Annotated in this window: 62 protein-coding genes and 2 pseudogenes (1 of these 64 running past the window's edge); 25 read left to right on the forward strand and 39 right to left on the reverse strand. The window is 70.0% G+C overall.

From position 1 onward, the window contains the following. The 5 genes and pseudogenes from BLQ73_RS18770 to BLQ73_RS18790 form a co-directional block, all read right to left on the reverse strand. Positions 1–211 (reverse strand): transposase (locus BLQ73_RS18770; protein ID WP_218125922.1); only part of this gene is annotated, 211 nt, incomplete at its 3' end. Positions 212–346: 135 nt separating this feature from the next. Beyond that, positions 347–1192 (reverse strand): DMT family transporter, encoded by an 846-nt coding sequence (locus BLQ73_RS18775; RefSeq protein ID WP_143020326.1) that lies wholly within the window; start codon positions 1190–1192, stop codon positions 347–349. Positions 1193–1533: 341 nt separating this feature from the next. Beyond that, complete coding sequence (locus BLQ73_RS18780) at positions 1534–2379, reverse strand: TetR/AcrR family transcriptional regulator (RefSeq protein ID WP_338056634.1); 846 nt, start codon at positions 2377–2379, stop codon at positions 1534–1536. Positions 2380–2501: 122 nt separating this feature from the next. After that, positions 2502–2825, reverse strand: a pseudogene (locus BLQ73_RS35035) (FAD-dependent oxidoreductase); the annotation flags it as partial. Between the two features lie 221 nt (positions 2826–3046). Then, a complete protein-coding gene (locus tag BLQ73_RS18790) occupies positions 3047–3382 on the reverse strand; it encodes a hypothetical protein (protein WP_093171787.1) in 336 nt (111 codons plus the stop codon). Positions 3383–3746: 364 nt separating this feature from the next. On the opposite strand from BLQ73_RS18790, the gene BLQ73_RS33475 reads away from it, so the two are divergent. From BLQ73_RS33475 to BLQ73_RS18810, 4 genes are all read left to right on the forward strand, one after another. After that, positions 3747–4178: a hypothetical protein gene (locus tag BLQ73_RS33475; RefSeq protein ID WP_218125923.1), complete on the forward strand. Its 432-nt coding sequence runs from the start codon at positions 3747–3749 to the stop codon at positions 4176–4178. Positions 4179–4313: 135 nt separating this feature from the next. Next, a complete protein-coding gene (locus BLQ73_RS18800; protein WP_093171788.1) occupies positions 4314–5048 on the forward strand; it encodes a hypothetical protein in 735 nt (244 codons plus the stop codon). A 23-nt stretch (positions 5049–5071) separates the two neighbouring features. Continuing rightward, on the forward strand, positions 5072–6310 hold the full coding sequence (locus BLQ73_RS18805; protein ID WP_093171789.1) for a sensor histidine kinase: 1239 nt from the start codon (positions 5072–5074) through the stop codon (positions 6308–6310). After that, positions 6307–6990: a response regulator gene (locus tag BLQ73_RS18810; protein ID WP_093171790.1), complete on the forward strand. Its 684-nt coding sequence runs from the start codon at positions 6307–6309 to the stop codon at positions 6988–6990. The genes BLQ73_RS18805 and BLQ73_RS18810 overlap by 4 nt, the downstream gene beginning before the upstream one ends. Positions 6991–7103: 113 nt before the next feature. On the opposite strand, the gene BLQ73_RS18815 is transcribed toward BLQ73_RS18810, so the two are convergent. From BLQ73_RS18815 to BLQ73_RS18825, 3 genes are read right to left on the reverse strand one after another with little or no spacing between them, the layout of a single operon-like run. After that, complete coding sequence (locus BLQ73_RS18815; protein ID WP_093171791.1) at positions 7104–8816, reverse strand: CotH kinase family protein; 1713 nt, start codon at positions 8814–8816, stop codon at positions 7104–7106. Between the two features lie 6 nt (positions 8817–8822). Then, a complete protein-coding gene (locus BLQ73_RS18820; RefSeq protein WP_093171792.1) occupies positions 8823–9500 on the reverse strand; it encodes a DUF4956 domain-containing protein in 678 nt (225 codons plus the stop codon). Positions 9501–9505: 5 nt separating this feature from the next. Beyond that, on the reverse strand, positions 9506–10417 hold the full coding sequence (locus tag BLQ73_RS18825) for a polyphosphate polymerase domain-containing protein (protein ID WP_093171793.1): 912 nt from the start codon (positions 10415–10417) through the stop codon (positions 9506–9508). A 529-nt stretch (positions 10418–10946) separates the two neighbouring features. On the opposite strand from BLQ73_RS18825, the gene fxlM reads away from it, so the two are divergent. Then, positions 10947–12185: a methyltransferase, FxLD system gene (fxlM, locus tag BLQ73_RS18830; RefSeq protein WP_093171794.1), complete on the forward strand. Its 1239-nt coding sequence runs from the start codon at positions 10947–10949 to the stop codon at positions 12183–12185. Between the two features lie 108 nt (positions 12186–12293). Here fxlM and BLQ73_RS18835 read toward each other — a convergent pair whose 3' ends face one another. From BLQ73_RS18835 to BLQ73_RS18860, 6 genes are all read right to left on the reverse strand, one after another. After that, on the reverse strand, positions 12294–13754 hold the full coding sequence (locus BLQ73_RS18835) for a sensor histidine kinase (RefSeq protein WP_093171795.1): 1461 nt from the start codon (positions 13752–13754) through the stop codon (positions 12294–12296). Then, complete coding sequence (locus BLQ73_RS18840; protein ID WP_093171796.1) at positions 13754–14458, reverse strand: response regulator transcription factor; 705 nt, start codon at positions 14456–14458, stop codon at positions 13754–13756. Before BLQ73_RS18840 ends, BLQ73_RS18835 begins: the two co-directional genes overlap by 1 nt. A 103-nt stretch (positions 14459–14561) precedes the next feature. After that, positions 14562–14969 (reverse strand): response regulator transcription factor, encoded by a 408-nt coding sequence (locus tag BLQ73_RS35040; protein WP_420820022.1) that lies wholly within the window; start codon positions 14967–14969, stop codon positions 14562–14564. After that, a complete protein-coding gene (locus tag BLQ73_RS18850; protein ID WP_176955539.1) occupies positions 14852–16075 on the reverse strand; it encodes an outer membrane protein assembly factor BamB family protein in 1224 nt (407 codons plus the stop codon). The genes BLQ73_RS35040 and BLQ73_RS18850 overlap by 118 nt, the downstream gene beginning before the upstream one ends. A 256-nt stretch (positions 16076–16331) precedes the next feature. Then, complete coding sequence (locus BLQ73_RS18855) at positions 16332–16988, reverse strand: response regulator (protein WP_093171798.1); 657 nt, start codon at positions 16986–16988, stop codon at positions 16332–16334. After that, complete coding sequence (locus tag BLQ73_RS18860) at positions 16975–18006, reverse strand: sensor histidine kinase (protein WP_176955540.1); 1032 nt, start codon at positions 18004–18006, stop codon at positions 16975–16977. The genes BLQ73_RS18855 and BLQ73_RS18860 overlap by 14 nt, the downstream gene beginning before the upstream one ends. Before the next feature lie 343 nt (positions 18007–18349). On the opposite strand from BLQ73_RS18860, the gene BLQ73_RS18865 reads away from it, so the two are divergent. Next, entirely contained in the window at positions 18350–18808 is a 459-nt protein-coding gene (locus BLQ73_RS18865; protein ID WP_093171800.1) for a CBS domain-containing protein, read from the forward strand. Between the two features lie 177 nt (positions 18809–18985). Beyond that, positions 18986–20272, forward strand: coding sequence for an ArsB/NhaD family transporter (locus tag BLQ73_RS18870; protein ID WP_093171801.1), 1287 nt, complete (start codon positions 18986–18988; stop codon positions 20270–20272). 59 nt (positions 20273–20331) lie between these two features. On the opposite strand, the gene BLQ73_RS18875 is transcribed toward BLQ73_RS18870, so the two are convergent. Then, positions 20332–20541, reverse strand: a complete 210-nt coding sequence (locus BLQ73_RS18875; protein WP_093171802.1) for a hypothetical protein — start codon at positions 20539–20541, stop codon at positions 20332–20334. A gap of 357 nt (positions 20542–20898) precedes the next feature. Here BLQ73_RS18875 and BLQ73_RS18880 point away from each other — a divergent pair, with 357 nt between their 5' ends. Beyond that, positions 20899–22035, forward strand: coding sequence for a methyltransferase (locus BLQ73_RS18880; protein WP_245691185.1), 1137 nt, complete (start codon positions 20899–20901; stop codon positions 22033–22035). Here the strand turns inward: BLQ73_RS18880 and BLQ73_RS18885 are convergent. The 3 genes and pseudogenes from BLQ73_RS18885 to BLQ73_RS32535 all read right to left on the reverse strand — a co-directional run. Then, a pseudogene (locus BLQ73_RS18885) lies at positions 22019–22546 on the reverse strand (helix-turn-helix transcriptional regulator); the annotation flags it as partial. The gene BLQ73_RS18880 and the pseudogene BLQ73_RS18885 sit on opposite strands and share 17 nt — an antisense overlap. Positions 22547–22643: 97 nt before the next feature. Beyond that, positions 22644–23066 (reverse strand): hypothetical protein, encoded by a 423-nt coding sequence (locus BLQ73_RS18890; protein WP_093171804.1) that lies wholly within the window; start codon positions 23064–23066, stop codon positions 22644–22646. Then, positions 23063–23335 (reverse strand): hypothetical protein, encoded by a 273-nt coding sequence (locus BLQ73_RS32535; RefSeq protein WP_093171805.1) that lies wholly within the window; start codon positions 23333–23335, stop codon positions 23063–23065. Before BLQ73_RS32535 ends, BLQ73_RS18890 begins: the two co-directional genes overlap by 4 nt. 84 nt (positions 23336–23419) lie before the next feature. On the opposite strand from BLQ73_RS32535, the gene BLQ73_RS18900 reads away from it, so the two are divergent. Then, complete coding sequence (locus tag BLQ73_RS18900; protein ID WP_176955541.1) at positions 23420–23740, forward strand: BBE domain-containing protein; 321 nt, start codon at positions 23420–23422, stop codon at positions 23738–23740. Between the two features lie 142 nt (positions 23741–23882). Here BLQ73_RS18900 and BLQ73_RS18905 read toward each other — a convergent pair whose 3' ends face one another. Further along, entirely contained in the window at positions 23883–24605 is a 723-nt protein-coding gene (locus BLQ73_RS18905; RefSeq protein WP_093171891.1) for a sulfotransferase family protein, read from the reverse strand. A 1132-nt stretch (positions 24606–25737) separates the two neighbouring features. Here BLQ73_RS18905 and BLQ73_RS18910 point away from each other — a divergent pair. After that, positions 25738–26076 (forward strand): hypothetical protein, encoded by a 339-nt coding sequence (locus tag BLQ73_RS18910; RefSeq protein WP_093171807.1) that lies wholly within the window; start codon positions 25738–25740, stop codon positions 26074–26076. A 27-nt stretch (positions 26077–26103) separates the two neighbouring features. On the opposite strand, the gene BLQ73_RS18915 is transcribed toward BLQ73_RS18910, so the two are convergent. The 12 genes from BLQ73_RS18915 to BLQ73_RS18970 all read right to left on the reverse strand — a co-directional run bounded on the left by BLQ73_RS18915 (position 26104) and on the right by BLQ73_RS18970 (position 35372). Then, complete coding sequence (locus BLQ73_RS18915; protein ID WP_093171808.1) at positions 26104–27456, reverse strand: serine hydrolase domain-containing protein; 1353 nt, start codon at positions 27454–27456, stop codon at positions 26104–26106. Positions 27457–27737: 281 nt separating this feature from the next. Beyond that, a complete protein-coding gene (locus BLQ73_RS18920; protein ID WP_143020327.1) occupies positions 27738–28229 on the reverse strand; it encodes a hypothetical protein in 492 nt (163 codons plus the stop codon). A gap of 438 nt (positions 28230–28667) precedes the next feature. Beyond that, positions 28668–28979: a hypothetical protein gene (locus BLQ73_RS18925; RefSeq protein ID WP_093171810.1), complete on the reverse strand. Its 312-nt coding sequence runs from the start codon at positions 28977–28979 to the stop codon at positions 28668–28670. A 54-nt stretch (positions 28980–29033) separates the two neighbouring features. Continuing rightward, complete coding sequence (locus tag BLQ73_RS18930) at positions 29034–29261, reverse strand: hypothetical protein (RefSeq protein ID WP_143020329.1); 228 nt, start codon at positions 29259–29261, stop codon at positions 29034–29036. Positions 29262–29500: 239 nt separating this feature from the next. Beyond that, positions 29501–29728 carry a hypothetical protein gene (locus tag BLQ73_RS18935; RefSeq protein WP_093171812.1) on the reverse strand — a complete coding sequence of 76 codons (228 nt, stop codon included), beginning with the start codon at positions 29726–29728 and terminating at the stop codon, positions 29501–29503. Positions 29729–30411: 683 nt separating this feature from the next. Then, entirely contained in the window at positions 30412–30954 is a 543-nt protein-coding gene (locus BLQ73_RS18940; RefSeq protein WP_093171813.1) for a DDE-type integrase/transposase/recombinase, read from the reverse strand. A 46-nt stretch (positions 30955–31000) separates the two neighbouring features. After that, positions 31001–31357, reverse strand: a complete 357-nt coding sequence (locus BLQ73_RS18945; protein WP_093171814.1) for a hypothetical protein — start codon at positions 31355–31357, stop codon at positions 31001–31003. Positions 31358–31712: 355 nt separating this feature from the next. After that, on the reverse strand, positions 31713–32177 hold the full coding sequence (locus BLQ73_RS18950) for a hypothetical protein (protein WP_176955542.1): 465 nt from the start codon (positions 32175–32177) through the stop codon (positions 31713–31715). 123 nt (positions 32178–32300) lie between these two features. Beyond that, positions 32301–32510, reverse strand: coding sequence for a hypothetical protein (locus BLQ73_RS18955; protein WP_218125924.1), 210 nt, complete (start codon positions 32508–32510; stop codon positions 32301–32303). 133 nt (positions 32511–32643) lie between these two features. After that, positions 32644–33762 (reverse strand): methyltransferase domain-containing protein, encoded by a 1119-nt coding sequence (locus tag BLQ73_RS18960; RefSeq protein ID WP_245691186.1) that lies wholly within the window; start codon positions 33760–33762, stop codon positions 32644–32646. A gap of 279 nt (positions 33763–34041) precedes the next feature. Then, positions 34042–35007, reverse strand: coding sequence for a transcriptional regulator (locus BLQ73_RS18965; RefSeq protein ID WP_143020330.1), 966 nt, complete (start codon positions 35005–35007; stop codon positions 34042–34044). 35 nt (positions 35008–35042) lie between these two features. After that, entirely contained in the window at positions 35043–35372 is a 330-nt protein-coding gene (locus BLQ73_RS18970) for a hypothetical protein (RefSeq protein ID WP_093171816.1), read from the reverse strand. Between the two features lie 71 nt (positions 35373–35443). Here BLQ73_RS18970 and recD2 point away from each other — a divergent pair, with 71 nt between their 5' ends. Together recD2 and BLQ73_RS18980 are read left to right on the forward strand one after the other, a co-directional pair. Beyond that, positions 35444–37657: an SF1B family DNA helicase RecD2 gene (gene recD2, locus BLQ73_RS18975; RefSeq protein WP_093171817.1), complete on the forward strand. Its 2214-nt coding sequence runs from the start codon at positions 35444–35446 to the stop codon at positions 37655–37657. A gap of 209 nt (positions 37658–37866) precedes the next feature. After that, positions 37867–39057: a L,D-transpeptidase gene (locus BLQ73_RS18980; RefSeq protein ID WP_093171818.1), complete on the forward strand. Its 1191-nt coding sequence runs from the start codon at positions 37867–37869 to the stop codon at positions 39055–39057. A gap of 188 nt (positions 39058–39245) precedes the next feature. On the opposite strand, the gene BLQ73_RS18985 is transcribed toward BLQ73_RS18980, so the two are convergent. Together BLQ73_RS18985 and BLQ73_RS18990 are read right to left on the reverse strand one after the other, a co-directional pair. Next, positions 39246–39740 (reverse strand): hypothetical protein, encoded by a 495-nt coding sequence (locus BLQ73_RS18985; RefSeq protein ID WP_093171819.1) that lies wholly within the window; start codon positions 39738–39740, stop codon positions 39246–39248. Positions 39741–39776: 36 nt separating this feature from the next. After that, positions 39777–40802 carry a GlxA family transcriptional regulator gene (locus BLQ73_RS18990; protein ID WP_245691187.1) on the reverse strand — a complete coding sequence of 342 codons (1026 nt, stop codon included), beginning with the start codon at positions 40800–40802 and terminating at the stop codon, positions 39777–39779. Between the two features lie 131 nt (positions 40803–40933). Between BLQ73_RS18990 and BLQ73_RS34140 the strand changes: the two genes are divergently transcribed. After that, positions 40934–41479: an ATP-binding cassette domain-containing protein gene (locus BLQ73_RS34140; RefSeq protein WP_245691188.1), complete on the forward strand. Its 546-nt coding sequence runs from the start codon at positions 40934–40936 to the stop codon at positions 41477–41479. Positions 41480–41593: 114 nt separating this feature from the next. Continuing rightward, positions 41594–41977: an FtsX-like permease family protein gene (locus BLQ73_RS19000; RefSeq protein ID WP_245691189.1), complete on the forward strand. Its 384-nt coding sequence runs from the start codon at positions 41594–41596 to the stop codon at positions 41975–41977. A gap of 64 nt (positions 41978–42041) precedes the next feature. On the opposite strand, the gene BLQ73_RS19005 is transcribed toward BLQ73_RS19000, so the two are convergent. Further along, complete coding sequence (locus BLQ73_RS19005) at positions 42042–42326, reverse strand: ArsR/SmtB family transcription factor (RefSeq protein ID WP_093171820.1); 285 nt, start codon at positions 42324–42326, stop codon at positions 42042–42044. Between the two features lie 100 nt (positions 42327–42426). Here BLQ73_RS19005 and BLQ73_RS19010 point away from each other — a divergent pair, with 100 nt between their 5' ends. Beyond that, entirely contained in the window at positions 42427–43440 is a 1014-nt protein-coding gene (locus BLQ73_RS19010; RefSeq protein ID WP_176955543.1) for a questin oxidase family protein, read from the forward strand. Between the two features lie 154 nt (positions 43441–43594). On the opposite strand, the gene BLQ73_RS19015 is transcribed toward BLQ73_RS19010, so the two are convergent. After that, positions 43595–44080 (reverse strand): GbsR/MarR family transcriptional regulator, encoded by a 486-nt coding sequence (locus BLQ73_RS19015; RefSeq protein WP_093171822.1) that lies wholly within the window; start codon positions 44078–44080, stop codon positions 43595–43597. Between the two features lie 109 nt (positions 44081–44189). Between BLQ73_RS19015 and BLQ73_RS19020 the strand changes: the two genes are divergently transcribed. From BLQ73_RS19020 to BLQ73_RS19030, 3 genes are read left to right on the forward strand one after another with little or no spacing between them, the layout of a single operon-like run. Next, entirely contained in the window at positions 44190–44945 is a 756-nt protein-coding gene (locus BLQ73_RS19020; protein WP_093171823.1) for an ABC transporter ATP-binding protein, read from the forward strand. Further along, positions 44942–45706, forward strand: coding sequence for an ABC transporter permease (locus tag BLQ73_RS19025; RefSeq protein WP_093171824.1), 765 nt, complete (start codon positions 44942–44944; stop codon positions 45704–45706). The genes BLQ73_RS19020 and BLQ73_RS19025 overlap by 4 nt, the downstream gene beginning before the upstream one ends. Beyond that, positions 45703–46488, forward strand: coding sequence for a hypothetical protein (locus BLQ73_RS19030; protein ID WP_093171825.1), 786 nt, complete (start codon positions 45703–45705; stop codon positions 46486–46488). Before BLQ73_RS19025 ends, BLQ73_RS19030 begins: the two co-directional genes overlap by 4 nt. Positions 46489–46571: 83 nt before the next feature. Here BLQ73_RS19030 and BLQ73_RS19035 read toward each other — a convergent pair whose 3' ends face one another. After that, positions 46572–46808, reverse strand: a complete 237-nt coding sequence (locus BLQ73_RS19035) for a hypothetical protein (protein WP_245691190.1) — start codon at positions 46806–46808, stop codon at positions 46572–46574. 295 nt (positions 46809–47103) lie between these two features. On the opposite strand from BLQ73_RS19035, the gene BLQ73_RS19040 reads away from it, so the two are divergent. The 3 genes from BLQ73_RS19040 to BLQ73_RS19050 all read left to right on the forward strand — a co-directional run bounded on the left by BLQ73_RS19040 (position 47104) and on the right by BLQ73_RS19050 (position 49126). Continuing rightward, complete coding sequence (locus BLQ73_RS19040) at positions 47104–47259, forward strand: GNAT family protein (protein WP_218125925.1); 156 nt, start codon at positions 47104–47106, stop codon at positions 47257–47259. Continuing rightward, complete coding sequence (locus BLQ73_RS19045; RefSeq protein WP_093171895.1) at positions 47256–47609, forward strand: DUF952 domain-containing protein; 354 nt, start codon at positions 47256–47258, stop codon at positions 47607–47609. The genes BLQ73_RS19040 and BLQ73_RS19045 overlap by 4 nt, the downstream gene beginning before the upstream one ends. A 284-nt stretch (positions 47610–47893) precedes the next feature. Beyond that, entirely contained in the window at positions 47894–49126 is a 1233-nt protein-coding gene (locus BLQ73_RS19050; protein ID WP_093171826.1) for a cytochrome P450 family protein, read from the forward strand. Here BLQ73_RS19050 and BLQ73_RS19055 read toward each other — a convergent pair. Both BLQ73_RS19055 and BLQ73_RS19060 read right to left on the reverse strand, forming a co-directional pair. Further along, complete coding sequence (locus BLQ73_RS19055) at positions 49110–49655, reverse strand: AAA family ATPase (protein ID WP_093171827.1); 546 nt, start codon at positions 49653–49655, stop codon at positions 49110–49112. The genes BLQ73_RS19050 and BLQ73_RS19055 overlap by 17 nt on opposite strands. 269 nt (positions 49656–49924) lie before the next feature. Next, positions 49925–50332 (reverse strand): RidA family protein, encoded by a 408-nt coding sequence (locus BLQ73_RS19060; RefSeq protein WP_093171828.1) that lies wholly within the window; start codon positions 50330–50332, stop codon positions 49925–49927. A 79-nt stretch (positions 50333–50411) separates the two neighbouring features. On the opposite strand from BLQ73_RS19060, the gene BLQ73_RS19065 reads away from it, so the two are divergent. The 4 genes from BLQ73_RS19065 to BLQ73_RS19080 all read left to right on the forward strand — a co-directional run bounded on the left by BLQ73_RS19065 (position 50412) and on the right by BLQ73_RS19080 (position 52710). Beyond that, positions 50412–51041 carry a TetR/AcrR family transcriptional regulator gene (locus BLQ73_RS19065; protein ID WP_176955544.1) on the forward strand — a complete coding sequence of 210 codons (630 nt, stop codon included), beginning with the start codon at positions 50412–50414 and terminating at the stop codon, positions 51039–51041. 118 nt (positions 51042–51159) lie between these two features. Beyond that, positions 51160–51480 carry a sulfurtransferase TusA family protein gene (locus BLQ73_RS19070; RefSeq protein WP_093171830.1) on the forward strand — a complete coding sequence of 107 codons (321 nt, stop codon included), beginning with the start codon at positions 51160–51162 and terminating at the stop codon, positions 51478–51480. A gap of 205 nt (positions 51481–51685) precedes the next feature. Then, positions 51686–52354 carry a nucleotidyltransferase domain-containing protein gene (locus BLQ73_RS19075; protein ID WP_093171831.1) on the forward strand — a complete coding sequence of 223 codons (669 nt, stop codon included), beginning with the start codon at positions 51686–51688 and terminating at the stop codon, positions 52352–52354. Next, positions 52351–52710, forward strand: a complete 360-nt coding sequence (locus BLQ73_RS19080) for a hypothetical protein (protein WP_093171832.1) — start codon at positions 52351–52353, stop codon at positions 52708–52710. The genes BLQ73_RS19075 and BLQ73_RS19080 overlap by 4 nt, the downstream gene beginning before the upstream one ends. Before the next feature lie 138 nt (positions 52711–52848). On the opposite strand, the gene BLQ73_RS19085 is transcribed toward BLQ73_RS19080, so the two are convergent. Beyond that, positions 52849–55601, reverse strand: the 3' portion of a protein-coding gene (locus tag BLQ73_RS19085; protein WP_093171833.1) for an ATP-binding protein. 2746 nt of this gene lie beyond the right edge of the window; the window shows 2753 of its 5499 coding nt (coding positions 2747–5499); its start codon lies beyond the right edge, outside the window; its stop codon occupies positions 52849–52851.

Here is a 55601-nt window from a genome sequence, read left to right on the forward strand (position 1 = left end):
TGGTGTCCCATTCACGTGGCCGGTAGCCGTTGCGGTGGTTGACGCGGTCGTCGCTGCGCTCGCCGTAGCCGGCGCCGCACAGGGTGTCGGCCTCGGCCGACATCAACGCGTCGGCCATGGTCTTCACCATGGATCGCAACATGTCGGGGTCGCCGGTCTCGATCTGCTTCGCCAGCCAGGCGGCAGGGTTCACACTGTTGTTCGCGGCCATCGCCTGTTCTCCTTCGATCATGGTTTCAGCAACCTGAAGGATCACGCGATGGCCGTGTTCATTTCACGGTCGCCACGCTTGTGGCCAGGTCAAACTCGTACACCACTTCCGTGGACGCAACCGCAAGGCCTCTTATCAGTGGTTGCAGGTCGCGGGCTCGGCCGCCGGCGTGGCGTCGGCGGCGCGGGACTGCGAGGCCAGGCCGATGACCCCGCCGGCGGTGATGAGCGCCGCCGCGATCGTGAGGACGGCTCCGGCCGCGCCGAAGCGGATGCCGTCACCGAGCAGCGTCAGTCCGATGGCCCCGGCGATGACGGGGTTGATGACACTGATCATGGCCAACGGGGCGGCCAGGCCGGTGCCGCGGTAGGAGAGCTGGCCGAGGACCTGGCCGAGCGCGGACAACCCCACGATGACGCCGCCGGCCAGCAGCCACATGCCCTCGAACGCGCGCTCGGCGGCATCGGCCATGAAGTCCTTGGTCAGGATGGACGCCACGCCGAACGCGCTTCCCGCGGCCGCCGCGAGCAGAAGGCCGCGGGAGATCGGCGCGGTGGCGTGCCGCGCGGTGAGCACCAGCGTGGCGACCACGGCGATCACGCCCGCGGCCAGCCACAGCGCCGACGAGTCGGACAGGGCCGTCGTGCCGCCGGTGCTGAGCACGAGCAAGCCGGTCAGGCCAATGACGGTGAGCCATGCCTGGCCCCACGCCGCGCGCGTGATGCGGCCCCGGCCCCGCACCGCGGCGATCGGCAGGGCGAAGACGAGCGTGAGCGTGCCCAGCGCCTGCACCAGGCCGATGGGCCCGAACGGCAGCGCCGCCACGTGCAGCCCGGCCCCGGCGCCGGAGAACAGCAATGGAACGATCCAACCACGCGCCCCACGCCCCGCCCCGGCGTAGTGCTCCTGGGCCACCGCGCCCCCGGCGTACCCGGTCGCGGACAGTACGGACAGCACGACCAGCCACGTCAAGTCAGTCACCGCAGGCCTCGCCTCGCCGCGGCCCCGCGGACCCGGGCTTCCGCCCGTGGGCCGTCCAAGGACAGAGGGAAGGCCCGGAGCGGCCCGACGGGGACGAACGCCGAGGTGAAGGCCGCCGGGTTCGCTGAGTGGTGTGCAGGGTACGCACCGCGTCGGCGGCGGGCCGATCGGCGGCGGTGCGGGCCTTGTGTGGTGGGGGCATCCGAGGGATTCCTCTGTATCGGCTGGTGGGAGAAAGCATGGCCAGGGGGGTGGCTTTCACGGGTGCGGCCGGACAGCCGGGCCGGCGCGGCCCCGGTAATGCGGCTGGGTCGGGAGATGGGCGGTCGGCGGGCGAACGGTCAGTCGCGGTCCGGTCGCGGTTCGGCGACCGCGCGCAGGAACGCCTCGGCGAACACCGCGCACGTCTCCTCCACACCGGGCAGCTCCATGCCGGGGGCGCACGTGGCGGCCGGGCGGAGCAGGAAGTGCACCAGGACCGGGGTGACCATCTGCTGCATCAGCAGCGGCAGCGGCACGTCGCGGAGGCGGCCTGCGGCCACCTCGGAGGCCAGCCACCGTCCCAACCCGGTCAGCATGCGCGGGCAGAAGTGTTGCAGCAGGGCCCGCAGGACCGGGTCGGTGGGGCGGGCCAGCGCCTCGGCGAACATCGCCGGCGCCACCCTCGGCTCGCGGCTGAGCGCCTCGGCCATCAGGCAGTAGATCCTGGTGACCGTCTCACCCATGTCGGGGGGCGAAGCGGCGACCACCGCCTCAACGTCCAGAATCGGGAAGTAGCGCTCGAAGATCGCGCGCAGCAGCGCGTCCCGGCAGCCGAAGGCCGCGTACAGGCTGTGCACCGAGCACTGCGCGGCGGTGGCGACCGCCTCCAGGGTGGCCGCGGCCAGCCCGTGCTCGCTGATCAGCCGGGCTCCGGCCGCGACCGCCCGGTCGTGTACCGGCCGCTGCCCCCCGGGGTCCACCCCGGCCGCGCGCACCGCCTCGTCCAGAGCGCGGCGGGAGCCCCCCAGGCGGCGCACCAGCGTGCTGCGCGAGATCCCGGCCTCGTGCGCGATCGCCAGCATCGGCACGTCGGCCACGTCCTTGCCCAGCCGGTCGGCGACCCGCAGCGCCGCCTCCACCAGTTCGGCGGCGCGTTCCGGTCCGGGGCCGCCAAGCACACCACAGAATTCATCAACCTCTGACACACCAATAAATGTAGTTCGTAATCGTGAATCAGAGCAATCGACCCCCACCACTCCCACCACCCACGCCGCTTGCAGCGCTCACACCCGTCACCGAAATGCGGACGCGGTCGCCGCCCCCGCCATCCGGTACGGCGCCACGCCTCCTCGGGGATCGGCTCGGTCGCGACCACGCGCGACCACAGCGGCAGCAGGCGCCGGCGCTGCCCGGCCAGCAGCCCGGCCAGCAGCCCGGTGTAGGCCTCGGCGGCCCGCACGACCGTGTGCGCCCGTACCCGGCCGCGGTCGGTGAGCACCTCGCCGGGCCGCAGCTCGCTCGCCCGGGTGCCCGCCGCGATGCGTGCACCGTGCCGTTCGGCCGCCGCCGCGAGACCGGCGGCCAGCTTCGCGGGGTGGAGCGCGGCGCAGTGTGCGGCGGCGAGCAGGCCGGGGACGGAGAGGCGGGGGATCGGATCGGGCTCTTCGCCGCCGAGCTGCTTTGCCGTACCCGCGTATCACGGAGGCGATGCCGGAGGGGAGTTCGGCCGAGCACCAGCTTGAGCTGCTCCAGCCGGCCGACCCCGTCCGGCGTCCGCCGAACCGGCTCTCGCCGCCCTCGTCGACCTGCTCCCAGAAGGCCCCTGACGCGTTCCGGTCGCGGGGTCGTTCCCCGCGACCGGAACGGTATCGATCAGGCGGAGTAGGTGCAGATCAGAGCGCCGCTGACCCCCTGGCCGACGCTAACGACGGGGTGGGGGCGGAAGTAGGCGCACACGCTGTGCGGGGATGCCGATCCCGCGTAGGTGAGGCCGTTTTGCGTCCTGTAGCACCGCACGCTGCCGTATTCGTAGAAGCCGATGGTGGCCTGCGGGCTGAGGTGTGCCATGCAGTACTCGCCGAGGGACAGCGGACTGTAGACGATGTCGACATTGGCGGCGGCGTGGGCGGCGGCGTGGGCGGGGGAGGTGGCGGCGAGCGCGCCGGCGCAGGCGAGGGCTGCGGCGGCGGTGAGGACGCGGCGAAGCATGGGAGCCTCCGGAGGCAGCGAAGGGGATGTCGGCGGGATGCACCGAGGTGGACGGTTCCGGCGGCTCAGCGGTGCGCCGCCGGCGATCGCTGGTGCTCCTCGCAGTATTAAATAGGAAACCTTCCTATGCAATGCCGTTCCGAGGCTTTTCCCGGACCGCCACTCCCCAGGCGAAACCCCTAGTCAATACGTCGAAGCCCGAACGGACGACGAAGGGGCACGTGGGGCGATTACGTATGGACCGAGAGCTTCACCAGGATGATCCCGGGATCAATAGGACTTCGCCGAGCGCCGCGAGGAGAACTACCGCGAGCTGCGCAAGCCACTGGACCCGCAGGTCTTCGTCGAGGAGCTGCGCGAGCAGATGACCACCGAACTGGGCCTGCTGAACGACAGGATGCCGAAGATGGGCTGGCTGGACATCGCCGAGCGGAAGTCCGGGGCGATCCGGCTGACCCCGGCCGAGGCTCAGCCCGAGCCGCAGAACCTGCGCAGGATCAAGGGTGAGGTACAGCGCCGGTGGGGCGTCGTGCCGCTCATCGACATGCTCAAAGAGGCCGTTCTGCGCACGGGCTGCCTGGATGCGCTTCAGGACATCCTCGGCGAACCGGAGTGGGCCCGGCTTCTCACGTCCGCCGACCGGCGCGGCCTGACCCCGCTGTTCTGGTCGCATGTGCGTCCGTACGGGGAGGTGAACCTCGATATGGGCGCCCGCCTGGACCTTGCCGCGGTTGCCGCGCCAGGCCCTCGGGCACCGGCGGACGTCGACGAGCACCGGTCGGCCGAGCGCACGTGAGCCGAGCAGCATGGTGTCTGGTCCGAGAATCGGACCGGAAGCGAACAACAGGCAAGCGGTACGACCACGGTCCGATCCGAAAGTGTGGTCCATGCTCCGACGACGCGGTACGTGCGGCGGCAGCATCGTTGCCCCATGACCGTCACGACTGCGTCAATCGTTGCTCCTCCCCCTGTCTTTCCGGGACGCTGGGTGGGCGGCGCCTCCCTCGTCCTCGGCCCCTTGCTGCTGCTCACCGGCATGCTGCTGCGCCTGCGCTTCGACTTCTTCTTCCCTGCGCAGCTGAGCGCGTACGGGCACCATCCGGACCTCATGACGGCCGCATACAGCTTTGTGTCCGCCGGGTGGGTGCTGCTCTGGCCGGGAGTTGGGCTTCTCGCCGCCAGGATCGGCGAGAGGTTCCGGGAACTCGCTCTGTGGGGCGGCGCACTCACGGTCCTCGGCCTCTTCGCCCGCGCGTTTCACGCCGGTGTGGACCACCTGGCCTTCCAGCTGGTGGCCGTCCAGGGGGCGGCATCGGCGACGCGAACGGTGAGCGAGACCTACGACGCGTTCCACATCTTCAGCACACTGAACGCAGCCATCATGGGCGGCTGGCTCCTGCTGGCCATCGGCGCCTACCGCTCCCGAGTGCTAGGACCGCTGCGTGCGGCGGCCCTGGCTTTGGCATCGGCGATGCCGCTGGGGGTGCTCAAGGGAACGGCCCCTCTATCGGTCGCCGCCGCTGCGGGACTGTGCGTCGCGCTCGTTCCCTTGGGCGTGGCCGCATTGTGCAACGGGAGGACCCCACGGGCGGCCACGGTCGCCGGAAGGCTTCTCCTGTTGGTTGCCGTGGGTATCGCGATGTTTCTCTTCGGGCAGGCTGGATGAGCGGCCATCGGTATCGTCGAGCGATGCACAGAATGAGGCGGCGCCTGCGGAGCGGCGCGCATCTGCTGGCGATCGACGCCTGCGTGGCGGCCGTCGTGACAGCCGGTTACGTGGCACTGGCCGACGAGGGTGCCTCAGACGGTCTGCCTCGGTTCTCCGGTCCGTGGTGGCTGGGCTGGCTGGTGGCCGTCTGTGTGGGAGTGCCGCTGGCCGTTCGGCGCCTGTGGCCCCTGCCGGCCCTGGCCGTAGTTGTGGGTGCTTCGGCGACGGCGACACTGCTCGACATCACTCGTGACCCTTACATCTCTGCGGCCCTGGCCGTCTACGCGGTGGCGCTCATCGAGCCGACACGCCGGGCTTCGGCGGCGCTCGCCCTGACCATGGTTGTCTCGGCAGCCGCGGTCATCACTGGTGAAGCGGTCCTGACGCCCTCCGGTCCGTGGACGGAAGCCGCCGGCACTGCCGCCCTCGTCTGGCTGATCATCGGGGCCGCGTGGGTCGCAGGCCGTGTCGTGCGAGAACGGAGATCCCGAGCGGCCCGAAGGGACCGTCGCCTTGCGGAGGAGGCATTGACCGAAGAACGCCTGCGCATCGCCAGAGAACTGCACGACATCGTCTCGCACAGCCTCAGCGTGATCGTCGTCAAGGCAGCGGTAGCCAACCATGTGGCCGAGGCACGCCCCCAGGAGACGCGCGATGCCGTCCAGACGATCGAGCAGACCGGCCGGGAGGCGCTCACCGAGATGCGCCGTGCCCTGGGAGTGCTGCGCGGCGACACTGCTGGACGGCGCACGCGAGAGCCAGGCTCGGCGGAGACGGCTCCCCCTCCCGGGCTGGACGACCTGCCGGCCCTCATCCAGCGTGCCGAGCGGGCGGGAGTCCGTACCGAACTCCGTACCCGACTGGCCATCAGCCTCCCAGCGGGGACGGCGCTGGCCGTCTACCGGATCGTGCAGGAGGCGCTGACGAACGTGGTCAAGCACGCAGGCCACGGAACACATTGCCAGGTGACGATCACAGTCGACTCGCGAGGAGATGCGCACATAGAAGTGGCAGATGACGGTGCCGGGAACGCGGCCGCGTCCGACCGGGCGGAACTCAGGGGTGGTCACGGACTCGTGGGGATGCGCGAACGCGTGATGGTGTATGGCGGGACGTTGGCCGCCGGGCCACGGCCCGGCGGCGGGTTCGCTGTGTCGGCTCGTCTCCCGCCCGAACCCGCTCACGGCATGACTCAGAGCCGGAAGGAGAGGACCGCGTGACCGAACCGATCCGGGTACTTGTCGCCGATGACCAGTCCCTGCTCCGAGGCAGCTTCCGGGTGCTCATCGACACCGCTCCCGGGCTGACAGCGGTGGGCGAGGCCAGCACCGGGGCCGAAGCTGTCGAGGGTGCACAGCGGCTCTGCCCGGACGTGGTGCTGATGGACATCAGGATGCCCGGCATGGACGGCATCGAAGCGACACGGCACATAGCCGGATCCCCCGAAACAGCCAGGACACGCGTTCTCATCCTCACCACCTTCGACCTCGACGAGTACGTGTACGGCGCGTTGCGTGCCGGGGCAGCGGGATTCCTCCTCAAGGACACATCTCCCGAGGTGCTGCTGGCAGGCATCCGCACTGTCGCCGTCGGAGAGTCCCTTCTCGCCCCTTCTGTGACCCGACGCCTGATCGCCGAGTTCGCCCGTCTTCCCCATGCGCACCATGCGCCGGGCTCCTCGCTTGAGGACCTCACGGAGCGCGAGCGTGAGGTCCTGCTGCTCGTGGCACGTGGCCTCTCCAACGCCGACATCTCCGAATACCTCCACCTCAGCAACGGCACCGTCAAGACCTACATCGGTCGGCTGCTGAGCAAGCTGCGCGCACGGGACCGCGCGCAGCTGGTGATCAGCGCCTACGAGTCAGGGCTCGTCAGCGCCGCTCATCAATCGACCGATTGATGAGCAAGATCGATAAGCAGCGATGCGCGGCCGGATCATCAGGCGGAGTAGGTTCAGATCCGGTCGGCTCGCGGCGGCGCCGTCCCCGGCCGGCCGGGGACGGCGACCTGGGGTCAGGGGGCCTTCTTCCCGGCGAACGCCTCGCCCAGGGCCTTGGTGCGGGTCGCGAGCGTGGTGCGCAGAGAGGTGGCCTCCTTCTGGGCTTCGGCGGCGTCGGCGCGCTGGTTCGACTGGTACGACGCGAGCGCCTGCTCCAGGAGGGTGTCCGCCTTGCCGGTGACCAGAAGGTCCTGGTAGAGCCTCTGGTACTGCTCCTGGTAGATCGCCGTGAAGGCGGGCGTCTTGAGGAAGCGCTCCTTCAGCGCATGCCCCATCCGCATGCCGCCTCCGGCACGCTCCCGGGCCTGGCCCTGGCCCTGGGGCTGGGGCTGGGGCTGGTTCTGACCTTGGGTCTGCCCCTGCCGGCCTTGCTCTCCTTGCTGTCCTTGCTGGCCTTGGCCCTGCCCTCCCGGTCGCTGCGGGCGGTCGCCTCCGGCCTGGCCGCCCGGGCCGCCCCTGCCGATGGTGTCGTCCGGTCCCGCGGTCGCGTCACCGCCGAAGGCGAGGTTGAGGTCCCAGGTGATCACTTTGAACCTCTTGGCGCCCAGGTCGTACCACAGGTAGTAGTTGCGCCCCGGCCCCGCCATGTCGTCGAAGTTCAGCAGCATGTTCTGCAGCGCGAGATAGCGGGCGAAGGACTCCACATCCAGTCTGGACGCCAGACCGGAGGCGAACTCCGCGTCCGAGGACTGCTCCACCCACTTGACCAGGTCGATCACCGGTTGAAGGTCCTGCTCGCCCTTGCGGTTGATCTGCTTGAAGTCGGTGGTGTACTGGGTCTGGTCCTCGCCCTTGTAGGAGAAGGTGGAGGAGGCCAACGACTTGTACAGCACACCGTCGCCGAGCCGTTCGGCGTAACCCTCGTCGAGATACTCCACCAGCAGGCGCGGCGCCGAAGGCCGGCCGTTGACGCTGAAGGAACTGTAGGCATAGCCCTGGGACGGCTCGCCGGAGGCGTCGACCATGGAGATCGCCAGTGACTCCTTGAGCAGCGTCGCGGAGCCCATGGTGACCGGGCGCACGGCGATCTGGCTGTGGCCCTGGTAGCGGCGGCCCTCCACGAACTCGTCGAAGCTGATCAGCCAGGGCAGGTTCTCGGGCTCCTCGGCCTTCAGCGGCGTACGGCCGGCCCCGCCGAACCCGGCGCCGGGGCCACCTCCTTGGCCGCCCCCGGGGCGCGCGGTGTTCTGCTGCTGGGGCGGGGTCTGGCCCTGCTGCGCGCCCTCCGGAGGCCGGGCCCCCTCAGGCGGTTGGAACCCCTCGGGAGCCCCCTCGGGAGCCCCTTCGGGACGCTGTCCGCCGCCGGGCCCGCCAAGGCCGCCGCGGCCCTGCGTGCGCGCCTGGCCCTTCCAGGTCAGCCCCATCAGCGTGGAGTTGCCCTTGAGCCTGATGCCCACGCTCGGGATCGTGGTGCCGTCGATGACGAGGTCGGCCTCGACGTAGTTCTTCTCGCCGCTCTTGAAGTACTCGGCCAGCATGTCCTCGTACGACGCGTCCGTGAAAGTGATCTTCACCTCGTGGGCGGCGGAGGCGCCGAACAGGTCCTTGCCGCCGGCCAGGTCGGTGACGACCGTCTCGCCGGAGGCGGCGCGGACACCGGTGACGTACGGGCGGATCGTGCCGCTGCCGAACACCCCCGCGCAGACCGCGAGGAACACTCCGCACGCGGCGACCACTTTCCAGTTCTGCCGGAGTGAGACCGGGATGCGATGCTTCAGGCGTGCCATGGCCGGTCAGAGGTCGGTCTGGTCGTATCCGGTCAGGACCGTGACCGACTGGCCGTGATTGCGCTCGCGCAGCGCGGCGATCACGTCCGCCGGCTCGCGCCCCTTCTTGATCTTCACGGTGTACATCAGCTCCAGCAGCGCGCCCGCCCGGATGGACTCCATGCTCACCAGCTCGAACTCGTCGGTGTGCCGTACCAGCACGTCCTGGATGGCGTGGGTGTAGTCCTCGTCCGAGGGCACCTGCACCTTGACCACCTGGCGGCGCACATTGAGCTGGAACCAGTTGAAGCGGTGCATGATCATGATGATCAGCGAGATGGCCACGGCCGCGACCACGGCCAGCACGTAGAACCGGGTGCCGACGGCCATGCCGATGCCCATCACCAGGAAGACGAACCCGACGTCGCGGGTCTCCTTGATGGCGTTGCGGAAGCGGACCACCGACAGCGCCCCGACCAGGGCGAACGCGCGGGCGATGTTCGAGCCGACCACGAGCATGATCAGCGAGATGAGCATGCCCAGGATGACCAGGGTCTGCACATACGACTGGCTGTAGGAGACGTTGCGGTGTGTCGCCCGGTAGACCCAGCCGATCATCGCGCTCAACACGAACGACAGCGCCATGGCGATGGCGATGTCCGCCACGCTGAACGTGCCGGACAGGTCCTGGAAGGAGAAGTCCATGGGGGTCAGGCCTCCGTGCGGGCCGACGACCGGTCACGGCCGAGGGCGTGGTCATCGGAAAGGTCGGAAAGGTCGGAAATGTGGAAGATCGAGCGGGGCGCCAGTCCGTAGGCCTCCACGCTCTGGCAGTACTTGGACACCCGCACCACCTGCAGGTTCCTGGCCGCGGCCAGGTCGGTGAACCAGTACGGCACACGCTCGTTGGCCTTCACCTCCATGATCGCCTTGCGGGCCGGGACGATCAGCCGGTTCTCGGCGTCGGCGCTCAGGTGGAAATCGCGGTCGCGCCCCCGGACGCGCCGGTCGAAGGTGACGCGCAGGCCGGCATCGGCGTCGCGCCCCACATAGGCGTGGCGGGTGTAGCCGGTCATCGCCGTACTGTGAAGTTCCAGCCGCGACACCAGGTCGAGGACCTCCTCCAGGAAGCCCCGCTGGCCCGGCTCGTATTCGACCATCTGGCGCCCGTCGCACAGGCGCAGCGCGTCGGCGTAGGGCAGCCGCACCCGGCGCTTCTGGGTGACCCGGTTGACGCGCTGCTTGATCTCGACGAAGACCGGAGTCTCACCGGTGGCGGCGAACCGGTCACCGTAGTGGCGGATGCGGAGCTTGCGGCGGAACTTCAGACCCTCGATCTTCTCCCAGTAGAAGCGCAGCCGGCGGGTGTCGTAGTAGACGCTCCAGATCTTGTAGCCCTCGTCCGGGCAGTACCGGTCGCGCTCCATCCGCCGTTCCATCTCCTCGCGCAGCTCGTCGACCTGCCCGACGTCGATCAGGTATTTGATCTCGTAGCGGTTGAAGGCGTGCAGCTTGCTCGGAGCGCGCAGCCGGTGACCGGCATCACCGTCCAGCGGCGGCGACGCCGCCGAGGTCTCGGCGCTCCGCGATTCGACGGGCCGCCTGCGGAGTCTTCTCAGCATGTCCCTCCTTCCGTGGCCTTTCGTGACTGCGCACATCTGACAGCAGGAACCTGGGAGTTGTGTGTGAGCTTCTCCCGACTCAGGGGGACCACCGAGATACGGCGGAAACCAGCCATAGCGATCTTGGTCCGATGAGAGTCGCCTATCTGGGCGGCCGAATCTGCACTGTGCAACACAGTGACTTGTTCGCGGCGATGCCCGGTGCCTGGTACACCCGGATGGTGAACGATGCCCGATCTCGCCGGCGATGCGTGGGCGGAAGGACGCCCGGCCGCTCAGCAGGCCCAGTATGAGGGCCGGTGGCGGGTATGAGGCTCGGATTCGGGCGCTTGGTATGCCAGTTGACCACCGCGACCGGCCCTCGCCGACACCCTAGCCACGCCGACGGCAGATCCAGCGCCTCCCACGCGGGGTTCTCCGGCCCGACATACCAGCTCCGCCGACGTCGACCCCTTCGGGGCCGGCGTCGAACACAATGTGACCGACGTCGCCGGAAGCACAGCAGGCGCTGAACAGGGAGAGGGACCTGATGTTGAACACCACCACCGCCCAGGAGTTGCGGGAGGCGATGGTCGACCGGATCGCCGCGAACCGGCAGGCCCTCGGCCTGAGGCTGCCGGAAGAGGTGGCGCATGCGCTGCGGACCGTACCCCGGCATCTGTTCACCGGTGACGTCCCGCTGGAGGAAACCTACGGAGACGGCGCGATCGTCACCGTGCGCGGCGAGGACGGACTGAACCTCAGCTCGGTGTCGGCGGCGTGGCTGCAGGCCGCGATGCTCTGCCAGGCCGCCCTGAGGCCCGGCGAGCACATCCTGGAAATCGGCAGCGGCGGCTACAACGCGGCCCTCATCGCTGAGCTGGTCGGGCCGCGCGGCTCGGTGACCACCGTCGACATCGACCCTGCCGTCACCCAGCGCGCCCGCACCTGCCTGGACAAGGCCGGATACACCGATGTCGAGGTCGTCTGCGCCGACGCCGAATTCGAGCTCGAACCGGGCCGCACCTTCGACGCCATCATCGTGACGGTCGGCGTACCCGACATATCACCGGCGTGGTGGTCCCAGCTCGCCGCCGGTGGACGCCTGATCGTCCCGCTCCGCACCCTGGGCCTGACCCGCTCCTGGCTGCTTGGGCGCGATGGCGGAACGCTGGTCTCCGGCGACCACTTCCCCTGCGGGTTCGTGCCCCTGCGGGGCGCGGGCGCCCGGCAGGGCCTGAGCATCCCGCTACGTGATGACCCGTCGGTGAGCCTGTGGCTGGGCGAGGACGCCTCCGCCGGCCAAGCCGACAAGGTGCGGGATCTGACGGGAGTCCTGGATCTGCCACGCGCCAGCGCGCGGTCGGGTGTCACCTTCAGCTCGGGAGAGTCCGCCTCCGGCCAGGACATGTGGCTGGCCACGACCGTGCCCGGGTTCTGCCAGGTCATCGCCGACCAAGAGGCGATCGACACCGACATCGTGCGCCTGACCTGGAGGTGGGGAAGCCCCGCCCGCGTCGACGCGGCGACACTGGCCTACAGGGGCACGCCGCGGCTCGCAGCCGACGGCCGGCACGAGTTCGTGACCTACGCCCACGGACCCGACGCCGAGGCCGCCGCCGCATTCCTCGCCGAACAGATCGGCGCCTGGGACCGCGCGGGCCGACCCAAGCCCCGCCTGCGCGTCTACCCGGCCGCGACCCCCGACGGCGAGCTGGCGGAGGGGTTCCGGCTGGACAAATGGCGCAGCCGCCTCGTCATCGACTTCCCGGCGGACATCGCCGGGTAAGCACCCCACCCCCGACAACCGAAAGGACCGTCGATGAACGACATCGAAGACCCCGAAGGTTCCGCCGCATCTCGGTGAACCCCGAATCGGAGGTGAACAGCCCGCGGCTCAGTCGCCCGGGGACCGCTCGCAGGGCAGCAGGACCTGAAAGGTGGTCCCCCGGCCGGGAGCGCTCGCCACCTCGATCCGGCCCCGGTGCGCCTCGACCAGGGCGGCGGCGATGGCCAGCCCCAGGCCCGTGCCGCCGTGGGCGCGCGAGCGGCTGGGATCGGCCCGGTAGAAGCGGTCGAAGATGTACGGCAGATGCCCGGCGTCGATTCCCTCGCCCTCGTCGCGGACCTCCACCACGGCCGCCACCGCCCCGCCCGCCACCTGCCCGCCCGGCGACTGCCCGTCCGGCACGGCCTCGCCCGTGGCGGGCCGATGCGCGACACGCACATGAACCGGTGTCCCGCGATCGGTGTGCGTGATGGCGTTGCCGACCAGGTTGGCCATCACCTGGTGCAGCCGGTGCTCGTCGCCGAGCACGAGCACCGCCTCGGCCGGAACCTCCAGCGTGATCGGCCGCCCGGAGTCGCGGGCACGCGCGGCGTGCACCACGTCGCCCGCCAGCACACGCAGGTCGACCGTGCTGCGCTCCAGCATCGGCTCCTCGTCCAGCCGGGCCAGCAGCAGCATGTCCTCCACGAGCACGCCCATGCGTCCGGCCTCGTTCTCGATCCGGCGAAGCAGCCGCTCGGCCAGCGGATCCCGGGCCTCCTGCCCGTGGTGGTACAGCTCGGCGAAGCCCCGGATCGAGGTCAGCGGGGTGCGCAGCTCGTGGGAGGCGTCGGCCACGAAGTGCCGTAGCCGCCGTTCCGACTGCTCCCGGGCGCGCAAGGCCGCGGCCAGGCGCTCCAGCATCATGTTCAGCGCCTGCCCGAGCCGCCCGGTCTCGGTGCGCGGGTCGGCGTCGGCGACCCGGCGGTCGATGTCGCCGGCCGCGATGGCCTCGGCCGTACGCTCCATCCTGGTGAGCGGGCGGAGCCCCAGCCGCACGACCGCCCAGGCCAGCGCGCCGAGCAGCGTCAGCACCACCGCGCCGACCGCCACCTCGATGACCAGCAGCTGCCGCACGGTCGCCTGGTTGGACTCCAGCGACATCGACACCGCCACCCGTTCACCGCTGGGCAGGCTCTCCAGCAGCACCCGCCATTCCCGCTCGCCCGTACGGCCGGCCACCGTGAACGGCCGGCGCGACACCGTGGAGACGGCCTCGGCGGTGAGGTCCGGCCCATCGGGGGAGCCGGTGGGCAGCCGGCGCGCCAAGGACCCGGTGGGGGAGTAGAAGGCCACCTGGAACTGGCTCGGCAGCTCCAGGTTCCCCGGTGGCCTGGCCGGCGCGGCGGGCGGCGGACGCAGGCCGATGGTCCTGGCGAAGTCGCGAAGCTGGGTGTCCACCCGTTTCAGCAGCGACCGCTCCAGCACCAGCACGCCGGACACGGCGAAGACCGCCAGCCCCAGCGCGGACAGGCCCAGCAGAGCCGCCAGCAGCCGCAGCCGCAGCGGCCGGGGGCGGCCGGTCCGCATCACGACGGCAGGGACAGGCGGTAGCCGACACCGCGCACGGTGTGGATCAGCGGCCGGCCCTCGGTGTCGATCTTGCGCCGGAGGTAGCTGATGTAGGACTCGACGATCCGGCTGTCGCTCCCGAAGCCGTGGTCCCACACCCGCTCCAGGATCTGCGTCTTGCTGACCACGCACTCGGCGTTGATCATCAGATAGCGCAGCAGGGCGAACTCCGTCGGGGACAGGTGGATCGGCCGCCCCGCCCGCCGTACGGCGTGGGCCTGCTCGTCCAGTTCCAGGTCCGCGTACCGCACCACCCCGTCATCGCCGGCCTGCTCCTCCGGCGGCCGGGTGCGCCGCAGGATCGCCCGCAGCCGCAGCACCACCTCCTCCAGGCTGAAGGGCTTGGTGACGTAGTCATCGCCCCCGGCCGTGAGGCCGGCGATCCGGTCGCCCACCGCGTCCTTGGCGGTCAGGAACAGCACCGGCGGGTTGCCGGGTGCGTCGCGCAGCCTGCGCACCACCGAGAATCCGTCGATGTCGGGCAGCATCACGTCCAGCACGACGATGTCGGGCCGCGCCCGCTCGATCTCCTTCAGCGCCGTGCGTCCGCACGAGGTGGTCCGCACGCTGAAGCCGCTCAGGCTCAGCGCCTCCGACAGCAGGTCGCGGATGCTCGGCTCGTCGTCGACGACCAGCACGGTCGAGGGGAGGGATTCGTCCATGTCAGGGTTATAGGGGGCCCGGCATAAGCCCAGCCTCAGAGAACGCCGCACGGACGGCGCCTCCCCGGTCAAGGCCGGCCGGTCGGAGATCCGGATTCAGGGTTCAGGGTTCGATGAGGCCGGCGCGGATGGCGTAGCGGGTGAGTTCGAGGCGGTCGCGCATGCCGAGCTTCTGGAGGATGTCGGCCCGGTGGCGGTCGACGGTCTTGACGCTGATGACGAGGGTCTCGGCGATCTCCTTGGCGGAGTTGCCCTCGTCGCCCTGCTTTCCGAGCGCCCCTGACCCGTTCCGGTCGCGTGGCCGCGGCCGTGGCTCCGCGACCGGAACGGTGCCGGTCAGGCGGAGTAGGTGCAGATCAAGGCGCCGCCCACGCCCTGGCCCACCCTCGTGCCTTATCGCAGCGCGAAGATACCTGCACGGGTGCGCACATAGACCGTTCCGTCTGCGGGCAGGACGGCAAGGCTCTCCTCCTCGTAGTCCTCCCCGTAGTGCTCCGCGCCGAGCTCGTATTGACTGCCGACGATCTTCTCGTCGATGTCCAGCGACCAGGCGAGCTCGCCGGTAGCCGCATGATAGGTGGCTACCGTGCCGTTTCGCATCGCGACGTAGAGCAGCCCACCGGAAAGCACAGGCGACCCCACAGGAGATCCGGGCAAACGAGCAGTCCATGCCGGCCGGGCAGTCGCGATGTCCACGGCATACAACATGACGTCACCAGCCGGCTGTTCCTGAACTTCGGGATCACCGCCCTGCAGTGCGGTGAAGAAGACAGAACCGTCGGCAACGGCGACCGCCCCGTACACCTCCGACCACAGGCCAGGGTCGAGCTGGAACAACCACCGGCGTTGACCCGTCGCCGGGTCAAGGCCGACCACTTCGGCGCTGATGTATGGCGCTGGGTGGAAGCCGTCGTCATGGTGTTCTCGACGGACCGGCATCCAGACCAGGCCTTCGGCCACCACAGGGTGCGCTTGGCCGAACAACACCCAATCGCTCGGGCCCTCATCGTCGAAGTCGTCTTCCTCTGGAGAAAGAACTTCGGTCTCTACCGGGCACCGTCCGCCCTGGTCGTCACCAACCTGGAAGACTTCGGTTCCAGAGGACACATCGAAGGCCACCACACCGCTGTGCGTGTGATGCCCTTCAAAGCCCAACGCCGCGAACGCCACTCCGGATTCTGAAATGGCCGGGCCCGCCTCGAGTAGACCAGTCCGGGTTTCGTTGTGCCAGCGCAGCGTGAGCCCCGGCAGATCCAGCGCCCGGACGCCATCACTCACGTCGGTGAGCAGCAGGATGTCGCCGACAATCGTGCAGCACCCGGCACCACCCTCAAGGCGATGGAGCAACTCTCCGGTCGACCGATCGTGCACGAAGACGCAGCCCTCATACTCTTGATCCGGGAGGAACAGCAGATCACCCCAGACTGCGAGCGCCGTAGTGATCAATGGGTCGAGTTGATCCCACTCCGCATCGACACCGTCGGACCGCCACTGCGAGGTGCCGTCCGCCGCGTCGAAAGCGTGCACGACACCTCGGACATCGACGGCGTAGAGCATGTCATCAACGAGCACCGGCGTGGACAGGACCGCAGCCCCGGTGTCGGCGCGCCACGCCACAGAAGGCCGTCTGGTCACCCCGCCGGTTCGGTAGACACCGCTGCGTCCTGGATCTCCGAATCCAGACACCACGTCTGAGACCATCGCCTCTTCTCACCTCTCCGTTCGCGGAGCCGACTGCATCTCACCCGGCTTCTCTCGTTCACCAGACAAACGATCTCCCGATTCTTGCAGAACCCGATGCTCACCAGGGTCGGGCCGCATGACAGGCCCTCCTCACCTCATCAATGTCGAACTTTCTGCGCCGCATCCGGGTTCAGGGTTCGATGAGGCCGGCGCGGATGGCGTAGCGGGTGAGTTCGAGGCGGTCGCGCATGCCGAGCTTCTGGAGGATGTTGGCCCGGTGGCGGTCGACGGTCTTGACGCTGATGACGAGGGTCTCGGCGATCTCCTTGGCGGAGTTGCCCTCGGCGATGAGTTTGACGATCTCCTCTTCGCGGGGGGTGAGGATGCTGTCGGGGACGCGTTCGCCGCGGGCCTCGCGCTGGAGGTAGTCGCGGATGAGGGCGGTGACCGCGCCGGGGTAGAGGAACGGCTCGCCGCGCATGGCGGCCCGGCACGCCTCCAGCAGGTCCTGGTCGGCGACCGATTTCAGGACGTATCCCGAGGCGCCCGCCTTGAGGGACTCGAAGAAGTACTGCTCGTTGTCGTACATCGACAGGATGAGGATGCGCACCTCCGGCGCGCGCCGGGAGATCTCCCTGGCCGCCTGGATGCCGGTCATCCGGGGCATCGCCACGTCGAGCACGGCCAGGTCGATCCCGCCCGACGCCACCGCCTCGACCGCCTCGGCGCCGTCGGACGCCTCGGCCACCACGACGAGGTCGGGCTCAGCGTCGAGGATGAGCCGCAGGCCCCGGCGCACCAAGGCGTGGTCGTCGGCCAGCAGGATCCGGGTCTTAGAGGTGTTCATCGAGCCTCCGCTCTGCCGTACCGGGAATGACGAGGCGCACGTCGGTGCCCCCGCCCGGGGGTGAGTCCACGGTGAGCCTGGCGCCGATCAGCAGGGCCCGCTCGCGCATGCCGCGGATGCCGGCGCCGTCCGGTTTGACCCCGCCGCGGCCGTTGTCCTTGATGCGCAGGGTGAGTGCGCCTCCCGTCCTGGTCAGCGACAGCTCCACGGTGTCGGCCTGCGCATGCCGGGCGACATTGGTGAGGCCCTCTTGGGCGATCCGGTAGACGACGAGCTCGGTCTCCGAGCTCAGCTCGGGCAGCGCGTGGTCCACCCGCTTGACCACCGGAACCCCGCTCATCTGCGAGAAGTCGCTGCTCAGCGCGCTGAGGGCGCTCTGCAGCCCGAGGTCTTCCAAGACTCCCGGACGCAGCCGGCGTGCGACCTGCCGTACCTCGTCCAGGCTGGTCCGCACCGTCTCCTGCACGGCCCGCAGCTCCTCGGCGAGGTCGGCGGGGGCGCGGTCGACCGTGCGTTTGAGGCCGAGCAGCACCACGGTCAGGCTCTGCCCGATCTCGTCGTGCAATTCGCGCGCGATGCGCTGCCGCTCGGCCTCCTGGGCGGCGAGCGCGTGAGCGCTGTCCGAACTGCGTTCGGCCTCCAGCCGGTCGAGCATGGCGTTGAAGGTCTCGATCACCTGGGTGAGGTCCCCGTTGCCGCGGTCGAGGACGCGGTCGTCCATGTCCAGCAGGTCGACCCGCTGCATCAGCGCGGTGAGGGCCGCCAGCGGGGCGAGACTCGCACGCAGCACCAGCGCGTTGACGGCCAGGATCACCGCCAGTCCCACGGTCAGCACGGGCACCTCGGCCAGCAGGACCGGCGAGGAGACGGTGGCGGGCGACACGGCGAGCACCAGGGTGCCCAGGGTGAACACCAGCCCGTTCATCATGAACAGCCGCCGGTACAGCCGCTGGGCCGGCGTTCCGGGGCCGGGCATGCCGAAGCGCCGCCTCAGGTGTCCTGAAATGCGCTCGCTCATAGGTCGAGCTTTGCCACCGGCGGGGCGTTCTGTCCATCCGCATCGCCACCCATCCCCGCAAGCCTTCTGCATATCGGACCCCACCGGAAATGGGTGTCACGCCCGATACCGATCGACACATGAATCCTTGAATACTCAAACAAAGCGGTGAGTCCCTCAAGAAACCGGAGGTCAGAGCCGTGATCACGACAATCCTGCCCCACGCACTGCGCGGCCCGGCAACCGCCCACGCCACGCCCATGCCGTACGGCGGAGCCACCCCCGCGGGCTCCCCGCGGCACACGGGAGGTGCGCCGTGACCGCGCCCACGACCACCACTCACCCCTTCCCTCGGGATGGTGCCATGCAAGCACGTGACATCGCCGTCAACCTCCCCACGGTGACCGCCGACGACCCCGTGACCAAAGCGGTACGGGTCATGGCGGTCGGCCGCCTCCCCGGACTGATCGTCGTCGACGACGCCGGGCGCCCCCGCACGGTGCTCCCCGGCACCCAGGTGCTGCGCCTGGCGATCCCCGAGTCCTACCAGGCCGACCCCGCCCTGTGCCGCGCCGTCGACGAGAGCCACGCCGACCTGTTCTGGCAGGAACTCGGCAACCTCACCGTCGGCGACTGCCTGCCCAGCCAGCCCGCCAGGCCCGTGCTGGTGCAGCCGGACGCGAACCTCCTGGAGGTGGCCGCGCTCATGGCGCGGCTGCGCAGCCCGCTGGTCGCCGTGATCGACCGCGACGGCACCCTCATCGGCGCGATCACGCTGGCCAGACTGCTGACCAGCCTCGCCGTGGTCGGCCCCGGCGACTGAGCCCCCGCGCCGCTGCCCCGCGCCGGGCGTGTGCCGCTGACCACCGTCCCGTTCCATTCCCGACGCCGCAGTGCGCACAACGCTCGGAGGTAGTCCCATGCATGCCGCAACCCGATTGACCATACGCTGCGACCTGGCCAAAGGCCGTATCCGCACGGGTCCGCCGGGGCGCGGCCGATGAGCGCTGCCCTCGCCCTCGCCATCTTCGTGGCGGCCTACTTCTTCATCGCCACGGAGAAGGTCAACAAGGTCAAGGTGACCCTGGTCGCCGCGGGCGCCATGGCGGTGTTCGCGCTGATCCCCGGCTCGGACGTCTTCTTCTCCGAGCACGAGGGCATCGACTGGAACGTCATCTTCCTGCTGCTCGGCATGATGATCATCGTCGGGATCATCAAGCAGACCGGACTGTTCGACTACCTGGCCATCTGGGCCGCCAAGAAGTCCAAAGGCCGACCATATCGGCTCATGGTCATGCTGATGGCCATCACCGCCGTCGCCTCACCGTTCCTCGACAACGTCACCACCATCATGCTGGTGGTGCCCGTGACGGTGGTCATCTGCGACCGGCTGAACATCCCCGCCCAGCCGTACATCATCGCCGAGATCCTCGCCTCCAACATCGGCGGCGCCGCCACCCTCATCGGAGACCCGCCCAACATCATCATCGGCAGCCGGGCGGGCCTCAGCTTCAACGACTTCCTCATCCACATGGCGCCCATCGTGGTCGTCGTGTTCGCCCTGTTCGTGGTCTTCACCAGGGTGCTGTTCCGCAAATCCTTCGAATACCACCCCGAGCGCGTCGCCGCCGTCATGGCCCTCAACGAACGCCGGGCCATCACCGACCCCGCGCTCCTGCGGCGCTGCCTCATCGTGCTCGGCCTCGTCGTCGTCGCCTTCTCCCTGCACACGGTCCTCCACATCGAGCCGTCCATCGTCGCCCTCGTCGGCGCGGGCGTCATGATGCTGGTCTCCCGCGCCAACACCTCCGACGTCCTCGAAGAGGTCGAGTGGCCGACCCTGGTGTTCTTCATGGCGCTGTTCGTCATGGTCGCCGGGCTGATGCACACAGGCGTCATCGCCGCCATCGGCACCTGGGCGATCGACACCTTCGGCAACGACTACTTCAGCGCCGCCACCGCGCTCCTGTTCGGCTCCGGCGTCCTCGGCGCGTTCTTCGACAACATCCCCTACGTCGCCACCATGGCGCCCATCGTCGAAGGACTCGTCGCCCAGGCCCCCGACCCCGCGACCGGCCAGGCCCTGTGGTGGGCCTTCGCCCTCGGCGCCGACTTCGGCGGCAACGGCACCGCCGTCGCCGCCAGCGCCAACGTCGTCGCCATCGGCATCGCCGCGCGCTCCGGGCACCGGGTCAGCTTCTGGCAGTTCACCAAGTACGGCATCGTCGTCACCGTGCTCAGCATGATCCTCGCCTGGATCTACGTATGGCTGCGCTACTTCATGTGATCCGCCCTATCCCCTGAACCGATCTTCCGGGGCGCACGTCTCATCCACGTGAAACGCCTTCATGTGATCGGCATCGTCTCCACCTGCTCCAAGCGGACCTCACCCCCGCCCTCCGCGACCACGTCGTACGGCTCGCGCCCCCAGCCAGCAAAGGCCGCGGCGGGAACGGGGGTTGAGGAACATCGGAACGATCCGCGTACCGCCGCTCCGCGCCGGGCGGCGGCCTTCGCGGCGCGGTAGCCGGCTTCGCCGTCGCCATACCGGCGCACGGTGCCCTCGTCCCGGTCGACCTCGAGGATCGTGGTGGCGATGCACTCCAGGAAACATCCGGCTACCCGCGATCTACTTTGCGGCTGGTGTCTGAGCTAGGACACCGAGACCCATGCGCTGGTTTGCCTGCGGAGGAACGGTTGTGCGACCCTCTTACGTCGTCTCTCTGAAAGGGCTGGTCGTGACGCTCGGCATGGTTCTCGGCGATTTCTCCTCTCGCGCTTCGACGCGGGAGCGGTAGCCCTACCTGCCCTGACATGCGCGCCCGTGCTGCAGCACGGGCCGTTTGCGGCCGTTTGCCCTGCTCCTCGTTGAAGCGCTCTTCGTGCCCCTGCACGTTCGATCACGAGGAGTACATGGTGTCCACCATCCACTGGACCGAGACAGGCATCCTCCGTTCCGCTCACTGGCATTCCGAGAGTGCGACCCCGCCTCCCAGCCGGGTCATCGACGCGGACGACCGTATGAAAGCCGACACTGCTTTCCGTCTGGCCTGCGAAGGCACCGCCTTGCTGTGGCGAGGCGACTTCTACAACGCACGTCAGCTACTGCATGCGATGAGCCGCCGCATCGACCGGAAACCTTCCCGGCAAGGCGGCAGCCCGGCAGAGTCCTTCCACCTGCACCGCCGGGCCCGCAGCCACCGCGCCCACGTGCTGGGCAGGCTCCTCGTTCTACTGGAAGACGACCACTGCCTGAACCTGCGCAGAGCCCCCGATGTGCGTCAAGCATGCGCTGAGGCGTACGGTCCGCCGTCCGAGCCGATGGCCGTCTCGCTCACAGAACTGCTGGGCGTGATCGGAGCGCATCAGTGGCGCATCAAGGGCGTGGAGGTACCGGCTCTCGAAGCTCGTATTCACCCGCACTACGGCGTGTTCTCCCCAGTCAGGGGCGAATACGTCGACCTCATTGCACATGCACCGCTTCCCACTCCGGCGGACCATCGCGCGGGTCGCCGCACCGCGTTTGACCTCGGGACGGGGACGGGAGTGCTCGCAGCCGTCCTGGCTCACCGGGGGATCGACCACATCGTGGCCACAGACATCAGCCCGCGTGCCTTGTACTGCGCACGCGAGAACGTCCGCCGACTGCACTTCACCGGGCGCATCGACGTCGTGGGCCCCGGCCACTTTCCCGACGGGCGCGCAGACCTCGTCGTCTGCAACCCGCCCTGGATTCCGGCCCGGCCCACCTCCGCCGTGGAGCAAGGCGTCTACGATCCGGGCAGCAGCATGCTCCGCAACTTCCTGGACGGACTCTCCACGCATCTTGAACCCGGAGGTGAAGGATGGCTCATCCTGTCGGACTTGGCCGAGCACCTCGGACTCAGGACGCGGAGTGAACTGCTGGCCGGTATTAAGGCAGCCGGCCTGCACGTGGTGGACAAAATCGACACCAGGCCGCGGCATCCACGAGCGAGGGACAGCGCTGATTTCCTCCACGCCGCCCGCGCTGCGGAAGTCACATCGCTTTGGCGGGTCGGCGCGGGGTGAAGCGCCGCCCGGTGGGGCGCGGGTCGGCCAGCCGGTCGGCCCTGAAGGTGCGCCAGTCAGACCGGTCCGGGTCGTAGGCCACCAGATACCAGAGACCATGCGACACCACCAGGCCGTAGGGCTCGACCCTGCGGGACGTGGCGGCGCCCGCCCGGCCGCGCAGCCGGGAGGGGAGTACCTGCCGGAGCTTGGCCAAAGCCCGCACCGACGCCTCGGCGACGTCGGCCACCGTGCCGTCCGCCGCCGTGGCCAGACCGGCCGCGACGGCCACGGCCTCGTCGTCCGACAGCAGCAGCGGAGGCAGGTCACGCCCCGAGGCCAGCCGGTATCCCCCCGCGGTGCCCGTCGTCCCGTCCACCCGATAGCCCAGCTCGCGCAGCCGTTCGACGTCACGGCGGACGGTTCGGCCGCTCACGCCGAGCCGTTCGGCCAACTCACCCCCACCCCACTCGCGCCCCGTCTGCAGGAGCGACAGCAGGCGGAGAATCCGCGCCGGCAGGTCTCTGCTCACACCCTCACGGTGCCAGACGTTGAGGACGTTTGCTGTCCTCAAAGGCCCCGATCCGGGAGAGTCTCTGCACAAGGCAACCGCCCCGACCGCTCAGACGTCAGTGATCAGGCGGGTCGGCGATTTCGATGATGTGGAGCGGTTCGTCGAAGGCACGCGCAGCCTGGGTCCACTGGGAGCCGTCGAGGGTGAGAATCGGGCAGACCGATGTGTCCGCGAGCGCGGCCACGTGGGCGTCGCCCCAGTCGAGGCCGGTCTGATTGAGCGCCGATGCCAGGACGACGCCGTGCTCGGCTTCACGTAGCCCGGCGACCGTGATCTGGTCCATGGTCGTGATGCCGAGGAGCAGGTCGGCGGAGTCCTTGGAGCCGTAGTCGCGTGACGCGGCGGCGATGGCCACGGCGGAGATGACCATGGGCTGGCCCTGCTCGTCCCAGCGGGCGATCATCTCCATCAGATTGAGGTCGCCGCGTCCCAGCTCGGTCAGGATGCCGGTGTCGAGGATGAGTGGGGGCAGGGTCACTGAGCGTCCTCGTCGGCCTGAGGGCGGCGGTCGGCGAGCTGCCTGGCGACGTGCGCCATGCGACGCTCCACCAGCGCGGTGTCGGCCTCGGTGTGCGCCCGCTGGACCTGGTTGTGCAGGAGAGCTCGTCGGCGTCGGTCTTCAAGCACCTTGGCGGCGAGGGCGTCGTTGACATAGGCGGAGAAGGAGCGGGTGTCGGCGGCGTGGGACTTGGCGTACTCCACGAGCTCGGGGTCAAGGGTGACGGTGATGGTCTCTTTTGCTGCCATGCCCGCAATCCTAATACTGCAATAAGATCATTTACGCCCGGCGTGCCGCCGCGCACGAAACGAGGTTGAGGATCCCAGTGCATCGTGAAGGTGCGCCATCTCGGCGGCGCCCTCGCCAAGCCCTCAGACGCCCTGGTCGGCCACCGGTCGGCGGCCTTCGCGCTGCAGGTGCTGTCCGGCCTGGACAGGGACAACGGGGACGCGGTCGGCGAGACCCACCGGCGGGTGCTGGACACCCAGCGGAGCAGGGGGACGTTCCTCAACAACCACTACGGCCCCGCCACCGCGGAGCAGGTGCGCGCGGCCTACGAACCGGAGGTGTACCGCCGCCTCACCGAGCTCAAGCGGCGCTACGACCCCGCCAACATGTTCAGGTTCAACCACAAAATCCCCCCGGCGGGATAAGCCTCCGGACGCGGGAGACGGCGTTCGTGCGGGCGCGGTGCGCCCGCACGAACGCGTCGGCATGCATACCCGGGCAACCGCCCCGGCCCGCCCGGGTCACTACGTGTGCAGGATCGGGGCGGACTCCGCCCCCGTCCTCAGATCAGCGGTCGGCGAGGTGGAAGGGGAACGCCGACGCGTCCCCCGCCCTCGCCCGCTCAAGCGCCTGCCGCATCGACTCGGCGTCGTTCAGGTGCGGGAACGGCTCCTCGGCGGGCACGTCCACGCCGAGGAAGGCGCACAGCGGCTCCCACCCCTCGCGGACGTCGAACACCAGCAGCCGCTCGGCCGGAATGCTGTCCCGGACCGTCGCCACGTGCCGGTGGAATGCCGCCACGGCCAGTTCCGCGTCCTTCATGTCCTCGCCGAAATGCCATTCCGGACCGAAGTAGGTCTGACCGATCGTGTTCAGGGACGGCCGGAGCCGGTCCATCGAGGAGAACGCCTGCCTGATCGGCTCGGGCAGCCCCTCCGGGGAGTCCGAGTGGTTCGTGGCGGACACCAGCATCCGCATGCTCCGATACCACGCCTGCGGGTCGCGTACGGTGAGCACGACCTTGGCCTCGGGGTAGACCTCGGCCAGCTCGCGCCAGTAGTGGCTGGCGGGCCAGTCCTGCGTGGCCTGGTAGCCGCCCGTCCACACGCGATCCCAGTCTTCGCGCGTTGCGATCTTTCCGGCGGCCACGTCCAGCCACCGGTCGACGTGGTCGGGGTGGGTCAGCACTTCGATCATGTGATAGCAGGGGGAGAACCCCAGCCGCTCCAGTGCCGCTTTCATCGAGGTGGTGCCTGTGCGCGGGAATCCCGCGCCGATCACTTTAACCATGGCGAGCACCCTTACCGTCGGATGACGTGTCGTGATCCAGGATAAAAGAACTGCGGCCGGGTCTATTTTCCGACATTTCAAGCCGGAAATACCTGCTGGCGTCCCGAATTCGGCAGCCCAGAAGGAGAAGACGCCCCGTCGCGGCCTGCCGGCAAGGAGCCGGCGCGGGTGCGGACCACACTGCCGGACGAGGACGTTCACCTGTGTCCGATCTCACCATGTATCGGTCCTGCGGCTCAGCCGGGGTATCGAGGCGCTCGACCAGGTGCGACAATCCGCCATTCGATTCATATGGTGTGCGCGGCCTCTCGCCGGAGGCCGCGCACACCATATGAGGCGACATGCGCCGGGCTGGTGGTCGATTCGATCGCCGGCGCTGCTGTAGAGGCGAATGAAGAACGCTTCGCCGTCCAGCATGCGGTCATTGGCATAAGCAATGCGGGATTCCGCCTTGTCCAACGCCGAGATTTCGCGCCGAGCGGCTAGCCGTTGCTTTTCAGCAAAGCGCAGTGGCGACATATGCGCCCTTATGGTTATCGGATGGTCTTGGTCGACGGCCGGGGAAGTCGCGGAGGAGTCGGCGGTGCCCGCGCGGAGCGCCGCCGCCGCCGAGTCATTCCAGGTGGGAGCGCTTCCTGAATCAACGTTGAGGCGGAAATCCCGAGGACGATCTCACCAAATGTGCTCGTTTAGCAGCCGACCCTGCCCGGGTAGCCCCCTTCGGCAGGTGACCCTGAGCAAGCGGGAACGCGCCAAGGGCGGGCAGGCGCCGTACGGCAGGCGGCAATCCACAACGCTGAAACACAGGAGGCGCCGGGGCGATGCCGCCGATCGCGCCGGGGATGAGGATCCCAGCCAAGGTGGGAAAAAACAGACCTTGCCGAAGCCCCCGACTTCTGCGGAAATCAGGCGTATCCCTCCGAGGCCCCGACCCGGATGACTACACACGGAATAACGACATTTCACGACCCCCCGCCGGAGCGTCGTCACCGCGGGGATGCGATTCATCGCCTTCCCGCACGGCACGACTTTGAGCAACCGGGCGACTACGCAAAGCGGCGTCCGGGTATGTGCGTGGCGTCCACGCCGACCGCGACCGGTCGGCCCCGCCGCGCGAGAAAGGCCTCACGACGTGACCCGACGCAGGACGACCACCGCGCTCGCCGCCGCCCTCTCCTCGGCGGCGCTCGGCGCAGCCGTACACGCCGCGCCCGCCCGGGCCGCCGCCGGTGCGCTGCCCGGGTATACCTGCGTCACCGCCCTGCCGGTCTCGCTGATCGGCAGGGCTCTGGTGGTGGGCCTGGGCTGCCAGGCCAAGAACGGCGCCAGGACCTCCACGGGCATCCAGAACGGCCCACTGGAGGTCTACCGGATGCTCGGGATCGAACGCTGGCGCTGCTCGTCGGCGGTGGTCCAGGCGAGCGCCGGACACGGCCTGCAGATCGTGAGCCTCAACTGCGCACCCGCCTGACCCCGCCGACGTGCCCGCGGCGCGGCGTCAGCGCCAGCCGTCCGGGTCGACGCCGCCCGGGACCGGCGCGCCCGGGTCGTAAGGACGGCGCGTGAAGACGAACGTGTTGACGTCGAGGTGGGTGACGCCGTCCCCGCCCTTGACGACACGCAGGGTTTCACCCGCGTAGTAGCCGTCGAGGCCGAGCCAGGTGTCCGGCCCGTCGGGCACGAAGCGCGACGCGCGGCCGACCCCGCCGATGGGCGTCAGCGACAGCGCGCGGTCCGGCAGCACCCGCATCACGTAGGCGGTCGGCCCCCAGTACCACGGGCCCGTCAGCGCGAGCAGGTCCGGATCGGCAGGGACGGGCCTCCAGGGCTCGGGAAGCCTCGGCTCGTGCTCGTCCATGACGGCCAGCATGTCCGTCGGCAGGGAGCGTCCCACGCCCGCCGTGGTGTTGGCCAGGAACAGCACCCCGGTGGCGTCCGAGGAGTCCACCCACACCGTCGCCAGGAACCCCGGCATCGACCCGGTGTGGCCGGCCAGCCGCCTGCCGCGCACCCGGGCCAGCTGCAGGCCCAGGCCGTACCCCGACGTCCAGGCGTCGCCGTCCTCCACCACGATCGGCTCGCGCATCTCGGCGAGCGTCGCCCGCGCCAGCACGCCGCCGGTGTCCCCGGCGAGGAACGCGGCGAACTTCGCCAGGTCGGCCGAGGTCGACCACATCTGCCCTGCGGGCGCCATCGCCGCCGCGTCGTGCTCGGGCTCGGGCAGCAGCACGTCGGCCCACGGGTGTACGGCGTAGCCGGTCGCGTGCGGCGGCCTCGGCCTCGTCGTGGTGTCGGACATGCCGAGCGGCGCCAGCAGTTCGGCATGCAGCGCCCGCTCCCACGGCATGCCGCGGTGGCGGGCGACGAGTTCGCCGAGCAGCCCGAACCCCAGGTTGGAGTAGTGGAAGCGGCGGCCGGGGCGGTGCCGCACGGTGTCGTCGCCGAGGCCGGCCAGCAGCGCCTCGGGCGCCACCCCCGGGGTGCGCTCCCACCACTCGGTGGGCGGCTCTGCCGTCAGCCCGCCGCTGTGGGAGAGCAGTTGGCCGACGGTGACCTCGCCGGCCGCCGGGAGCCCGGGAAGATGCTTGGCGATCGGGTCGAGCAGGTCGAGCAGGCCCTCGTCGCGCAGCCGCATCACCACGACCGCCACCAGGCTCTTGGTGATCGACCCGATGCGGTACTGCGTGGCGGGCGTGGGCTCGGCGCCGTCGACGAAGCCGCGCGCGCCCGACCACACGGTGGCCCCGTCTCTGACGACCGCGGCCACCACCGAGGGAATCCGCGCGCGTGCCTGCTCCACCGCCAGCCGCCGCGTCAGCGCCCGCGCCGCGCCCTCCCCGACACCCGTCATGCCCGACCCCTTCGAAATCGATCGTTGCGTCATCGATCGTGCCGTCGCGTAACCGCTTCCAGCGAGACACAGGCTACCCGGCAACGCCCGCGGTGCTCCGGCCTTCAGCCGGAAGGTGAAATCGGCCCTCGTTCCCCGTGGCGACGTGGCGATCGGCCCGGCCGCCCCGCGGGGAGCGCCACGTCACGACGAGTCGTCCCGCCTCGGTGCCCTGACCGCCCGGCGGGCGGCCCGCGCGTTCGCCGCCTGCCCGGCAAGTCATCGCCGGTAAAACCCTGTTGTCACGACACCCGCTTTTTCGGCGGGCGCCCTCCCTTGCGCTCCCACTTGGAAAGGAACTCCTGAACACTTTCCAATGTGAAGACCGGCCCTGTCGCCAACCGCGCCACCGGGGCGGGGAAAAGGCCGTGCTTTTCGGCGAGTTCGCGCGCTCGCTGCCTGGATACGCCGAGAAGTGTGGAGATCTCGATGTATCCGACGAGGCTCGGCGCCAACTCCGAAGCCGTGCCTCCGTCCCGTCCCGCACTGATGCCGAGGAACGGGAGAATGTCGCCGAGCGTTTGGCGCGCGGCGTCCGTGAGCGCCGAGGAGGCTTCGAAGACCGCCCGGTCACGGCTCTCGGCGCGGACTCTGAACGTTATGCTCATCGTGCCGTTCCGATTGTCGTCGGCAATTATTACAGGGCCGGAGAGTGCGGTCGTGATCCGATCGCGGTGCTCCTCGGCGAGGGGTGCTCTGGAAATCAGGGTGACCTCAACCTGCCAGGTCTGCACGATGCTGTCCCTTCGCATTAATCCGGTCCGGACCATTGAACCAACGGCGGACGTACCGCCACGCAAAGAAGCACCCGTCCGTGAGAACAGACGGGCTACTTCAAGTGCGTTTCTTAAGCATGCATGGTGAAGATCAACCTTCGCCACTGAGTCCGCTATAAATGGACATGCACCCAACCGGAGGCGATACCCGCGAAGAGCGCCTCCAGAGGGAGAGAAAGACCCGACATGAGGGTCTTCTCCGGCAGCTCGCCACCTCCGCCCGGAAGGCCGGACCACACCGTCGAATGCCACGATGCTTGCAGTTCTTACCGCGGCTCCAGACCGAGGCCACGATCAGGCGTGCTCACAAGTTCTCCAAGAAGCCGGCCGGGATCGGCGCCGGGAGCCGTCGCCGGACGGACCGGGACGGCTCATGGACGGTCGGTGAGACGGGCCTCAGCACGTGGGGTCGTCGACGCGGTGCGACCGGTGCACGGCCCGCAGCGCCTCCAACCGCGCCTCCAGCTTCGCGGTGTCGGGGTGGCGCAGCCCGCGGTGGACGCCCACAGCCCCCTCCAGGTGACGCGCTTGCGCGTCGTGGTGGCCTCTGACCTCGGCGACGTCGGCGAGCGGGACCAAGGCACGCGCCCGCATCGGCGTGTGCCCGACCGACTCGGCGATCTCCAACGCCCGCACAAGCTCGGCTTCGGCCGCCCGCGCCTTCGGCACCGGGAGCGCGCTGCGGACGGCGGCCATGCAGATGAACACCCATCCCTCACCGGCGCGAGCGCGACCGCGTCACGCTGGACAAGCGGCCCCACCTCAACGTAGAGGGGGTCTTGCCCGATGAGCCCGCCGAGTCCGCAGCCTGGCGGTGGCCACCACCAGGCTGCGGGCCGAAGCCGGCATCAGCGGCAGCACCTGGCGGGGCGACGCCACATCGTCCAGGACGATCAGGAGTCGGCTGCGGGCGGTGAGGGTGCGGTACAGCGCTGCGCGGCCGTCCGAATCCGGCGGGATCTGCTCCGGGGAGGCTCCGAGGGCACGCACGAACCGGTGCATCACCTCGCCGGTGGCCGGGGTGGGGCCGGGAGCCCCGCCGCGCAGGTCCGCATACAGGTGGCCGTCGGCGTACCGGTCGCTGACCTGGTGGGCCCACCGCAGCGCCAGCGACGTTTTTCCCGCGCCTCCGGACGCGGCGTGTACCGGTGGCGGGATGCGAGGTGCGTGTGAAGGGAGGACATACCGGAGTACTCATAGGTGGAGGGGGACGGGTGGCGGAGGCGGCGTCAGACACGGCGGCGGCTGGTTGTCTGCTTGCGTGAGGGCGAGCGGAACAGGCTGTCGTAGTAGTCGGCGAGGTCGGCGAAGACGGCCTGCTCGTAGTCGTCCACGCATGGCATGCGGTGCTCCGGAGGGGAGAACCACCACACGTAGCGGGGGTCGATTCGCAGGACCGGCATCTCGATACGCCCATCGCGGTTGACAGCGGCGTAGGAGTTCTCCCTGACGCGCAATCTGGCGGTGCGTATCTGGGCGCGTTGTCACGCCAAGCCAGTGGCGGGGGCGGGGTCCATGTGGTTGTGAGGGTCACCCTGCGCCTCTGTCGGGCTCGACTGCGACGGCGAGAAGTAGTTCTCTCAGCTCCTCGGGGCTGTCGGCTCGCAATTCCGCCGCCGACTCCCCCTCCGGGGGAGAGGCGATCCAGGTCGCTGCCTCTTGGCCCGGCTTGTGGTCACACCAGATAACCCACCGGGGGAACTCCCCCCTGGAGCACCTCCGACTCGCATGGCCCGCGATATATCGGAGCGCTCTCGTTTGTGTCGCTCACGCGGCTAAAACTACGGAGCGGGAGTGGCCCAGTACAGCCACGTAACCGCCCTATTTCCCGATGCACGGTGGTAGAGGGCGCAATCGACAAGTGGCGGCAGGCGGGCGAACCTGGCCAGAACGAGTTCACGCTGCGCGTTACCCCGCACTCCCAATCCGTACGGCTCACCGTGGCAGACCTCCACAGCGAATGGCATCTACCGAGCCTGGCGGATCAGCTGAGGGTGACGCACTGATGTGGGTTGAATGTCCTTCTTCCGCTATCAGACCGTGGACGTCCTGGCGGCCGATGCCGGGCGACCTCAAAAGCCGGTTCTCTACGATTTGGTGATCCCCGGCTCCGACATCAGTTCATCCACCGAGATCGACGTCATCGCAGCGCCTCGACCGGAATGGATCGCATCGGAGCGATACCGCCGTTACCTCGGATCGCGTTCTCGATGAACGCCCTCGCGAGCAGTCCGGATTCGCGGGTGTGCACCTCCCAGTGCACCGCGTAGCGCGAATAGATGTCGAGCATCACGTGCAAGTCGAGGAATTGGCCCCGGACCGGGCCGCGCAGCCTGGTGATGTCCCAGGACCACACCCGGTTAGGGCGGTCGGCGATGAGCTGCGACTTCTTCTTGGCCTCGTGGCGGGCCAGGGCGCGCCGCTCGCGGACCTGGCCGCGTCTGCGCAGCTCGCGGTACATGGTCGACGGCGAGGCCAGGTAGAGGCCGCGGTCCAGCAGAGCGGCCCGGACCTGGCGTACGGATTTGTCCCTGAACTCCTGGGAGTTGAGGACGGAGACCAAGTGGTCCCGTTCCTCCCGGGAGAGAGCGTTGGGCGGTGCCGTTCTGATCGGCTGCCGGTGTTCGGTCCGGGGTGTGCGGTTCCGGTAGAGGGTGGAGCGGCCGACTCCGTCCGCCAACACCGACCTGTTCTACGGCAGCGCCGGCACCCTTCCTGGCAGCTCCAGGTCAACTGTCGAGCTCCACGGTGACGGTAACCCGGCCCTTGTCATCACGCCGGGCGAGCGCGTGCCCGGCGCGCTCGGCCCCGTCGAGCTCCAGCGTTATCGGACCTCCCGTGTCGAGGAAGTTGCGCCACCAGGCCTTGGCCTCGGGGAAGCGGACGCCGATCGTGACGACGTGGGCCTTACGCCGGAAGGCGACAGGGGTGCTGAAGGTGCGGCCTGACCGTCGCCCGGTGTAGGTGATCAGCGTGAGGCGCCGCCGTACCAGATCTCCGCAGCCTCCCGGAGCCGAGCGCAGTGTGCCCACGCAGGCGTTGAACCGGCCGATTGCCTGCTTCGGGAGTGCTCCTTTGTACCTCATCGCCCCAACCTACCCACAGAGGGCGGCGCCCGCGGCGGCCTTCTCATCCTCACCGGTACGTGGCCCGGCCGGAGGCAGGTTGGCCGAGACTGCCATCACCTTCCTTGCCGGCCCACGCGCAAGCCGCATCACCGGGGCGACCATTCCCGTCGAAGGCGGAAGGACCGTGATCTGAAGAGAGGCGGGACGATCACGAACCGCAATCGTGATCACTCACACGGCTACTTTGGGGCTGGGGACAGCTTCGGGAGCGGAGGGCCGACAACCGGATGTTCATCGTGGAGCAGCGGGTGCCCGCAGAAGAGGTCGGCCCCCTGGATGGCCAGGACTACGGCCGCGTGCCCCGCCGCCACGCCTAACCGATCGCGCCGCCCCCGCGTAGATGTTCGTAGTGGGCTTCCAGATACCACCGATAATGCTCGTCGATCGGCAGTGTGAAATCCGCCGACCACGGCACCGGGCACGCACCGGCATGGTCGAGCTCGGGGCAGGCGAGTCGGCTCAGCTCGTCCAGCAGCTCCTGTACGCCGTCTCCGTACGCGCCGATGCGCAACTCAGTCACGCGCCGGTCGCTGGGATCGGCGCCAGGGTGTTCCTGTCGCCACTGCTCCGGTAGCTCCTCATAAAGCTCGTCGACCGACAGCTCTTCTTCGCTGCCCGGCTCGGCCGGCTGATCGCCCGGGACTGAGGAGAGCGCCCACGCTCTGACTGCGGGCGCTCTCCGGGAGTGCTCATCCAGGAGCGATCTCGCTTTGTCCGCGAGCTCGTTCGTCACCGATTCGGCGGCGTAGACGCCAAGCCGCAGTTCGAATAGGTCCATCGCTCCGGTCATCTTCGCGGGGTTCAGGGGGGGGTGAGGAACATCCATATCAGATCGTGCGCTAGGCCCCTCCCGTTCAGCGCACGCTGACCGTGCGGCAGTGTTTGGCACGGTACCCGTCGCCTACTTTGTCTTCGCGTCTTTCTTGGCAGCGGTGACTGCTGCGGGCTTGGTTTTAGCTCGCCCGTACCCGTCGACGAAGCCGGCGCCGTTGTTGTCCTTGATATGCACTCTGGTGCATTTGACGTGCGCGGAGTAGGTCTTGGCGATCAACATGCTCGCATCTGCCTGCGCGAGGGGGCTTGCCACAGTGGCCGTGATGGCGGCGGCCAAGGCTGAGAAGACTAGGCGGCTAAGCACACCGCTTCTCCTTTCGCGGGTGAACCTGGATCTGGGAAAATTAACCCGTTGCGGAGTTGCCGAGCCGCGAATCCCGCCTTCCCAGGGGTGTCCCTAGTGCCACTGTTCAGCCGATCACATGATCCGGGCTGTCCAGCCAGATCGACTGGCCTTCGGGCACGATGGTCACGCCGAACCGGCGTCGTTCCGGTTCACCCCATGTCACCCATGCGAAGTAGGCGTTGACCACCTCATCCCAGACTGGCCGTGGACCGACCTGGTAGACCTCGTAATCGTCGGCACCGGGCTCATAGGTGACCAGCGCCCACTGGCCGGGGTCGGCAGGGTCGACCAGCCACAGCAGCACCCGACCGTCGTCCTCGGTGCGCGTGCTGGTCCGCAGCCCCGTCGACGCTGCCATGGCCAGGGCCGCGCCGGGAGGTGCTCCGGCGATGGTCCTTGGGTCGACACGCGTCCGCCCGGTGCTGTCCTCGCCATGCTGCGCGTCGAAACCGCCTCGCTGACTGCGCATCACCATGTAGTCCGCGAAGCGGCGGAACCGGCCGACCGCCGTACCATCCGGCCGCACGACCGCGCGCAATGCATGGCCGGCACCGAACCCGGTATGCCACGGCGCGACGATCACCCCGCCCGGGCGGGTCTGCTCCACCCACGCGTACGGCACCTCGGTCACCGCACATGTCGCATGGACCCGGTCGTACGGCGCGCCTTCAGGAACGACAAGGGCTCCGTCGCCGACGATCAATCTCGGCGAGATCCCCGCCTCGCCCAGGTGCTTGGCCGCCTGCTCCGCCACGGCCTGGTCGACCTCGATGCTGGTGACGAGTGCCGCGTCGCCCACCAGATGGGCCAGCAGGGCCGCGGTCCACCCGGTGCCCGTTCCGATCTCCAACACGCGGTGACGCGGCCCGACATCGAGCAGCTCCAGCAGATCCACGACGGTGGACGGCGCAGAACTTGAGGACGAGTAGTCGCCGGCCTTGGCCTGGAGCGGGGTGCGGCCGTCGTCGAGCTGCGTGACCAGCGGCATTCGTGAATAGACGGCATCCCACCAGGCGTTGGGATCGGTGTCCCGGTCCACGAGCTGTAGGGCACCGTCGGGACCCGCCAGCACCACGGGCGGGACGAACATGTGGCGGGGCACCGCCCGCAGCGCCTCCTCGACGGGCGCCTCGATTTCACCCACAGCCTCGATCAGCCGGTCGATGCGAGCTGTGCTGTCCAAGGCTGTCATTTGTCCTTCGGCTCTTCGTGCCTGCCGGGCGGCGGTCCGGTGTCGCGGCTGGGGGGTGGCGGGTCGGGAAGCGGTTGCGGCTTCTTGGGCTGACCTTCATGTTTGCCCATGGGGCTCCCTCGCTCGATGTGGCCGATAGGGCTGCGACGGTACGACCGCGCCGAAGATGAAGCAAGAAGCACGAGAGGAGGTTTGGCCTTACCCCGGCGTGTGGCGGGCCATAGTGCGATTTGAGCCCGCCTATCGAGGTGATTCGGGTTCGCGCATACCTCAGCTCAACGCTGCTGCGAGCTGCCGCGCGCCAGACACGCGGGGGTGGTGGCGGGTGAGCTCGTCGGCGATCTTCCGGACGGACGGCCGGTCCTTCACCTCGCTCGGCGCCTGCTCGCAGGCGGCGAGCAGCGCGTGGGCGGTCTCTTCCGGTTTGCCCCACCGCCACCATGCCCGCGCCAGATCGGTGTGCAGCCGTCCCCGCCGTTCCGACGTGGCGTACATTTCTGGCCGCAGGGTCCGGCCGACATGCAGCGCTGTCCCTGCGTCGCCGAGCGCGTAGTGGATGCCCACCCGGTACAAGGTGACGAACGGCATGGCGATGCCTGACTTGCCGACGATTCCCGCGAGGCGGTCGGCGGCACGCTCGGCATCAGCGATCCGCTCCAGGGCTGTGGCCCGGTCACCTGCCCAGCTCGCTGTGTAGGCGGACGCGCACAGCAGCCGCACATAGGTGGATGCCTGCGCCGGAGTGCGCAGCCCCGTCGGGTCGAGTCGACTGATCGCCCGCTCCATGACCTGCGCTGCGGTCTGGTGGCGTCCCTCGGTACGCAGCACCATGCCCAACGCCCGAGCCGAGGCTCCCATCGCCACCGCGTCGCTGGAGCGGTCCGCGTGCTGCACCGACCGGTCCGCGGTGAGCCGGGCCGTGTCTTTCCGGCCGACTTTGTTCAGCGTGTCGGTGGCCAGGTCGTAGCAGGACGCCAGCAGCGCCCACCCGCCCGGTGTGCCTGACCGCTCCGCCATGTCCCGCGCTGCGGCGAGCATGCCCGGCAGCGTCGCCATCAGCTCGGCCAGCGCGCTGGCGTCGAATTGGCGGCGCGCCAGAAGAAGCCGCTGCTGGATCTGCGCCGGTCCTTGCGGAGGGCCTGACGCCGACGGCACCACGAGCATGTCATCGAACCGCTGGAGAAGCTGAACCGGGATACTCAGCCCCACCGCGGCCAGCACTGTTCGTCGCCGCATCGGATCGGTCCCCTCATCTCCACCATCGCGACTACTCACTGTAACCGTACGGTTGCGGAGGGGGGGGTCGGGTGATGTCCCCCATCCGCCACACCGAAGCCCCAGTCGCTCAGCTCGACGCCGCGCAGCCGGTTGCCAGCCGACCAGTCCACTGCGGCGTGCAGCACGTCGTCCTCGTCCTCGATGCGGGACTGGTGGGCGATGCCTCCCGGTGTCCGCTCGGAGGTGAATGCGATGTAACCGACATCGACGTGGGGCTGGTGGGCGATGCCTTGCGCGGCCTGCGCGGCTGCGGTAGCGGGGAGAGCGCCACGCCGGGCGCGTGCTTGGGCGGGGACGCGCCCTGCACGGGTCAAATGCGCCATCGGCGGTGATCTCTCCAACGGAGTCGAACTGCTTTACCCTTGGCGGAAGCGCTCGAAGAGAGGGGGGTTCGATGACAACCGGATCAGATGGTCCCCCTGGTGTGAGTCTTCACGGAGTCCTGGAGCGCATCACCTACGCCAACGAGGAGACGGGCTACACGATCGCCAGGGTCGCGACCGAGCGGTCGGGCACCGAGCTCCTCACCGTCGTCGGGCCGCTGCTCGGCGCCCAGGTGGGGGAGTCGCTGCGGCTGACGGGCCGGTGGACCACGCACCAGCGCTTCGGGCGGCAGTTCGAGGTGTGGTCCTACGCGACGGTCCTGCCGGCGACGGTGACGGGCATCCAGCGCTACCTCGGGTCGGGGCTGATCAAGGGGATCGGCCCGAAGATGGCCGAGCGGATCACCGACCACTTCGGCGTCGACACGCTGCGCGTCATCGAGGAGGAGCCGAAGCGGCTGGTCGAGGTGCCCGGGCTCGGCCCCAAGCGCACCAAGATGATCGCCGCCGCCTGGGAGGAGCAGAAGATCATCAAAGAGGTGATGATCTTCCTCCAGGGCGTCGGGGTCTCGACCTCGATCGCGGTCCGCATCTTCAAGCAGTACGGCGAGGGCTCGATCGGCGTCGTGCGCTCCGAGCCCTACCGGCTGGCCGCCGACGTGTGGGGCATCGGCTTCAAGACCGCCGACACCATCGCCAAGGCGATCGGCATCCCCGAGGACAGCCCCGAACGGGTCAAGGCCGGCCTGCGCCACACCCTGTCGGAGGCCGCCGACGACGGGCACTGCTACCTTCCGGTCCCCAACCTCGTCGGCGACGCCGCCAAGATCCTGGAGGTCGACCCCGCCCTCGTGTCCGCCTGCCTCGACGAGCTGGCGGCCGAGGAGGGCGTGGTGCGCGAGGAGGTCCCCGCGGGCGACAGCACCGTCCCCGCGGTCTACCTGGTGCCGTTCCACCGGGCCGAGCTCTCCCTGGCCGGTTCGCTGCTGGGGCTCCTCAACGCCAGGGCCGACCGGCTGCCGGCGTTCGCGTCGGTCGACTGGGGCAAGGCCATGGCGTGGCTGCGCGAGCGCACCGGCGCCGAACTGGCCGACGAGCAGGCCCAGGCCGTACGGCTCGCGCTCACCACCCGGGTCGCGGTGCTGACGGGCGGGCCGGGCTGCGGCAAGAGCTTCACGGTGCGCTCGATCGTGACGCTGGCCCGGGCCAAGGGCGCGAAGGTCATCCTGGCCGCCCCCACCGGCCGGGCCGCCAAGCGGCTGTCGGAGCTGACCGGCCACGAGGCCGTCACCGTGCACCGCCTGCTGCAGCTGCGCCCCGGCGGCGACGCGGCCTTCGACCGCGACAATCCGCTCGACGCCGACCTGGTGGTCGTCGACGAGTCCTCCATGCTGGACCTGCTGCTCGCCAACCGCCTGGTCAAGGCGGTCGCGCCGGGCGCGCACCTGCTGTTCGTGGGCGACGTGGACCAGCTTCCCTCGGTCGGCGCGGGCGAGGTCCTGCGCGACGTGCTGGCCGCAGAGCGCATCCCGCGCGTACGGCTCACGCAGATCTTCCGCCAGGCGCAGCAGTCCGGCGTCGTCGTCAACGCGCACCGCGTCAACTCCGGCCTGTCGCCGCACACCAGCGGCTTCCCCGACTTCTTCCTGTTCCCCTGCGAGGAGCCCGAGGAGATCGCCGCGCTCACCGTGGACGTGGTGGCCCGGCGCATCCCGCGCAGGTTCGGACTGGATCCGCGGCGCGACGTGCAGGTGCTCGCCCCGATGCACCGGGGCGCGGCGGGGGCGGGCAACCTCAACCTCGCGCTGCAGGAGGCGCTCACCCCGGCCCGCGAGGGCCTGCCCGAGCGGCGCTACGGCGGCCGGGTGTTCCGGATCGGCGACAAGGTCACCCAGCTCCGCAACAACTACGACAAGGGCGCGGCCGGGGTGTTCAACGGCACCGTCGGCGTGGTCGTCGACCTGCGGCCCGACGACCACGCGCTCACCGTGCGCACCGACGAGGACGAGCTGGTCGACTACGCCTTCGACGAGCTGGACGAGCTGGCGCACGCCTACGCTGTGTCGATCCACCGCTCGCAGGGCAGCGAGTACCCCGCCGTGGTCGTCCCGCTGGCCACCAGCGCCTGGATGATGCTCCAGCGCAACCTGCTCTACACCGCGATCACGCGCGCCAAGAAGCTCGTCGTGATCGTCGGGTCCCGCCGGGCCCTCGGCCAGGCCGTGCGCACCAAGGGCGCCGGCCGCCGCCACACCGGCCTCACCCACCGCCTCGGCCCGGCGTAGGTCCCCGCCCGCGCCGTAGGCGGGTGCCGTACGGCGAGGCCGTACGAATGCGATCTCCGTCCTGTTTTGACGGTTCCAGGCGTCGTTTTCCTGAGAGACACCCCTTGTCAGCAGGGGCAATGTGCCCCAACTCACCCAATTAATGTGCACTTCACTTACCACTCCTATTAAGGTTTTTGGATGCACTTGCTGTTATGGGGGAGTGAAACATGCCAACGCGCGACCGGCGCTTGAAAGTGCCGATGGCCGGGCTGGCAGTCGCCACCGCCGTGGCGCTGACAGCCGGCTGCTCCGAGGGGACGGCCACGCGGAACGCCGCGGCCGAAACGAAGACCACGACCCCGCCCGCCCCGACCATCGCCATCAGCCCGGCGCAGGGCAGCGACAAGGTGCGGCCCGACAAGCCGGTCGTGGTCACCGCCGAAGGCGGGGCTCTGGACGAGGTCGTCGTCAAGGCCGGCGGCAAGCAGCTCGACGGCGAGTTCGACGAGAACCGCACCCGCTGGGAGTCCAAGGAGCGCATGCGCCCCTCCACGGGCTACACCGTGGCCGCCAAGGCGACCGGCGAAGGCGGCCCCGCCACCGCGACCAGCGACTTCACCACCCTGAAGCCGAAATCCGAACTCGCGATCGCCGACGTCACACCCACCTTGAAGGGGGAGAAGGTCGGTGTGGGGGCACCGATCATCGTCACCTTCAACATCCCGGTGAAAAACCGCGCCGCCGTGGAGAAATCCCTGAAGGTGAAGGCGCAGAAGCCGGTGAAGGGCGCCTGGCGCTGGATTGACGACACCAAGGTCATTTACCGTACGGCGAAATACTGGCCCGCCCACCAGAAGGTCCGCTTCACCGCGGACCTCGTGGGACTGCACGCCGGCGACGGCTCCTTCGGCGTCAAGAACCACGCGGCCACGATCCGGATCGGCGCCCGGCAGATCAGCACCGTCGACACCCGGCGCAAGACCATGACGGTCAAGCGCGACGGCAAAACGGTGCAGAACATGCTGATCAGCGCTGGCCGCGCCACGACCAGGGAGTACACCACCACCAGCGGTGTCCACCTCACCATGGACAAACGCAACCCCGAGCGCATGATCTCGCCCAACAGGGAGAAGGGCGACCCCGGCTACTACGACCTGATGATCGACCACGCCGTGCGCATCTCCAATTCCGGAGAATACGTGCACGCCAAGAACAACGTCGCCGACCAGGGGCGCAGGAACGTCAGCCACGGCTGCATCAACGCCCGCCCCGACCAGGCCCGCTGGTTCTACAACAACTCCCAGCGGGGCGACGTCGTCAACATCACCGGCACCAACCGCGCCCTGGAGTGGAACAACGGCTGGGGCTTCTGGCAGATGTCCTTCAAGGAATGGAAGAAGGGCAGCGCCCTGCGCTAACCCGCCCCCCGGGTCCCCCCACGGGGACCCGGCCATTGACCGGCTGCCAGGCGGGCGCGCGGTCACCGACCTGCCGTCACGACCTCCTGCTCTCGACCCTCTTCACCAAGGGCCCGGCGTAGGCCCTCGGAGGAGAGGTCCACGCCCGACCGGTCCGGAGACACCGGCCGCGATCCGCAGGGGGTGCGTCACCCGGCAGAGCCGGGCCGTACGATCATCAACACGACGACCACCGCCCACAGCACGTTGTAGACGCCGACGAGCATGTGCAGAGGGCGAAGCCGGTCGCGGTCGCCGGGCTCGGCGAGCGCGACGCGCTGGCGCGGATAGATCTCTAGCGCCAGCAGGGCTCCCGCGACGGCGGTGAGGACGAGGGCCAGGATGATCCAGATCTCGCCGGTGCGGCCTTGGACGACGGCCAGGACGATCCCGGTGGCGGGCACGATCAGTCCCAGCGCGCTGTATCCGCGGGTGATCCGGTGCATCGCGACGGCCACGGCGCGATCGCGCCCTCCCGTCGCCTCCGGCGTTTCAGGCGGCGCGGCACCCGGGCCGTCGGGGACGGCCGCAGGAACGACGGCGGCGACCGGGACGTAGCGGGGGAACAGGCTCGCCGCGACCGCCGAACCTCCGATGAACACGATGCCGGCCACGACATGCGCCGACAGCAACAGCAGTTCCACAGGCTCTCTCCTTCTTACGTTCAGGGTGCCCGCGGCTCAGCACGTGAGCGTCAGGCCTTCCGGTTGCTCTGGGACGGCATCGCCCTGCGCACCTCCTACGGTGTCCACGACTCCCCGGTGGGATCGGGAGGTGCGGAAGCTCCGGCGGTAGGCGGTCGGTGTGGTGCGCAGCACCTTCAGGAACGTCCTGCGCATCGTTTCGTCGGATCCGAGGCCGCACCTGCGGGCGATCGAGGCCACGCCGTCGGTGGTGGTCTCCAGGAGGGCCTGCGCGGCCTCCACCCGGATACGCTCGACGTACCGGCCGGGGGTGAGCCCGACCTCACGGCGGAACAACCGGGTCAGATGGCGTTCGCTGACGGCGACCTGGGCCGCCATCGCGGCCAGGGTGTGGTCGGCCGCCGGCTCGGCGGCGATCGCGTCCAGGAGGCGGCGCAGTCCCGGATGGCGCGTCGCGGGTACGGCTCCGCGCACGCTGAACTGCGACTGGCCGCCCGGCCGCTGCAGGAACACGACCATGTATTTGGCCACCGTACGCGCGAGGTCCGGTCCGTGGTCGTCCTCGACGAGAGCCAGCGCCAGATCGATGCCGGCGGTGACGCCCGCCGAGGTCATGACCGGTCCGTCGCGGACGAAGATGGCGTCGGGCTCCAGGGCGACCCGCGGGAACCGGCTCTCCAGTTCGGCGCCCGCGGCCCAGTGGGTGGTGGCCCGCCGTCCGTCGAGCAGGCCGGCCTCGGCCAGCAGGAGCGCACCCGTGCACACCGACACCACGCGCCGCGCGCGACCGCCGATGTCGCGCACCAGGTTCGAGAACGCCTCTCCGGGGCGGTCGCCGTACGGCGGCGCGCAGCCCGGCACCAGCAGCGTGTCGATCGGCCCTTCGAGCTCGTCCAGAGCCAGGTCGGCCCCCAGTAGCACACCGACATCGGTGCGCACCGGCCGCCCGTCGATGGACGCGCGCCGGATGCGGTAGCCGCCGGATCCGTGCAGGACCTGCATCGGCCCCGCCACGTCCAGCAGCACGACGCCGTCGCAGAGGGCGACCACCACTTCTTTCACGGTATCCAGCCTGGCGGCCTCGGCGAGATGTCCACAAGGACCGCTGTCCCACAGATCCGGACATGCGGCCGTCCTCCTCACCCGCCGCGCACGCGCAGGTCAGCTCGACGGCAAGGCGGTGCAGAACATGCTTGATCAGCGCCGGGCGCGCCACGACCAGGGAGTACACCACCACGCGGGCTGTCTCTCTGGGCCTCGCCACCCGCACCCCGTGCCGCCTGAGCGAGATCCTCGACCGCGACATCGACGGCGGATCCCTCTGGGGGCCGAGGCCGGAGGCCGGACCGGCATCGTGCCTGCGCGTTCGGGCGACGGGTTCTGTGACCCCGTCCGGCTTTGCGGTGCCCCCGCGGCAGGCCCTGTCCCGGCGAGGACGGTCGTCGGGCGGGCAGCGTCAGCGGGTCGCCGTCGCCCGCGCGCTGGCCAACGACCCGCTGGTCGTCCTGGCCGACGAGCCGACCGGCAACCTCGACACCGCCGCGACCCTCGACGTGCTGAGGATCTTCGAGGACCTGAGTTCCGCGGGGCAGACCCTCGTGATCGTCACGCATGACGAGCGGGTCGCGGCCATGGCGGATCGGCTGGTCTCGATGCGCGACGGGATGCTCGTTGACGACACCTGGCTGGCCGGATCCCGCACCCGCGGGCTCGGCGGTCTGATCGGGCTGGGGGAGTGAACGTCATGGGCTCCACCATGCTCGTCGTGCGCCTGGTGCTGGTCGACGTGCGCCGGCACAAGGTCCAGGCCGCGATGCTCCTGCCATACCTGGCAGTTCACCGCCGGACAGGACATGGTCATTCTCAAGGACAGTCAGCCGATCCTGGTCATCGGTAGCTGGCTGCTCGGCTTCCTGGCCATCACCGGAGTGGCGGCGCTGGCCGCGGGACGCGCCGCCGAGCAGGCGCGCCGGGCCGGGCTGCTCAAGGCCGTCGGCGCCACCCCGGGCCTGATCGCAGCCGTCCTGCTCACCGAGTACCTGGCGCTGGCGCTGGCCGGCGACGCGCTGGGGCTGGTGATCGCCCGTCTGGCCGTGCCCGCCGTCGCCAGCCCCACCGCCAGCCGGATCGGCGCCGCCGGGCTGACCGGCGGCGCCGTCGCCACAGCGACCGCCCTGCCCGCACGCCTGGCGGCCCGCCGACCCGTGGCGCAGACCCTCAGCGCCGAAACGGCCTGACCGACCCGGCCCGGGAGGAGTCAGCGGGCCTGACCCGTATCCGGGCCACCGTCCTGGCCGCCGGTCAGCTCGACGGCACGAGAGCCGTCCGCGCCAGGCCGTCGAGCGTCGCGGCGAGCTCGGCGAGGGACTCGGGGGCGAGCGAGTAGCAGATGGTGGTGCCTTCGCGGCGGGTAGTGACGAGCCCGGCCTCGCGGAGGACCTTGAGGTGGGCGGAGATCGTCGGCTGGCTGACCGCGAAGTGGTCGGTGAAGTCGCAGGCGCATATGTGCGGCCTGGTGGAGAGCTGCTGCACCATGCCCAGCCGTACGGGGTGGGCGAGGGCCCGGAGCAGTGCGACCGTGTCCATGGGCACAGCGTATCGCCCGCCATCTATATCGATATCCGCCTATGGACATGGGATCAGCGCGTCTCTATATTGGCCGATGCCAATATAGATGGGAGACGATGTGGATCACCTGGACGAGGCCCTGGTACGACTCGCGCCCACCGGCCCCGAATTCCGCGGCGGACTGTCCAACCACGGCCCGATGGTGGCCGAGGCCCTCCTGCGCCTCGGGGCCGAGGACCTCGTGCCGGACTGGGTGACCGGCTACCTGCCCGACCTCGACGCGCAGCCCCCGGCCCAGGGCCGGATCACGCACTGGCGCGAGGCGCTCGGCGACATGCGCCGCCTCGGAGCCTGGACACGCCACTTCCAGGAGCGCCTCGCCGAAGCGGCGTGGCGCGACGTGCTGGCCGAGTGGTGGCCCCGCCTGACCCCGGGCCTGGCGGCCGGGGCCACCCACGGCGTCATCCGTACGGCTCACGCCGTACGGTCCCTCGCCGACCGGGAGACGGCCCCGCGCAGGACCGAACTGGGGCACGCCCTGGCCTACTGGGCGGCCGGCTACGCGGAGCTGCCGGGTCGGCCGCGCACCTGCGGCAGCCGTACCCTGCGCGAGGCGGTGGAGCGGATGCCGCTGCTCGACCGCCCGCCGTCCGGACTCATCGTCCGGCACCTCGGCAGCCTCGGGGACCTGCCGGACTTCCCCGGCGCCGTCTCAGCCCTGCGCCCGCCCCGCGACGTGCCCGCCGACCTGTCCGACCTCATCGCCGCCTTCACCGGGCTCTTCCTCACCCACGGCCGCCACGCCCCGATCGGCTTCATCCACGCCGTCACCGCCCCCGCCGCGGTCTCCTCGATCCTCACCGAACTCCCGCCCGCCACCTGGCGCCCCACCTACGACGCGCTGTGGCAGGTCGGCGCCGCCCTCTACAGCGGCTACTGCCACGGCGGCACCGTCGAACCCCTCCCGCACGGCGACCCGCCCGCCCCCGGCGACCTCGCCGGCCTGGCCGCCGAGACCGGCGAAGCGCACGCCATCAAGATGACCGAGGCCGTCCTGCGCCGCCACGCCGCCGACCCCGACCCCGTCTACCTCCACGCCGCCCACCGCGCCGTCGAACTCCTGCGCCCCTGAACCGCCCCACACCGCACCGGCGACCCGCCGGACGAGGAGCTGTTCACCGGCCGCTGGGAGCCGGCCTGACCGGCCCCCTCCCGCGTCCGCCGCACCGCGCGTCCGCCGGCTGCGCCATCGCGCAGGCCGCCCAGGCGCGCCGGGGGAGTCGCGGCTACCCGGCCGACGCGCCGCCGGTCCCGGCGGTGTACTGCTCGCGCCACCGGTCGATCAGCGGGACGAGCTCCTCCAGCATGTAGGTGTAGAAGTCCTGCATCTCGTGGAGCCGGCGCCCGGTGACGCCGTCGGCTCCGGCCGCGTCGATGCCTTCCCGGGCGGCGTCGCACATGACGGTCAGCAGGGCGTTCTGCTGGGACATCAGGTTGGACCAGGCGCCCTGGCGCAGGCGGTAGTGGTCGCGGCGGCTGCCGGGGGCGGGCACACGTTCGACCAGGCCGAGCGGCGCGAGCTGCTTGATCGCCGTGGACACCGCACCCGAGCTGATGGACAGCTCCTCGCGAAGGTCGGCGGCGGTCATCGACTCCTTGCCGGTGTAGAGCAGGGCGGTCATCACCCGGGCGGTCGCCCTCTGCATGCCCCCCTGGGCCAGGGTCAGCGCCAGCTTCTCGGCGGCTGCGCGCAGCCGCTGGTTGGTATCCATACGCCAGAGGGTACCAAACCCTCCAAAAACTCTGAATGTTTACAGATCTCTGAAATGTCTATATGTTCGGGGGTGGATCACCTGCCTCGCTCGGAAAGAGAGCACCGCCATGACCCCCGCCATCGACATCCGGGGCTTGACCAAGCAATACAAGGACGTCCGCGCCGTCGACGACGTCACCTTCAGCGTCGCGCCCGGCGAAGTGTTCGGCTTCGTCGGCCACAACGGCGCCGGCAAGACCACCACCATCCAGATGCTGCTCGGCCTGCTGCGGCCCACCGCCGGCAGCGCCCGCGTCCTGGGCCGCGACGTCGTCGCCGACTCGCTCGCCGTACGGCGGATCTCCGGCTTCCTGCCCGCCTCCTACGCCCTGCCCAGGGACATGACCCCCGTCACGTTCCTCGCCTACGTGGCGTCCATGTTCGGACTGAGCGGCAAACCGGTGCGCAACAAGATCGACGAACTGCTCACCATGTTCGACCTGGGCAAGGTCGCCAAGAAGAAGCTCGGCGGGTTCTCCAGCGGCATGACGCAGAAAGTCGGCCTGGCCCAGGCGCTCATCAACGACCCGCAGGTGCTGTTCCTCGACGAGCCCAGCACCGCGCTGGACCCGATCGGCCGCGCCGACCTCATGCGGCATCTGGCCACCCTGGCCCGCGACAAAGGCGTCACCGTGCTGTTCTCCACCCACATCCTGTCCGACATCGAGGACGCCTCCCAGCGCGTGGCCATCCTGCACCACGGCAGGCTGCTGGCCGCCGGCGACCTGGCCGAGCTCAAGGCCGCCCACGGCACCCCTCGCATGGACGACCTCTACCTGACCCTGGTCCGCGGCGCCATGGCGCGTGAAGGGATCACGCCGTGACCGCCTTCCTCCGGCAGGAAGTGCGCACGCTGCTGCGCACCCGCCGAACCAAGATCATCGCAGTCGTCATCTGCTACGCGCTGCTGGTCTTCCCCATCGCGATGAAACGCCCCCCGCAGAGCATGGTGGACCTGGCCGGCGAGTGGTTCGACGGCGACGGCTCCTTCACCCTGTTCATGTTCGCCTACCTCGACCTCAGCATGAACAAGGTCTCGATGTTCGCCGGCATCATCCTGGTCGGCGGGATCGTCGCCGACGAACGCGCACGCGGCGAACTGCCGCTGCTGTGGAGCAAGCCGATCACCCGCAGCCGCTACTTCCTGGTACGGCTGACCGGCGCGGTCGGCGTGTTCGCCGGGATCTACATCACCGCCACACTCATCGGCACCGTCTACTACCCCAGCCAGGTGAGCGGCTTCGACCCGGCCATCTACCTGGGCATGGCCACAGTCCACCTGTTCGCCGCCGGCTACGCCGTCACCCTGGCCGGCACCATGGGCGTCCTGCTCGGCCGCAAGATCCCCGCCATGCTGGTCAGCCTGCTGCTGCTCGGCACGTTCGTCGGCGTCGCCTTCCTGCCCTTCTACACCGACTCGCCCTGGCTCGGCTGGCTCAACCCCTTCTACCATGGCGTCTCCCTCATCGGGCAGATGACCACCTTCACCCCGGCGGACATGCTCGCACCCATCGCCGCCCTGCTCGCCTTCCACATCGCCACCGCCGCCCTCGGCGCCTGGAAGGTCTCCCGGGAGGAGCAATGACCACCCCCACGGCGTACGCCGCCTACACCCGGCTCGAAGCCCGTGCGGCCCTGCGCCCCCACCACCCGTGGGCATGCGCCCTGCTCGTCGTCATCGGCATCGGCGACGGCCTCCTGCCCGGCATCCCCTCGATCCAGCACTTCTTCGAGGCCGTCTTCGGCGCCCGCAACGGCGTGCACACCATCCTGATCAACGACTACACCGGACTGCTCTGCGTGATCTACTGGGTGGGTGTCTTCGACCTGCTGCGCGTCTACGTGACACCGGCCGAAGAGCGCCGACTCGCCCTGTACCTCACCAAACCGATCAGCCGCACACGGTACTTCGTCAGCAAGCTCGCCCCGACGATGCTCATCCTCACCCTGGTCAACGTGGTGGGCATGCTGGCCGCCGCCGGCGGTGTGCTGGCGTTCGCCGGCCCGGCCGACTTCCGGCCGGGGGCGTTCATCGCCACCAGCCTCATGGTCTTCGCGCTGGCCGTCGTCATGCTGGCGATCGCCAACCTGGCGTTCCTGTTCGTGCGCGACACCTACAACGCGATCCTGGTGGCGGCCGCCGTCTTCATCGCGGCGGTACTGCCCGGCGGCATGTACATGTACCGGCCCGATCTCTTCAGCCCCGCCCTCAAGGACCTGCTCGTCTTCCCCGCCAACCTGCTCTGGCACGAAGACGACGCACCCGCCATCGCCGCGATCGGCGTCCCCCTGATGCTCGCCGCGGCGGCAGTGCTCACCGCCCTAGCCGCATGGCGGCTGAACAGGACCGACACCATCAAGGCGTGAACAGATCGCGGCCCGGCCGTGCCCGGGAGTCGGCCCCGAACGCCGAAACCGGTCGCCGTCCCCGTCCCGCGCGCCCGGCCCGTTCAGTGCTGGCGGCGCAGGGTCCAGAACAGCCAGTTCCCGTTCGCGGCGGTCGAGGCCACGTCCCAGCCCTGCCCGCCGAGATCGGACAGTATGGCGACGACCTCGTTGAAGCTGCCGGAGTACATCCGCTCGATCCCGCCGGGGAGATTGAGGCGGATGGAACCGTGATCCCAGATCCATTCCATGGTGGCGAATTCGTAGGTGAAGATCGCTGCCTCCGCTTCATCGATCGTCACAGAGGCTAACAGGGCTCACGCGGCTGTTCAGGTGTTCTTCAGCGGGTCGGCCCGACGGCGGGGCGGCGGCCGGCACGCGGCCCGGTGAGGGGGTCTCACCGGGCGGGGTCCCGGCAGGCCCGGTCGCCGCGGATCGCCCGCCCCCGCACGGCGAGCTCGCGGGCGACCGAGGCCCCGGCGCGGCTCTTTTCGACGGTAACGGGGGCGCGGGAACTGAAGCGAACGGTTTTCGGGCGGTTTCAGCGGTGGGCGATATCGGGTCGCGCGACCGGCACGCGATGCTTAGCCTGGCCAGATGCTGAAACCTGACTTCCCACTGCACAGCAAACGGCTCACCCCGCGGCTGGGGATGCGCCGCGAGGCATACCTCGGCGAGAACGAGTCCGTGAAGGGCGAGTGGACCGACGGGGTGGTCTACGCGATGCCCGACCGCCGGTGGCGGGCCCGGTGAGCGGCGCCGCCGGTGAGGCGGCCGAGGCGGCCGAGGTGGTGTGGCACCTGGCGCTCGCCGACGAGTGGGATCGGGCGCTGCGCGCCGGCGAATACCGGCAGTCGACACTGGGCCGCACGCTGGAGCAGGAGGGGTTCATCCACGCGAGCCGCGACCACGCCCAGGTCCGCGGCGTGGCCGACCGCTTCTACCGCGGAGTGACCGACCCGCTGGTGCTGCTGGAGATCGACACCGGTCTGCTCGGCTGCCCGGTGGTGCACGAGCCGGCGGAGGCGGGGGAGACCTTCCCCCACATCTACGGGCCGATCCCGGCCCGCGCCGTCATCTCCGCCGCGCCGTACACCCTGTGAGAAAGGGGCCCCGTCCAGCGGGCCCCCGGCAGTGACCTCCCGACAGTGAGCCCCGTCCAGCGGGCCCCCGTCCAGCGGGCCCCCTGACGGTTGGCCCCTGACGGTTGGCCCCTGACAGTGAGCCGCGGGCGGCCCGCCCGTCACCACGCCGTCGTCAACGCCGGTCGGGTCCCCTCGCCAGTCGGGTTCACCGGTGAGCGTAGAGCTGGAACTCCACCCTGGGGTGCGCGGATCACGCGGGAGATCATGGGCCCACGGACCCCCTCACCCCAAGGAGAGACGCCGTGGCCCGAACCGTCCCCCCCATCGTCCTCGACCCCACCGGAACCGACATCCAGGCCGAGGCCCGGCGCGTCCGCGACGCCGGCGCCGCACCGGCCGTGGAACTGCCCGGCGGGATCCCGGCCAGAGCGGTGACCGACTACACGCTGATCCGGGAACTCGCCTCCGACCCCCGCGTGTCCAAAGACGCGCGCAGACACTGGCCCCCCTACGTCGCGGGCGAGATCCCCCACGACTGGCCGCTGCACATGTGGGTGTCGGTCAACAACATGTTCACCGCCTACGGCGACGACCACCGGCGGCTGCGCCGACTCGTCGCCGGCGCCTTCACCGCCCGCCGCACCGAGGCGATGCGGCCCCGCGTGCAGGCCATCGCCGACGCCCTGCTCGGCGACCTCGCGGCGGCGCCGTACGGCCACGCCGTCGACCTGCGCGAACGCTACGCCGTCGCGCTGCCGGCGAACGTGATCAGCGACCTGATCGGCCTGCCCGAATCCGCGCGGGCCGATGTGCGGCGCGTGGTGGACAGCGTCTTCCACACCGCCGCCTCACCGCAGGAGGTGGAGGCCACCACGATCGCCGGCTACGCCCTCCTGCACGAGCTGGTGGCCGCCAAACGGGCCCGGCCGGGAGACGACCTGGCCAGCGACCTGATCGCCGCCCGCGACCGGGACGGCTCGCGCCTGTCGGAGCAGGAGCTCGTCGACACCCTGTTCCTGATGCTGGCCGCCGGCCACGAGACCACCGTCAACCTCATCGACCAGGCGACCTACGCGCTGCTGACCCACCCCGCCCAGCTCGCCCTGCTCCGCTCCGGGCAGGCGTCGTGGGCGGACGCCGTGGAGGAGGCGCTGCGCTGGCAGGCCCCCGTGGCGAACCTGCCGCTGCGCTACGCCGTCGAGGACATCACCGTCGGCGGCACCGTGATCCGCCGGGGAGAGGCCATCGTCCTCGGCCTCGCCGCGGCGGGCCGCGACCCCGCCCACCACGGCCCCGACCCCGACGCCTTCGACATCACCCGCGCCACCCGCGACAGGCACCTGGCGTTCGGCCACGGCGTCCACCACTGCCTGGGCGCGCCCCTGGCCAGGATGGAGGGCCGCACCGCGCTGGAGGCGCTGTTCGCGCGCTTCCCCGACCTGGCCCTGGCCGGAGACGGCGAACCGGCGCCGCTGGCGTCGTTCATCGCCAACGGCCACCACGCCCTGCCGGTCCGCCTCACCGGCCCCCGATGAGCCCCGCCACGAACCCGGCGCGCTCGGCGACACCTCCCCGGGGGATCTCCACCGGCTCGTACCCGTAGTCGGCGTAGGCCGCCAGGCACGCCAGATACGTGCGCTCGGCCTCGGCCGCGCTCTGCCTGCGCTCGGTGTCCCTGCGGTAGATCTCCGGCCAGTGCGGCGCCACGAACACCCGCCGGTTGTACCGGAACGCGTCCGCGGCCCGGTGCAGGTGCTCCGGCACCGGCCTGCCGGACAGGCGCAGGTAGGCGATGGTGTCGACCACACCCCGGTCGAACACCGCGGGGCCGTCGCCCTCCCGCGCCTCCCGGTGGGAGCGCAGGTCCCAGCTCAGCATCAGCTCGGCGAACAGGCCGGCGTCGCCCGAGGGCAGCCCGGCGCCGCCGATCGCCGCCTGGTCGCGGATGACGCCGCGGCCCGCCTCGGGCAGACACGTGAACCCCTGGCCGCGCAGGTGGTCGATCAGAGTGCTCTTGCCCGATCCGGGCCCTCCGGTGATGACGTGGAAACGGTCGGTGAACATAGGTCGGTCGGCTCCTTGCGACGGGGCAGTGCGGATGCAGTGCGGATGCAGTGGGGATCAGGCCGGCTTCCGGGGCCCGGGCCGTACGGCTTGCGCGGTACGGCCCGCCGGAGCAGGAACTCCAGTGCCCGCTCGGCCACGGCCGGGGCGGTCCTGCCCTCGGGCCCGAAGTAGCCGGGCCCGGCCAGGGTGTGCGGCTCCCCGCGGTGAACGGCCGGGCCGGGGCCGCCGTGCGCGGCCCCGGTCCGGCGGGTTCCCGGCCGCGGCGGTCAGTCGATGACCGCCGCGGCCTCGACCTCCACCAGGAGGTCGGGCTCGGCCAGGGCCGCCACGCCGATGCCCGTGAGCGGAGCGGCCGGCGTGACGCCCAGCTTCGCGGCGGCCCGCGCGACCCCCTCGGCGAACAAGGGCAGCTTGTCGGGGGTCCAGTCGACGAAGTAGACGGTCAGCTTCGTCACGTCGTCGAAGGAGGCGCCGACCTCGGCCAGGGCCAAGCCGACGTTGAGGTAGCACTGCTCGACCTGGGCGGCGAGGTCGCCTTCCCCGACCTTGCCGCCGTGGGCGTCGCGGGCGACCTGGCCCGCGATGAAGACCAGCTTCGATCCGGTCGCGACGGAGACCTGCCGGTAGACGCCGGCCTTCGGCAGTCCTTGAGGGTCCACCAGGGTGATGGCCATGCTCGCTCCTTTACGGCGGGAGCCCGTGGGGCTCGGGGGTCCGAAACTATAGCAGTGCAATGCTATGTATTCTGGTGCCGTGGCGAGGACGAAGGACCCCGCGGTCCGCACCCTGCTCATCGAGCGGGCCGCACGCATGCTCCGCATCCGCGAACCCATCACCCTGCGCTCCCTGGTGGCCGGGACCGGAGTGTCGACGATGGCCGTCTACACCCACTTCGGCGGCATGGAGGGCATGTGGAAGGCCCTGCGGCAAGAGGGCTTCACCCGCCTGGAGGCCAGGTTCGCGGCGATGCCCGCCTCCGACGACCCGGTCCAGGACCTGACCGCCCTGGTCGCCGCCTACCTCGGCAACGCCCTTGAGCACACCGACCTGTACCGGGTCATGTTCGACGCGAACTTCGACCTCGAAGACCTCAAGGCCGCCGAGGCGACCCTGGAATACCTGGTCCGCGCCGCCGGCCGCTCCAGGGACGCGGGCCGCTTCCGCGCCGACACCGACCCGCTCCAACTGGCGGTCCAGAGCTGGACCGTCGCCCACGGCCTGGTCTCGCTGGTCGCCAACGGGCCCCTGCCGCGCCGCAGCCTCACCAACGGCGTCCCCCTGCTGACCGCGCTGTTCACCGGCAGCGGAGACGACCCCGACCGGTGCCGCCTGTCCGTCGAGAGCGGCTGGAAGCACCTGCACTTCACCGGCGCATGCGGTTGACCACACCACCGGTCGCCCGGGGCCGCACCCGGGCGCCGTACCGGAAAACGCCCCCGCAGACCCCCACCGCCCCTCGGCCGGCCCCTCCCGCCGCCCGCCCGCACGAAGGACCACGCCCATGACGGTCAGCCGACCCCACCGCGACCGGATCACCCCCGGCGGCCCGGGCGAACCCGTAGTCCTGGACGGCGGCGACCGCCGCTGCATCCAACTCCTGATCGAACTGCGCCACCTGGTCGACACGCTGGCCGCCGGGCGGATCGTCCACCTCATCGCCGCCGACCCCGCAGCACCCATCGACCTGCCCGCCTGGTGCCACCTCACCGGGCACCGCTACCTCGGTCCCGTCCCCGGCGAGCGGCCGACGTACGCGATCGAGACCGCCGCCGGAGCCCGCACCACACGCACCGACAGACCCTGGCACGCCGCAGAGCAGTGACCCCCGGGCCTACGGCCCCGACACCCGCCCCAAGTGCACCGGCCAGGCCTGAGCTTTGAGTTCTTTGCCGCCATCCCGCAACGGATTCCGGCGTCCCCGCATGAGGGCGTCTGTGACCCGCGCATCCTGTACGGGCTCCAGGTCCCGCTGATCTCCTTCATCGACCAGGGCCAGGGGTCTTCGAGTCCGCTGATAGATTCCTGCGGTGAGCCGGCAACTGCCCAGCGGCGGCATCGAGCTGTCACCCGACGAGATCGAAGCCCTCCACGCCAGGTGGTCATCCTGCTGGACCCCGACCAAGGTCGCGCAGCAGTTGGCCGGGATCGGCACCCCCTGGTACGTGGCTGCGGGCTGGGCGCTGGATCTGTTCCGCGGCAGGCAGACACGCGCTCACGGGGACATCGAGATCGCGATTCCGGCCGCGAGCTTCGCCGAGGTCCGCTACCGCTTCCCCGGATACGTCTTCGACGCGGCAGGCAACGGCCGGATCTGGGAGAACGCCACACCGGAAGTGCTGGCCGCCGTACATCAGACATGGCTCCGCGACCCGGGCACCGGCAACTACCTGCTGGACGTGTTCCGCGAACCGCACGACGGCGACACTTGGATCTGCCGACGCGATGAGAGGATCCGGCTTCCTTACAGCGGCATCATCCACCACACCCAAGACGGAATCCCGTATCTGGCACCCGAATTGGTCCTGTTGTTCAAGGCCAAGCACGCCCGCCGAAAGGATCAAACAGACTTCGACGCGACCGTCCCGCACATGACCCCGGCTCAGCGTGAAATTCTGGCCGAGCTACTCGCCCGCGTACACCCGGGGCATCCCTGGCTCACGGACCTGCAGTCCTCGCTTCAGTCGGTTTCTGATTGAAGCGAACAGGTTCGAAGAGACCCCTCGGCACCGGATACCGGCGAGCTCTCGTCTTCGCCGAGAACCATGCCGAGCGTCACGACCAGCCCTTTCAGAGAGACGACACAAGACCCTCGCGCAATCCTCTCTCCGCACGCAAACCAACCCGTCGATCGAGCGGGGAGAGCTCAGCACCCTGCCCGCCGCTTGGCCGGCACCTCGCGGTCGACACCGCCACCTACCGGCGCGCGCAGGTCTGGGACCGGACGTTCGGCGTCACACATCTCGTCGCGGCGCTCGACGGCCGGCCCATCGCGCACATCGACGGCTACGTGCGGCACATCGTCGCCTGGCTGGGACACCACACCGACCGGTGACCGCCCCGGGGCCGCGTACGGCCGGGGGCCGCGGCAGCCGGGCGCACGCCGTACGCGGCCACGCACGGAGCCCGGCCACCCGCCGGCCGCCGCAGGTGAGGGAGGCGCCGGCGCCTCCCTCACCTGCGGATCGGCGCATCAGCGCAGGCGCGACTCGATCGCCTCGATGATCCGCGGACGCAGCTCCGACGCCCGGATGACGGCGTCGACCGACCCGACCTCGACCGCGCGGTGGATGTCGTGCACGCGGTCGAACTCCGCGGCCACCTCACCGAGCTTCTCCGCCCGCACCGACGAGCGCAGCTCGTCGAGCTCCGCGGCCAGCGCGGCGCGGTCGGCGCCGGAGGCCGCCGCCACGCGGGCCTCCGCATCGCGCACCCGCGGGTCGGCCGCAGTGCGGGCGTTGACCTCGCCGGAGAACACCACCGCCGCGGCGGGCGCGCCGCCCAGCACCGACGCGAACGAACCCTCCAGCGCCAGCACCGTCATGTTCGGGTTCAGCGCCTTGGAGAACACCACGAACGCGCCGCCGTGGTAGCGCGAGATCACACAGAACACGATCGGCCCGCGGAAGTTCACCACGGCCCGGCCGATCTCGGCGCCGTACTCCAACTGCAGCTTGCGCATCGACTCCGGCGACCCGTCGAACCCCGACAGGTTCGCCAGCACCACCAGCGGCCGGTTGCCGCTCGCCGCGTTGATCGCCCGCGCCGCCTTCTTCGACGACCGGGGGAACAGCGTGCCCGCCGTGTAGGTGTCCGGCCCGTCGGTGGGCGGGAAACCGCGCCTGGGCACCGCCCGCGACTCGATGCCGAGCAGGCTCACCGGGATCCCGCCCAGATGCACCTCCTGCACCACCGCGGTCTCCGCATCGGCCATGCCCGCCCAGCGCTCCAGCACCGGATGGTCCTGGTCGGACACCGCCCGCATCACCGTGCGGATGTCGAACGGCTTCTTGCGGTCCGGGTTCGCCTCCGCCGAGAAGATCTCCCCGACGGTGGCGAAGTCGCTGCCCGCCACGACATGCGGGAAGTCCGACACGTCCCGGTCGACCGGGTCGGTCGTCGCCGCCCGCCGCGGCGCCGCCTCCCCAGGAGCGACATACGTATGGTCGTAGTACGACATCAGCACATCCCGCGCGGCCCCCAGGTTCGGCGCCCAGTAATGCGCCTGCCCGTTGGGACCCATCACCCGGTCGTAGCCGCCGATACCGAAGTTGTCCTCCGCCGACACCCCGCCGGAGAAGTCCAGCGACTGCTTGCCGGTGAGCACCATCGCCGAATCCGGCGTCATCACCAGCACACCCTTGGTGTGCATCAGCATCGTCGCCTCGGCGTTCCAGTACGGCTGCGCCCCCACCGTGATGCCCGCCACCACGACGTTGACCTCGCCGCCGCCCTGGGTGAACTCCACGATCCGCTTGAGCGCCGCGGCCACCCAGTCCATGTTCTCGGTACCCGACTCCATGGAGATCCGGGCACCCGCCGACAGCGCATACCACTCCAGCGGCACCCGCATCCGCTCCGCCAGGTCCAGCGCCGCGATCACACGCCGGCACTCCGGCTCCGACAGCGCCCCCAGCGACTTCGTCGGATCGCCCAGCAGCACCACCCGCGTCACACCCCGCGGGTGCCGCTCGGTCGGCGTGCTCACCACCCCCGCCACCAGCGCCGCCGTGTTGAGCCCCTTCGGCCGGTCCACCGGCACCAGCACATGGTCCTCGTCCAGGTCGTGCTCGACGAAACGCCCCAGCAGACCCGTCAGCTCGTACGGATAGACCGTGTTGCGGCTGCTGGCCCGCAGCACCTTCTGCCGGTAGCCGTCCAGCGGCTCCACCGGCTCAGACGACGGCTCGCCCACGGTCAGCTCCGTGCCGCCGGCGGCGTCGAACGCGATCCGCACCGCGATCTTCGCCAGCTCGCCGGTCTCCCGGTCGCGCTGCCGCGCGATGAACAGGATCTCCTCCAGCCCCGCCCCCGCCGCCGTCGGCATCACCCGCCCGGCGATCATCTCCAGCTCCGCGCGGGTCAGGTCGCTCGGCGGCCACACGTAGATCACGATCCGGTTGGTGTTGAGCCGCCTGGCGGACGGCCGCCGCGACTGCGCGCGGCGGATCGAGTCCAGGCACGCCGCCACCGTGTCCTCGGCCGTCGGCAGCGCGACCAGCCTGCCGTCCTGCTCCCGCAGCTCGGTCAGGTCGCGCACCTGCGCGAACGCCACCAGCCGGTCGTCCGACGGGTTCTCCCGCGCCACGCACTGGAACAGGTACACCTCCTCGTCCGACGACGGCAGCCGCGTCAGGTCGAACCTGCCCAGCCGCTCCAGCTGCATCCGCTGCGCGATGAACGGGTGCAGGCCGCGGATCAGCCGCTCCTCGGCCATCCCCCCCGCGCCCTCCGTGCCCTCCGTACCCTCCGCGCCCTCGGCCGACGGGCGGAACGTGAAGTGGTGGTGCATCACCGCGCCGCCGCTGCCCGCGACCGTGGCCGTCAGCCTGCGCACCCCGCCCGGCAGCCGGTGCGCGCCCACCACCTCGTGCAGCGCGGCGGCCATCGCCTCGGAGTCCTCCGGCTGCCCCTCCCACGACAGGTAGATGTCGGCGTCGACGGCGTCCTCGCCGCCCGCCAGCTCCGCCAGCCCCCGCAGCACGGCGCCCAGCTCCTCAAAACCGACCGCCGACGACACCACGCACGCCCCCGCACGCCTGGCGGCCACGAACGTGCAGCCCGCGACCCTCTCGGTGCGGACATCGGTCAATCCCTTGTTGCCGTAGTAGCGCCGGGTCAGCACCTCAAGCATGACCGCGTTGTCCACATCGCCGCGGACGAGCCGCTGGCCGAGCAGCCGTACCAGCGGCTCGGTGGTGCGCACCATCTCGGCGATGCGCTCGG

It is taken from the genome of Sinosporangium album (assembly GCF_900100605.1).
In the GTDB taxonomy this organism is placed as follows: domain Bacteria; phylum Actinomycetota; class Actinomycetes; order Streptosporangiales; family Streptosporangiaceae; genus Sinosporangium; species Sinosporangium album.

Coding starts and splice junctions, on each gene's coding strand:
- BLQ73_RS19015 (WP_093171822.1), bottom strand. CDS start 44,080: ATGGATACCAACCAGCGGCTGCGCGCAGCCGCCGAGAAGCTGGCGCTG.
- recD2 (WP_093171817.1), top strand. CDS start 35,444: ATGACAACCGGATCAGATGGTCCCCCTGGTGTGAGTCTTCACGGAGTC.
- BLQ73_RS18835 (WP_093171795.1), bottom strand. CDS start 13,754: ATGCGGACCGGCCGCCCCCGGCCGCTGCGGCTGCGGCTGCTGGCGGCT.
- BLQ73_RS18970 (WP_093171816.1), bottom strand. CDS start 35,372: ATGGCGCATTTGACCCGTGCAGGGCGCGTCCCCGCCCAAGCACGCGCC.
- BLQ73_RS18805 (WP_093171789.1), top strand. CDS start 5,072: ATGCACAGAATGAGGCGGCGCCTGCGGAGCGGCGCGCATCTGCTGGCG.
- BLQ73_RS18855 (WP_093171798.1), bottom strand. CDS start 16,988: ATGAACACCTCTAAGACCCGGATCCTGCTGGCCGACGACCACGCCTTG.
- BLQ73_RS18905 (WP_093171891.1), bottom strand. CDS start 24,605: ATGGTTAAAGTGATCGGCGCGGGATTCCCGCGCACAGGCACCACCTCG.
- BLQ73_RS18815 (WP_093171791.1), bottom strand. CDS start 8,816: ATGGCACGCCTGAAGCATCGCATCCCGGTCTCACTCCGGCAGAACTGG.
- BLQ73_RS18880 (WP_245691185.1), top strand. CDS start 20,899: ATGGTGTCCACCATCCACTGGACCGAGACAGGCATCCTCCGTTCCGCT.
- BLQ73_RS19005 (WP_093171820.1), bottom strand. CDS start 42,326: ATGGACACGGTCGCACTGCTCCGGGCCCTCGCCCACCCCGTACGGCTG.
- BLQ73_RS33475 (WP_218125923.1), top strand. CDS start 3,747: ATGACCACCGAACTGGGCCTGCTGAACGACAGGATGCCGAAGATGGGC.
- BLQ73_RS19055 (WP_093171827.1), bottom strand. CDS start 49,655: ATGTTCACCGACCGTTTCCACGTCATCACCGGAGGGCCCGGATCGGGC.
- BLQ73_RS18915 (WP_093171808.1), bottom strand. CDS start 27,456: ATGACGGGTGTCGGGGAGGGCGCGGCGCGGGCGCTGACGCGGCGGCTG.
- BLQ73_RS18980 (WP_093171818.1), top strand. CDS start 37,867: ATGCCAACGCGCGACCGGCGCTTGAAAGTGCCGATGGCCGGGCTGGCA.
- BLQ73_RS19070 (WP_093171830.1), top strand. CDS start 51,160: ATGACGGTCAGCCGACCCCACCGCGACCGGATCACCCCCGGCGGCCCG.
- BLQ73_RS18865 (WP_093171800.1), top strand. CDS start 18,350: ATGCAAGCACGTGACATCGCCGTCAACCTCCCCACGGTGACCGCCGAC.
- BLQ73_RS18860 (WP_176955540.1), bottom strand. CDS start 18,006: ATGAGCGAGCGCATTTCAGGACACCTGAGGCGGCGCTTCGGCATGCCC.
- BLQ73_RS19000 (WP_245691189.1), top strand. CDS start 41,594: ATGGTCATTCTCAAGGACAGTCAGCCGATCCTGGTCATCGGTAGCTGG.
- BLQ73_RS19040 (WP_218125925.1), top strand. CDS start 47,104: ATGCTGAAACCTGACTTCCCACTGCACAGCAAACGGCTCACCCCGCGG.
- BLQ73_RS18945 (WP_093171814.1), bottom strand. CDS start 31,357: ATGAGGTACAAAGGAGCACTCCCGAAGCAGGCAATCGGCCGGTTCAAC.
- BLQ73_RS19020 (WP_093171823.1), top strand. CDS start 44,190: ATGACCCCCGCCATCGACATCCGGGGCTTGACCAAGCAATACAAGGAC.
- BLQ73_RS18840 (WP_093171796.1), bottom strand. CDS start 14,458: ATGGACGAATCCCTCCCCTCGACCGTGCTGGTCGTCGACGACGAGCCG.
- BLQ73_RS18790 (WP_093171787.1), bottom strand. CDS start 3,382: ATGCTTCGCCGCGTCCTCACCGCCGCCGCAGCCCTCGCCTGCGCCGGC.
- BLQ73_RS32535 (WP_093171805.1), bottom strand. CDS start 23,335: ATGGCAGCAAAAGAGACCATCACCGTCACCCTTGACCCCGAGCTCGTG.
- BLQ73_RS18800 (WP_093171788.1), top strand. CDS start 4,314: ATGACCGTCACGACTGCGTCAATCGTTGCTCCTCCCCCTGTCTTTCCG.
- fxlM (WP_093171794.1), top strand. CDS start 10,947: ATGTTGAACACCACCACCGCCCAGGAGTTGCGGGAGGCGATGGTCGAC.
- BLQ73_RS18950 (WP_176955542.1), bottom strand. CDS start 32,177: ATGGACCTATTCGAACTGCGGCTTGGCGTCTACGCCGCCGAATCGGTG.
- BLQ73_RS18965 (WP_143020330.1), bottom strand. CDS start 35,007: ATGCGGCGACGAACAGTGCTGGCCGCGGTGGGGCTGAGTATCCCGGTT.
- BLQ73_RS19030 (WP_093171825.1), top strand. CDS start 45,703: ATGACCACCCCCACGGCGTACGCCGCCTACACCCGGCTCGAAGCCCGT.
- BLQ73_RS18825 (WP_093171793.1), bottom strand. CDS start 10,417: ATGCTGAGAAGACTCCGCAGGCGGCCCGTCGAATCGCGGAGCGCCGAG.
- BLQ73_RS19060 (WP_093171828.1), bottom strand. CDS start 50,332: ATGGCCATCACCCTGGTGGACCCTCAAGGACTGCCGAAGGCCGGCGTC.
- BLQ73_RS18870 (WP_093171801.1), top strand. CDS start 18,986: ATGAGCGCTGCCCTCGCCCTCGCCATCTTCGTGGCGGCCTACTTCTTC.
- BLQ73_RS18820 (WP_093171792.1), bottom strand. CDS start 9,500: ATGGACTTCTCCTTCCAGGACCTGTCCGGCACGTTCAGCGTGGCGGAC.